Here is a 57671-nt window from a genome sequence, read left to right as displayed (position 1 = left end):
GGGGGAAACCATCCAGATGCGGGGGGACAGTCTGTTCCTGCATCCTCCCCATGGTGATGCGGGGGCATTGCGCATCCTGTCGGCCGATTTCCCGGCATCGGGACAGAACAGCTTTTCCACCGAACTCTCGCTGGAGCATGAGAGTGCGCCCATGGTCGAAGTGTCGATGACCATTCGCGACGGGGATAAAGTGGTTTGCGCCTTTACCACCGGCGTCACCCCGGCCGCACGCGTACCGATTACCTTGCGCTTTGCGCCGATCATGGGGCGGTGTTCTGTCGATTTGGACGTGCGGACGCTGGACCCGCAAGGGGCCAACAACTTTGCCTGGTTGATGATGTGGCGGGCGGTGTTTTCGGGATAGGGGGCCAATATCCGTTATCCCCCCAACAAAAAGGCCGGAAGGGGCGTCCCTTCCGGCCTTTCGTGTTTCAAACCAATCCCGAAAGATCAGCCCGCCTTGCGCGAGGCCTTCTTGCGTTCATTGGGGTCCAGGATCGCCTTGCGGATACGGATCGACTTGGGCGTCACTTCGACCATTTCGTCGTCGTCGATATAGGCAATCGCCTGTTCCAGCGTCATCACGCGCGGCGGCGTCAGACGGATGGCGTCGTCCTTGCCGGTCGAACGGAAGTTCGTCAGCTGCTTCGACTTCATCGGGTTGACTTCCAGATCGTCGGGCTTGGCGTTTTCGCCAATGATCATGCCTTCATAGATCTTTTCCTGCGGCGAGACGAAGAGCACGCCGCGATCTTCCAGCGCGTTGAGCGCATAGGCTACCGCTTCACCATCGCCGTTCGAGATCAGAACGCCATTGGGGCGGCCTTCGATCTTGCCCTTATAGGGGCCATACTTGTCGAACAGACGGTTCATGATGCCCGTGCCGCGCGTGTCGGACAGGAATTCGCCGTGATAGCCGATCAGGCCGCGCGAGGGCGCGACAAAGGTGATGCGCGTCTTGCCACCGCCCGAGGGGCGCATGTCGGTCATTTCGCCCTTACGCAGCGCCATCTTTTCAACGACCGTGCCCGAAAATTCTTCGTCCACGTCGATCAGAACGGTTTCATAAGGTTCGGTGCGGTTGCCGTCTTCATCGGTGCCGAACAGCACGCGGGGGCGGCTGATGCCCAGTTCGAAGCCTTCGCGGCGCATGGTTTCGATCAGAACGCCCAACTGAAGTTCACCGCGACCGGCAACTTCGAAGCTGTCCTTGTCGGCCGATTCGGTGATGCGGATGGCAACATTCGATTCGGCTTCGCGTTCCAGACGGTCGCGGATCATGCGGCTCGTCACCTTGCTGCCTTCGCGGCCCGCCAGCGGCGAGTCGTTCACGGCAAAGCGCATCGACAGGGTCGGCGGATCGATCGGCTGGGCCTTGATCGGTTCGACCACTTCGGGTGCGGCGACGGTGTTGGCCACGGTTGCAACCGCCAGACCGGCCAGCGAGATGATGTCGCCGGCCTTGGCTTCATCCACGGGCACGCGGTCCAGACCGCGGAAGGCCATCAGCTTGGAAGCGCGGCCCGTTTCGATCACATTGCCGTCCATGTCCAGCGCGCGGATCGGGTCATTGACCTTGATCGAGCCCGACTGAACGCGGCCCGTCAGCACGCGGCCAAGGAAGTTGTCGCGGTCCAGCAGCGTGGCAAGGAAGGTGAAGGGCGCATCGACGTCCAGCGCCGGCGGCGGCACGTGATCGACGATCAGCTTGAACATGGGTTCCAGCGTGCCTTCGCGCGCTTCGGGGTCGTAACCGGCGTAACCGTTGCGGCCCGATGCGTAAAGGACAGGGAAATCAAGCTGTTCGTCATTGGCTTCGAGGCTGACGAACAGGTCAAACACTTCGTCCAGCACTTCCTGAATGCGCTGATCGGGGCGGTCGACCTTGTTGACGACGACGATGGGCTTGAGACCCAGCGCCAGCGCCTTGCCGGTCACGAACTTGGTCTGCGGCATCGCGCCTTCCGAGCTGTCGACCAGCAGGATCACGCCGTCGACCATCGAGAGGATGCGTTCCACTTCGCCGCCAAAGTCGGCGTGGCCGGGGGTGTCGACGATGTTGATGCGGACGGGGCCCGATTCATGGCCATCCCATTCGATCGAGGTCGGCTTGGCAAGGATGGTGATGCCGCGCTCTTTTTCGAGGTCGTTGGAGTCCATCGCGCGTTCTTCGACGCGCTGGTTGTCGCGGAACGTGCCGGACTGGCGGAAGAGCTGGTCAACCAGGGTGGTCTTACCATGGTCAACGTGGGCGATGATCGCGATATTGCGAAGCGGAAGCGGGCCAGACATCAAAAGGGCTTTCTGAAACAGCGGGCGGGTCAGCCCGTTATGGGAGTGGCGCTTGGTTGCGCCGCAGCATGCGCGCGCCCCTAGCTTACGCAGCGGCTTTGGGCAAGACTCGAGAGTGAGTGTCCATGCTGACCAGATTGACACACTTCGGGAAAATCTGGGGCGCTTTTGTATTTTTGATAAGATTTTGTGGGATAATCCAAAGGCTACAACGTTAAAGGATTGAGCAAAGTGCCGACAAAGAATACCCTTCGGCATGATAATAATGAAACCGACAGTATGACAGGCGGGGGGCCTGTCCACATGTCGGTTCGTGGGAAGGAACGGGTTTGTATGAACCACATTACGTTCTCGCGCGGGGAACGCGCAGGCGATGCTTTTACGACTCTGACCTGCGCAAGGAGCGCGCAGGCGTCCCGACGCCGAATGGCGTTAAAGGCGGGCGGGGCCGGACTTGCCCTGGCCTTTGCCGGGCCGGCAATCGCGGCCGAGGAAGATCCGATCAATAATGAGATCGTGGTCACCGCGACCAAGCGCGAACAGACGCTGCAACAGGTGCCGGTGGCCGTGACGGTCACATCGGCCGATGTCATCAACCATGCCAAGATCCGCGACATCAAGGATCTGGCCAGTGTGGTGCCCAGTTTGCGCGTGGCGGTCCATCAATCGAGCGCGCAGACCAATTTCTTTATCCGCGGTTTCGGCAATGGCGCCAACAATGCCGGTATCGAACCCAGCGTGGGCGTCTTCATCGACGGCGTCTATCGTTCGCGCAGCGCGGCCCAGATTGCCGACTTCCCCGATGTAAAGCGGGTGGAAGTGCTGCGCGGTCCACAATCGACTCTGTTCGGCAAGAACGCCAGCGCGGGCGTGGTTTCCATTTCGACCATGGAGCCGCAGTTCAAGCCCGGCGGCAGCGCCGAAGTCGCCTATGGCAATTACAATTCCCTGATCGTCAAAGGCATGTACACAACGCCGCTCAGCGACACGGTCGCGGTCAGCGTGGCGGGCGGGTACAATCGCCGCGACGGCTTTGTGCATGACGGCAACACGGGCGCGAATACGAATAACCGCAACCGCTGGTTCGTGCGTGGCCAATTGCTGTGGGTGCCGGACAATGGGCCGCGGGTACGCATCATTGCGGATTATTCGCGGATCGATGAAACCTGTTGCGCGGTCGTCAATCTGTTATCTTCGTCCAGCACGGCGGCGATTAATTCGCTGGGCGGGCGGGTTAATTCGCCATCGAACCCCTTTGGCGATGTTTATAACAATTTCAATTCGACCAACCGCATCCGCGACTATGGCTTTTCGGCGCAGATTGATCATGAAATCGGCGGGGTAAAGTTGACCTCGATCACCGCCTATCGCCGCAACAGCAATTACAACAATCAGGACAGCGATTTTACCTCGGCCGACCTGCTGGGCGAAAACAGCGCGACGGTCCGGATCAACACCTTTACCCAGGAATTGCGCGCCAATGCCAAGCTGGGTGAGAAGGTCAACCTGTTGTTGGGCGCCTATTATTTCAACGAAAAGATCAACCAGACCGGCGCCCTGCGCTATGGTTCGCAAATGCGTTCCTATGCCGACCTGCTGATCCGAGGGGCCAGCAGCAATACGCTCAACGTCGCCTCGCTGGAGGGGACTTTCGGCACGTTGCAGGGTAATCCGGCGCGATATACCGGACAGTTCTTCAAGTCGGGCACGGGTCTTTCCGAAGCCTATCATCTGGCCAATGAATCGATCTCGATCTTTGGCCAGATGGATTGGAAAATCGCCCCGCGCGTGACGCTGACGGGTGGTTTGAACTATACCAAGGACAACAAGCGCTATTCGACCGGCGTGTCGTCGAGCGATGTCTTTTCGGGCATTGACCTGACGGCGATGCGTTCGGCAGCCACCAATGCGGGCATTTCGCAGTCGATCGGCGGGTTGCTCTCGGTTCCGGGCGGCTTTGCCTCTCCGGCCCAGATTGCCGCTTTTGCCAGCGCCAACCCCACCGCCTATAATTCGGTGGTGACGGGCGTGTCGAACCAGACGGCGCAATTGATGGCTCTGCGCGCGCTGCAATTCATGCCGCCTTTCCTTAATGTGCCCAACAGCGTGGAAAGCGGGCGGACCAATGACGGCAACCTGTCTTTTACCGCGCGCCTGGCCTATGAGGCCAACAAGCACCTGAATTTCTATGCCAGCATTGGCACGGGGTTTAAGGCCAGTTCGATCAACCTGTCGCGCGACAGCCGCCCGGCCTTGTCCGATTCCGCCGCGATTGCCGCCAGCGGTTTGGCCACAACCAACCTGCGCTATGGCGGGCGCTTTGCCCGGCCGGAAAAATCGACCGTCTATGAAGTGGGGATGAAGGCCAACTGGTCGGTGGCGACGCTCAATTTTGCCGCTTTCTATCAATCGATCCGGGATTTCCAGTCGAACATCTTTACCGGCATCGGCTTTGACCTGCTCAATGCGGACAAGGAATCGGTCTATGGTTTCGAGTTCGAAGGATCGGTGCGTCCCACCCCGGAACTGACGCTGACGGCGGCGGTGACCTACCTGAAGCCCAAGTACAACAGCTTCGTGAACTCGTCCTTTGGAAATGTTTCGGGCACGACGCCGGCGGGCATTGCGCCGCTGTCCACCACCATGTCGGCCACGTGGGACAAGCCCATCGGCGGCGAACAGCGGATCATCCTGCGCGGCAACTGGCACTATGAATCGCCGGTGCAAAATCAGGATGGCATGCCCGGTTTTATCACCAAAAACCCGGTGACAGGGGCGATCATTTCCTATCAGACCGGATTGGACGCGGCGCGCCCGTTCAAACGCACGGTTTCGGAAATCGACGCCTCGGCCACGTGGCAGATTTCCAAGAAGTTCGAACTCAGCCTGTGGGGCCGCAACCTGACCAATTTCCGCTATATCAGCGTGATCTTTGACAGCCCGGCCCAGACGGGCTCGATCTCTGGCTATGTCAACACGCCGCGCACCTTTGGCGTGGCGGCGCTGGCCAAGTTCTGAGGGGCCAGATCGGTCAGAACGGATTGCCGGACAAAAAGAAGCGGGGCGTTGATGCGCCTCGCTTTTTTGTTGGCGCTTTTTCGGCCTCTGCGCGTTAATCGGGTTGGGTAAATGGAAAAAGGCTTGGCCAGATGAATTGGATGTTCCTGCCGCTGCGGCGCTATTTCGACATTTTCGGCCGTTCGCAAAGGCGGGAATTCTGGCTGTTTTTCCTGATGCTATGGGCGGTGGATGCGGTGATCGTCACGATTTTCGGATCGCCGGTGTCCTATACCAATGGCATGAATTTCTATTGGGGCACGCAAACCAGCCTGCTGGGACAGGGGCTGATCGGCCTGATCGCCCTGTTCACGATGATCCCCAGCTATACGCTCTCGGTCCGGCGCCTGCATGATATTGACCGTTCGGGCTGGTGGCTGCTGGTGTGGTTTGTGCCTTTCATCGGCTGGCTGATCCTGTTTATCTTCTTCTGCCTCGACGGCACCTATGGCCGCAACCGTTATGGCAATGATCCACGCGGTCGCGGCGCGGCGGATATTTTCCGTTAAAGTCCGCCCACCTAAAGCTCTCTAAGCGCTTCAGCCGGGCGGGTGCGCAGCAAAGGCAGCGATCCGCCCAGCGCAAAAGCCAGCACCAGCACCAGCCCGCCGCCCAGCACGGCCAGCACATAGGTCCAGTCGGGCAGGAAATCGAAGCTGAACAATTCCACCACGATCAGCCAGCCCAGACCCGAACCAAGCGCCAGCGCCACCAGCGCCAGCAATCCGGCCAGCGCGCCATATTCGGCCAGCAACAGCGCCAGCAACTGCCGCCCGCTGGCCCCCAGCACGCGCAGGATGGTGTTGTCATAGGCGCGTGAGGCCCGCGCCGCCGCAATCGCGCCCAGCAAGACCGCCACGCCCGCCAGCACTGCCACGCCCGCGGCCGACAGGATCGCCGCGCTCATTTGCCCCAACAGCCCGCGTGCATCGCGCAGCAGCGGCCCCACCTCGACCACCGATGCGGTGGGATAGGCATGGGTGAGGGCGCGCAGCAAGCCATTCTGCCGCCCCTTGTCCAGACTGATCGTGGCGGCCAGTTTGAAGGGCGCGCCGGTCAGTGCATTGGGCGAAAAGACCAGCACATAGTTAAACCCGAAACTTTCCCAATCGATCCGCCGCAAAGAGGCGACCCTTGCGGTCCGCTCTACGCCCAGCAGGCCGACGGTCACGCTGTCGCCAACCTTCAAACCCGTGCTTTTGGCCAGTTTTTCATCGACCGACACCAAGGGTTCGCCCTGATAATTGCGGGGCCACCATGCGCCATCGGTGATGACATTGCCCTCGGGCACATCCTGCGCAAAGGTCAGGCCGCGTTCGCCCTTCAATTGCCATGCGTCCTCGGGAATATCCTTCATGTCGGCAACGCGGGTCTGCGCGCCTGCCGGGCCATAGGCCAGGATCGCCCCGCGCAAGGTCGGCACGGTGCGGACTTTTGCCCCCGGCGCGGCCTGTTCGACGGTGGCGCGAAAACCGGCCTCATCGCCTGGTTGCAGGTCGATGGCGAAATAATCGGGCGCCTTTTGCGGCACGCGCGCGGCAATATTGGCGTCCAAACTGGTTTGCACCACCGCCAGCACGACAAAAGCCGTCAGGCCAAAGCCCAGTGCCGTCACCAGCCGCGCGGTCTGATTGCCGGGGCGGTGCAGATTGCCAAGCGCCAGACGCATGATCGGGCTTTTGGGGCGCGGCAACCGCGCCGCCATGCGCGACAGACCCCAGCCCAGAACCGAAAGCAAAACAAAAGCCGCCGCCGCCCCGCCCAGGAAAATCGCGGTCGTCCGGGGCGATCCATCGCCCAGAAAGGCCAGCCCGACAATGCCCGCCAGTCCCGCCGCAACCCAGCGCCAACTGCCCTTGGGCGCGACCGGGGCAACCCTTGCGCGCAGCAAGGCCATCGCCGGATAGGTCCGCGCCGCCAGCAAAGGCCCCGCCGCGAACACCAGCGCCACCAGCAGGCCCCACAAGGCCGCCCGCGCCAGCGCCCATGGCGCCAGCACAAAGCCATCGACCACGGGCAAAACACCCGCCAGCGCCTTGACCACCAGAGGCAGCACCGCCACCCCCGCCACCAGCCCGGCCAGAGCGCCAACCCCCGCCGCCGCCGTGATTTGCAGGACATAGATCCGGGCAATATCCGCGCTGGTCGCGCCCATGACTTTGAGCGTTGCGATGACGCCCCGCCGTGCCTCTAGATAGGAGGCCGTGCCCCCGCCAATCCCGATCCCGGCAATCAACAGCGCGGCCAGACCGACCAGCACGAGGAAATCGCCCATGCGCGCAATGAATGTTTCAGTGCCCGGCGAAGCCTTGTCCCGCGTGCGGATATCCAGCCCGTTTTCGGGAAAGCGTTTGGCCAGATCATCGGCAATCGCGGCTGCATCACACGCGCCGCCGCAATCCATGCGCAACCGGCTGCGATACATCGCCCCCGGTGCGGTCAGGCCCGCACTGTCGGGAAAACCCATCGGCACGATCACCGTGGGGCCAAGCGCGAAACCTTCGCCCAGACCATCGGGTTCGACCGCGATGATCCCGCCCACGCGCAATGGCTTGCTCGCGATGGTGAAAGTCTCGCCGACCTTGACGCCCAGCCTTTCGGCGGCCCCGCGCGCGATCCATGCCGTACCCGCCGCCGGAGCGCCCACGCGCCGTCCATCGGCCAGTTCCAGCCGCCCAACCAGAGGCCAGAGCGCATCAACAGCCTTCAACTGGACCGGGGCGGATGTATCGCCAAAGCTGGCCATGGCCTGAAGCCGTTGACCATCGGAGAGGCGGCCATAGCGCGCCAAGGCTCCCCGTTCGGCGGCCGACATGGGCCGTTGCCAGACGGTGATCTGAACATCGCCGCCCAGAATTTGCCGCCCCTTGGACGCCAGCCCTTCATTGATCGCCTTGGTCAGCGAGCCGATCGCCGCCAGTGCGCCCACGCCCAGAAACAGGCATGCAAGCAACAGGCGCAGCCCCCGGAAACGCGCGGAAAGCTCACGCCGCGCAATGCGCCATGCGGTGGACCAGTTCACGCGATGACGCCCGCAACAATCTCGTCGGATGCAATGCGGCCATCGGCGATGCGGATGATGCGCTGCGCCTTTTGGGCCAAAGCCTCGTCATGGGTGATGATGACCAGCGTCGATCCGGTCTGTTCACGGCGCGACAGGATCAGGTCAATGATCGCGGCGCCTGTGGCCCCGTCCAGATTGCCTGTCGGTTCATCGGCGAACAGCAAGGCAGGGCGAGGGGCCAAAGCGCGGGCGATGGCCACGCGTTGCTGCTCGCCGCCCGAAAGCTGGCTTGGGTAATGGTGCAGGCGGTGGCCAAGGCCGACGGCGGTCAATTCCTCGGCGGCGCGGGTGGCGGCATCGGCAATTCCGGCCAGTTCAAGCGCGGTCATCACATTTTCCTGTGCCGTCATCGTGGGCAACAGATGAAACGCCTGAAGCACCACCCCGATCCGCCCGCGCCGGGCCAGCGCCAGTTGATCCTCGGACAATCCCATGAAATCGGCGCCCGCGACCGATAACTCACCCCCGCTGGCGCGTTCGAGGCCTGAAAGCACCGCCATCAGCGAGGATTTGCCCGATCCCGACGGGCCGAGCAGCGCCACGACCTGTCCCTCTGGAACCGACAAATCGACGCCTTTGAGGATCGACGTCGCGCCATCACCCCCCGCGCCATTGGCGCCAAGTGTGAGGGTGAGATTGCGGGCGAGGATCGCGCTCTTGCGGTCAAGGGATTGGGTCACGATATGGTTATGGGTGGCGCACCGGGATTCGGCAAGGTGGGCCGGTACGAAAGGGCAATTTGATGAAGGCTTTGGGTGCGGCGCTGGTGCCGGTGCTGGGTTTGGCGCTGCTGGCCGGATGCGGGTCAAAGGCGGATAAGGCGGCAGAGCAGGACACATCCGCGCCGCAGGAAGCGCCCCCTTCGGCATCGTCCAGCCAGAGCGCCCCGGCGCTGACCGGGCCGGTGGTCCGCATTACCGCGCTGGGCGACAGCCTGTTTGCCGGTTACGGATTGCGGGCCGAACAGGCCTATCCGGTGCGTCTGGAGGCGGCCCTGCGCGCACGCGGCATCAATGCGGATGTGACCAATGCCGGCGTTTCGGGTGACACGACGCAGGATGGCCGCGCTCGATTGAACTTTACACTGGGTCAGGCCGCGCCGCCCGATCTGGTGGTGATCAGCCTTGGCGGCAATGACATGTTGCGCGGGCTGCCCTTGGCCCAGACGCGCGAGAATCTTGACGCCATTCTGGCCGAACTGGAAGATCGCAAGATCAAGGTGGTGGTGATGGGCATGTTGGCCGCACCCAATATGGGGCCTGATTATGCCAAGACTTTCAATGCCATCTATCCGGCGGTGGCGGCGAAACATCATGCTGTGCTGGAGCCGTTTTTTCTGAAACCAATTTTCAACCGCCCGGATCTGCAATTGCCCGACCATATCCACCCCACCGAAAAGGGCGTGGAGGCGATGGTCAGCGCGACCGTGGACAAGATCGCAAACGCATTGCCCAAAGCACCGGCATGAGGGCGCTGATCGCCGCCATTTTGATGTTATTGGCCGGCGCGGCGCTGGCTGAAACGGCGCTGGCTGAAACGACTGGGGCCGAAACGGTCAATGTCCTTTCGCATGGTGTGCGGGCGGTGGGCTGTCCCAATGATGATTCGCCCGCGTTACGTGCGATTTTTACGGCGGCGCGGCCCGGACAGGTGATCCTGTTTCCGGCGGGCCATACTTATTGCCTTGGCTCGACAGTGGCGCCGCTGGATTATCGCGCCACGGACCCGGCGGCGCTGATGATTGCGAACAAGGCGGATTTGCGGATCGAGGCCGAAGGCGCGCGTTTCGTCGTCGCGCCGGGGGCCGCCTTTTCCAGCGCGGTGATGATCGCGCAAAGCCGCAATATCGCCTGGCATGGCGGAGAGATCATCGGCAATCGCACCGGTTTGCGCGCCAATCAGGAAAATGTCGGGCTGACGTTGATCAATCTGGTCGATTTCCGGGTGTCGCACCTGCGATTTGCCGGGTTCGACACGCTGGGCGCGGCGGTGGCCGGGGATTGGCTGGTGCGGGGGCGCTTGACGGACTTGCGGATGGACGGGGTGGGACTGTGCTTTGATCTGGCCTTTTTGCACACGGTCCATGTTGCGCGGGTTTCGGCCCGGGGCAGCGATGGCGCAAACGGGCCGGGCCAGACCTGTTTCTCCGACATCCATGACCGTGCCTTTCTGGGGCATAATCGCACCGGCATCCGCTATGACGCCAGCCAGAATGTCCATGTGGAGCAGTTGGACGCGCGCCATTTCAACACCGGCGTCGCGATCAGTTCCGGGCGCGGCTGGCGGTTTGACGATGTGAGCCTGTCGCAGATGCGCGGGCATGGCGGGGCCGCCGCGTTGGGCTTCTATCTGGTGCGGCGGGCCGAGGGGCCGTTTGCCAATGGTGCGCAGGAATTGGCCGATGTCACCATCCGGCGCGGGTCTGTGCGCGATCTGTCCAGCGGGGCGGGCGCCTATGGCGTCCTGATCGAGGGCGGGGCCGGCATTGGCCGGGTCGATATTGCGGGCGTCGAATTTGGCGCCATGTCCGGCCCGGCGATCGATGCGCGCGGGGCGCTGGCGGGGTTACAACTCCATTTGGGTGGCAATCACGCTGGCGGCGTCCCGATGCTTTCTGCCAAGACCAAGGCCTTGGTGGAGGGACGGCGGGATGAGCGTCAATGTGGCGGAATTGCCGGGGCTGGATTGGCCGCGTGTCGGCCTGTTGCCGGTGGTGGACGCCGCTGAACAGGCGTTGACAATGGGGCGCGGCTTTTCGCTGATCCGGCTGGGCGATGGCGAAGGCGCGATGTTGAGCCACGCAGCGCCGCGCATGGCGGAGGATGTCGCCTTTTGCCTGCGCATCTGGTTTGGGGATCAGGTGGTGGCCGATGCGGACCGGCGCGCCATGGTGCTGGGGCTGGAACGCGCGATGCGAGAGGCCGATGTTCTGGGCCTGCCCCGGCGGCGTCAGTTAAAGGTGGCGATGCGCTATCACGAGGTCTTTGCCAATCTGGAGCGTGTTTTGGGCGCACGGCGGCCGGTGATCGGTGACATGGCGTTGCATTTCTATCTGCAATGGTCGGGCGCTTTGGGTTATCTTGTGCGCCGCGCGCGGCGGTTGGTCCTGATTGGATGCCGCGATGTGGCGGGCGTTTTTGCCGCGCATTTCGACGTTCCGGTGACGCAATGGCTGGTGCGCGGCGAAGCGAAATTTCCCGGATCGGTTGAGGAACCCCATTGGTCAACTGGATATGCGCGGATGATGGCGCGTATGGATGATGTGGGGCCGGGCGATCTGGTGTTGGTCGGGGCGGGGATTTTGGGCAAGGCCTATGTCGCGGCGGCGGCGCGGCGGGGGGCAACCGCCATCGATATCGGCAGCGTGTTCGACGGATGGGCGGGCGTCATCAGCCGCGAAGGGCGGATCGGCCATGGTCCCGAATTTTCCATAGAGCATCTGGCCCAGACCGATGCGGAGGGGCAGGCCATGCGCGCAAGGCTGGATGCCATATTGCGCGTGACGGATATCACCGATGGCACGATTTGATATTCGGGAATTGGCACGTGAACGGATGGTGCCATCATCAATTCTAAATTTATGATTAAAAACGGTTAATTAATGTCATTTCGGGATGTTTGCGTAATCGTCGCCGAAATGGATTGAGCCTTTGTTGCGCAGCGGCAGGCCAGAACTTAGCCCAAGGAAAGGATGGGATTTGGGGGGCGGCCTGCACGCCATCCCGTCCCGCAACATCGTGGGCCGGTCATGACCAAGTCGGACCGCCCAAGGGGCAGGGTACGGAGGAACATGACCACGCAAAGCTCTGGCGAAATGGCGCCGCGTCCATCCATCGCTCGGTCTGATGCGCCCTTGATCGCCCATGGCGGTTCGGTGCGGCTGGTGGGACAGGGTGTTCGTCCGATGGCCTTGCTGGTGCTGGGCATGCATCGTTCGGGGACCAGCGCGCTGACGCGGGTTTTTTCACTGTTGGGTGCCGGCTTGCCCGAAACCCTGATCGGGGCCAATTCGACCAACCCGACGGGCCATTGGGAATCCGACGCGGTGCGGGCGTTCAATGATGCGGCGCTGGCGGCGGCGGGTACGGAATGGTTCGACTGGCTGCCGGTGAATGAAGGGTGGGCGCGGTCGCTGGCCTATCATGGACAGGTTGATCGGGCGCGTGATGTGCTGCGCGCCGAATTTGGCGATGCGCCGCTCTTTGCGCTGAAGGATCCGCGGATTTGTCGTTTGGCCGGTTTCTGGCTGGACGTTCTGGATGCCGAAGGGATTGATCCGGCCATTGTCATGCCTTTGCGCAATCCGTTGGAGGTGGCCGAATCCCTGTCGCGCCGGGATGGGGTGGATACGCAGATCGCGCTCCTGGTCTGGCTGCGCCATGTGCTGGAGGCGGAACGGGCGACCCGTGGACGCGCGCGCATGGTGGTCAGCTATGAACAGGTTCTGGACCAATGGGCCGGGGTGGCCGACCGTGCAGCGCGTGAATTGGGGGTCGTGTGGCCGCGATCTGCGTTGGGGATCAGCGAGGAGGTGGAGGGATTCCTCTCGCATGATCTGCGCCATCATCGCCGTTCGGATCGGGCGGTGGTGGACAATCCATTGATGTCGGGTTGGTTGCGGCGGACCTATGCCCTGCTGCTTGGATGGGCCGAGGGGGCGGAGAAGGCGTCAGATTACGCCGAACTGGATGCAATTCGCGCCGCGCTGGATGAAGCGGGGCCGAGTTTTGCGCGGCCCTTGCGCAGGATTGTTCAGCAGCAACAGCAATTGGCCGATCTGGCCCATCAGCGCGCGGCGTTGGAAGGCCGGATTGAGACGCTGGCGGGAGAATTGGCGCAGAGCCAGCAGTCGCGGCAGGCCGCCGCCGATGGGCTGGCCGATGTGGCCCGCGCCTATCAGGCGGCGCAGGCGCGATTGGATGAAATGGCCGCAGACGCCTATCGCGGGGGGGAGGAACGGGCGGCGCTGGAAGGCGAATTGACCCAGTTGCGGGCGCAGGCGCAATTCATGGAGCAGCGCGCGCAGGAGGCACAGGCACGCCTTGCCGCCGGTGAGCAGGAGGCCGAGCAATTGCGCGCCGCGCTGAACGCGCAACAGCACCGCAGCGCGGAATTGGAAAGCGCGCTGATCCAGCGTCAGGAAGAGATCGAGCAGGCTTGGGCCAATCTGGAACGCGCAAATGCCGAAATTGGCGCGCGTGATGAGGAATTGAGCCAGGCACGCGCATTAGGCGAGATTTTGGCCGAAAGTGTCGAGCAGGAGCGCCGCCGCAATGTTGAATTGAGCGAAGGCTTGCAGCAGGCGCACGCGCATCAGGCGGCCATGGCCGGACAACTGGAGGCGGAGCGCGCGGCGTTGCAGGAACAGGCTGCGACTCTGCGCGGCGCGATGGAGCAGATCGGCGATATGGCCGAGGCGCTGACGGCCTTGCGCGGCGGGTACGCGGATGCGGTTGAGGCTCTGGAACAGGCGCGCGCGGGCAACGAGGCCTTGAGCGAGGAAATGCGAGAACGCCATGTCGCCGCCATGCGCCAACAGGCGGAATCGGCGCGCGAAATCGCCGCATTGTCCAAATTGTTGCAGGATGCCGAAGGTGAATTGACGCAGGCGCAGCAACACCGGATTGCAGCAGAGACCGATGTCGCCGTCTGGCAAGGGCGGTTGCAGGAGGTCGAGCAGGCCCGCGCCTATATGGCCATAAGGCATCAGGAAGCCGAGCAGCAATGGGGCGAACAGGCGCGCCATTATGAAAGGCGGGTGGGTGAACTGGAACTGAGCCGCAATGCGGCCGTCGAGGGCAATATGGCTCTGATGGCGGAAAAGACGCGGTTGGAACAGCAATTGAGCGAGCGGTTTGGCGAGTTGGCCTCGATGACGGGCCTGCTGTCCAGCGAAAGGGAGCGGGCGGAGCGCAGCAGCCAACATCTGGCTTGGTTGAGCGAGGTTTATCGAATGACCTCGCGGCGGCCCTGGTGGTGGGCCTTTATGCCCAAGGGGTGGCGGGGGCGTCAGATGGCCCAGCGGTTGGTGCAGGCCGGTCTGTTTGATGGTGACGCCTATTTGGCGCGCTACCCCGACGTTTTGGCCCATGGGGTCGATCCTCTGCGCCATTATATCCAATTCGGCATGGCCGAAGGCCGGGTGAGGGGGTGACGGACATGGGATTGGAAACACGCGTTCCCGCCGATGACATCGGACAATTGCACCAATCCGGTATTTTTGATGCGGCGTGGTACGCCAATCAATATGCCGATGTTGCCATGTCGGGCATGGACCCGGCCGAACATTACCTTTGGATCGGGCGCCGATTGGGGCGCAAACCGGGGCCGGCGGGCGGTTTGGCCGATACGGTGGCGGCGCGACCGGCCCAGCCGGTAAGGGCAAAGGGCAAGGTGGATCTGGGGTGGAATGATTTGCCCATCCACCCCGATCGGCCCAACCGATGGGTGCATAATACGGCGGCCATTGCTCGAAACCGGCCGCAGGATTTGCAACCCCTGACGCGCAGCTTCAACCCGACCTCGCTGAACATTCATTGGATCGTGCCCGATTTTGGCCCCGGCGGGGGCGGACATATGTCGATCTTTCGCATGGTCCGCTATCTGGAAACATTCGGCCATCGCCAGACGATCTGGATCCAGAACCCCAGCGTCAGCCAGAGCGAGCGGCAGGCATGGGAGCATATTCGCGCGTGGTATCAACCGATTGACCGCGTGATCGTCCGTTTCCTTCCCGACGAGGTAGAGGGGATTTCGGGCGATCTGGTGATTGCCACGGATATGTGGACGACGTTCCCGGCCTCGCAAATGACCATGATGAAGGAACGCTTCTATCTGGTTCAAGATTATGAGGCGCTGTTCCACACGCATGGCACGTTCACCTATGTGGCGGACATGACCTATCGCATGGGGTTCAAGGTTGTCTGTGCGGGCGCCTGGCTGAAATCGGTGTGCGAAGGGAAATATGGCCTTTGGACGCGGGCATGGGAATTGGCCTATGATCCGCTGTATTATTACCGTGGCGAAGGGCCGCGGGTGGATCATGACCCGGTGCGGATCGCCTTTTACGCCCGCGCATCCACGCCGCGCCGCGCGGTGGAATTGGGCCGGGAGGCGCTGCTGATCCTGCATGATCGCGGGGTGCGGTTCCGGGTCGATCTGTTTGGTCAGGATGATCTGGGCGCGCCGCCACCCTATGAACATGTCAACCATGGCTTGCTCAGCCCGGCGCAATTGGGCGACCTTTATCGTTCGACCGACATTGGCATGGTGTTTTCGGCCAGCAATTACTCGCTGATCCCGATGGAGATGATGGCTTGCGGTTTGCCCGTCGTCGAATTGGACGCGGAAAGCACGCGGGCGGTGTTTCCGGAAGGATCGGTCGCCTTTGCCCCGCCCACGCCGCATGAGATGGCCGATGTGTTGCAACGCGTGATCGAAAGTGCGGAGGAGCGCGAGCGATTGCGCCGTGGCGGCGCGGCCTATGTCGCGGGGTTGAGTTGGGAAAAGAGCGCGCGGGCGCTGGAGGCTGGCCTGATCGAGGGGCTGAGCCAGAGCAATGAGCCGGTGACGCCGCGCGAATTGTTCACCACGGCGCAGTATCAGCATAAGGCCGCCGTCATCATTCCGACATGGAATGGCGGCGATCTGTTTCGCGGCGTGCTTCAGGCTCTGGTCGATCAGAAGACCGATTGGGCCTTTGACGTGATGGTGGTGGACAGCGGTTCAACCGACAATACGCTGGACATTATCCGCGACTTTGCCGACCGGGGGGTGCGCTTGCATCAGATCCCCAACAGCGAATTTTCGCATGGGCGGACGCGCAATCTGGCCATTTCGCTGACCAATGCCGAATTTGTGGCGGTGTTGACCCAGGATGCCACGCCCGCCAATCCCAATTGGCTGGCCAATATGATCCAGGCCTTTGACAAGGGCGATCAGGTGGCGGGCGTGTTCGGCGGGCACCTGACCTATCCCGAGGCGACGGCATTTGTGCGCAATGGTCAGGATGGCCATTTCGCCCATTTCAACAATCTGCCCCATGTCGCGCAATGGGGCGTGACTCCACCGGGCATGGAATGGGGCAGCCTGCAATGGCAGCAATGGCTGCATTATTATTCCGACAACAATTCGGCCATGCGCCGCTGTGTCTGGGACAAGATACCCTATCCCGATATTCCGTGGGGTGAGGATCAGGTCTGGGCGTGGGAGATCATCAAGCAGGGCTATCAAAAGGCCTATGCCGATGATGCCTTTGTCATCCATTCGCACAATATGACCGAGGCAGGGCAGGATAAGGTGTCGCGGATCGAGGGCGATTTCTGGCTGCGCTATTTCAACTATCGCTTTGAAACGACGCCCGATGCGGTGCGGGCCAGCGTGGACTATCTCAACCAACGCGACGCCGCCGTTCCGGGCATCGCGCCCGATGTTCTGGCCCATCAACAGGTGCTGAACCGCGCCTCGGTTTGCGGGCGTTATCGCGGCCAGTTCGATCTGGTCGAGCAATGGCGGGCCAAGTGGTCGTAAGCCGCGCAGGAGACGTGATTTGAAAATCCTATCTGCCCCCTGGCTCCGGCGCCAGCGCTGGATCGTGCCGATGGTGCTGCTGCCCACGCTGGCCACGGCGGCCTATGAGGGATTGTTCGCGTCCGACATCTATGTTTCGGAAAGCCGGTTTGTCATCAAGGCGCCCGCGCAAAAATCGGCGCAGGTTTCCACACTGGCCAACCTGATCCAGACCACCGGCCTGTCGGGCGGGCAGGAGCAGGCCAATGAGGTGATGGACTATATCCGATCACGCTCGGCGCTGGCGGCGGTGAACAAGGGCGGGGCGGTGGAGGCGATGTTTGCCCGGCCCGATGTGGACGCGCTGTCGCGCTATCCCGGCGTGATGCAGGATAAGGGGCAGGAACGCCTGTTCCGCTACTATTCGAAAATGGTCGATGTCGGGTTGGACCATGAAACGGGTTTGGTGGTGTTGAAGGTGAAGGCCTTTCGGGGCGAGGATGCCTTTACCCTGAACGAGCGATTGCTGGGGCTGGGCGAGGATCTGGTCAATGTCCTGAACGAGAGGGCGGAGGGCAAACAGGTGGCCGAGGCCGAACGGCGGGTGGCGCAGGCCGAGGCGCGGGTGCAGAAAGCGCGGCTGGCGCTGGGCGCCTATCGCAACCACGAGGCCTTGATCGATCCGGCGCGTCAGGCGCAGGGTGCCTTGGAAGTCGCCAACCGCCTGATTGCGGAACAGGCCGCCGCGCAGGCGCAATTGGACCAAATCCGCGAGGCCACGCCCCGCAATCCGGCCATCCCCGCGATGCAGGAAAAGATCGCCGCGATTGGCCGCGCCATTGCAGGTCAGAATGGGCGCGTGGTCGGGACATCAACCGGCATTGCGTCCAAAATGGCGGGCTATGAACGGTTGGAGCAGGAGCAGGCCTTTGCCGCCCAGAACCTGAACGCGGCCAATGCCGCGCTGGAATTGGCGCGCGGCGAAACCTTGCGCCAGCAATATTACCTTGAACGTGTGGTGGATCCCGCGCGGCCCGACGAACCGGCGCTGCCCCATCGGCTCAAGATCATCCTGACGGTGCTGGGCGCGACGCTGTGCTTCTATTTCGTGGCGTGGATGTTTGTCGTCGGCATCCTTGAACACGCGCCGGAGGATTGATCCATGGCCTCATTGGCACAGGGTTGGCGCATTCAGACGCGGGTGATCCAGGCGTTGATCATCCGCGAATTGACCACCCGGTTTGGGCGGGAAAACATCGGCTTTCTCTGGGTCATGGCCGAACCTCTGCTCTTTGCGGTGCTGGTCGGCCTGCTCTGGCGCTTTGAAAAGGGGCCGCAGGAGCATGGCATCAACATCATCGCCTTCGTCGCCTCGGGCTATTTGCCGCTGGTGATGTTCCGCAGCACGGTCAGCCGGGCGGTCGGCAGTTTTACCGCCAATTCCAGCCTGATGTATCACCGCCAGATCAAGATTCTCGACCTGATCCTTGTCCGGTTTCTGGTCGAAATGATCGGGCACATGATGGCCTATATGTTCATTGGCACGGTGCTTTTCGCGCTGGGGCAATTCCCGGTGCCCGCTGATCTGGGCTATTTGCTGATGGGCTGGTTCTATTATGCCCTGTTTACGCTTTCGGTCGCGCTGGTTGTCGCGCCTCTGTCGGAAATGTCGGATGTGCTGGAAAAATTCATGCCCGTGACGACCTATCTGATGGTGCCGTTTTCCGGCGCTTTTTTCATGGTTGAATGGTTGGAACCCCATGTCGGACAGGCCGTTTTGTGGGCGCCCCCGGTGCATGGCATGGAAATGATGCGCTATGGCGTGTTTGGCGATGCGGTCTTTCCGCATTTCGACTGGACCTATCCTTTGGCCGTTTGCCTGCCGACCATGATGGTGGGTTTGATGTTGTGCCGTCGCCTTCGTCGCAAAATGGTGGTCGAATGATTACCTGTGATCGCCTCTATAAGGATTATCCTTTGGGCCATGGGACCAAACATGTTCTGCGCGGGCTGGATCTGAACATCGGCCGGGGTGAGAAGGTGGGGGTTCTGGGGCGCAATGGGACGGGTAAAACCACGCTGATCAAATTGCTGGGCGGCGTGGAAATGCCGACGTCAGGGCGCATTGCGCGCAAGATGACCGTGTCCTGGCCACTGGGCTTTGGCGGCGGGTTTCAGGGCAGCCTGACCGGCTATGACAATGCCCGCTTCATTGCCCGCATCTATGGACAGGAATATCGCGATATTCGCGAATTTATTGAGGATTTTACCGAGCTTGGGCGCCAGCTGACCATGCCGGTCAAGACTTATTCATCGGGGATGAAGGCCCGCCTTGCCTTTGCGCTGAGCTTGGCCATCGAATTTGACTGTTATTTGATCGACGAAGTTATTCTGGTTGGTGATCAGAATTTTCAACGCAAATGCCATGACGAGCTTTTCGTCAAACGGGCGGATCGCGCCTTGGTGCTGGCCTCTCACAGCTCTGATACCATCCGAGAATATTGTGATCGTGCGCTTGTGCTGCACGGTGGCCAAGGGCGCATCTATCACGATGTTGATGAAGCGCTGGGCATCTATTCCCAGCTTTAGGCTCTATGCCTTCCGGGCGGATTGTCGGCGTTTTCATGGGATACGAAAAAGGTCCGACTGGCCTGCACCAATCGGACCTTCTATCGCCCCCGTCAGGCGAATTCAGAACGAGTAATAGAATTCCCCGCTTTCGCTGATCCGCAGATTGCCGCCGCAATCGTGACGGCGCGGATCAAGGTAATGCGCGATCATCGAGGGGCGCGGATAGCCCGGATGGATCGGCGGCAGCCCGCGATGCAGCAATCCGCCATGCCAGAACAGGACATCGCCCTTCTTGGCCATGAAAACCCGGCGTTCGGCGCCCATTTCATTGATTTTGCGGGCGACGGCCGGGTTCACATATTTTTCGGCATAGTGGGCCCAAAATTCCCATTTGCCTTCCGGATTATCCAGCACTTCCTGTTTCAGGTGCGGCGTAACCAGCCATTTGCGCATCCATGCCCATTTGTGCGATCCGGGCACGAATTCAAACGGCCCCATATCCGTGGTGACATCATCCAACGCGATCCATGCGGCCACGCCCGACGCCATGACGGTGCGCGCGTACATGTAATCATCCTGATGCCATCCGCGGTCCGTGCTGGTAAAACCGGACAGATTGAAGTGGACCCCGATGCGATAGCCGATGGTCTGCTGAATCCGCTGCATCATGGGCTTGAACAGCACCAGATCGCGCACCGCGCGATGGTCGGAAAAGGGGTGGTTATTGGGCCATCCGCGATTTTCCAGCCCCATATCCTGACGAGCGGCCATATAGCGATCAACGACATCGGGATCGATGCCGTTGCGAAAGATGATATAGCCGTTGTCGCGCCAGAATTTCTGATCTTCGGTCAACGAGGGTTCGTGCACATTGATCCGGTCCAGCGGAGGCAGAAACGGATCATACACCGGATTGCCACGGATTTGTTGCGCCAATTCGTCATAAGTGGGCGGCGTCGAGAAATTATAGGCGTCAAGGTGCGAGAGCCGGATAATATAATTGCCAACGCGGTCATCCATACCCGGCGGGGTCGGCCGCACGACCTCTGCTGTTTCGTCGAGCAATTTTTGCATTGCCGGCGAAACATGCGACGGGGCATTGATCACATTGTCTTCAAGTAAAGCCATTATACAGCCTCTGCAAACCAGGTTTTATTTGCATCAGAGGCTATGGGAATGGCCTGATAGTTCAACGCCAGATAGGTCCGTTCCCGAACTGGCTGTACCCCCAATCGGGCGACCTACAACGCGATGCGATAGGTTTCCGATGTCGGGTCCAGCGCGGGATGGTGCAGCGGATCGATATAGGATGCCGTGCCCCAGCGTTCCTGCAACAGGGCCAATTCACGGCGATAGCGTTCAATCTGGGTCGGGTGTGTGTCCCGCGCCCGGCTCTTGCTTTCATGATGGATCAACGTCGCGCGCGGTTCATAGATATTGTGATAGCCCGCCGCCTGTAATTTCATGCACAGGTCAACGTCATTGAACGCCACGGCAAAGCCGCTTTCGTCCAACCCGCCCACTTCCCAGAATTGTTCCTTGCCGACCAACAGGCACGCGCCCGTGACGGCCGACACGCGATGGGGCACATGGGCGCGCAGGAAATAGCCCGGATCGCTGTCTTTTTGAAACCGGTGGGCATGGCCTGCCGCCTGTCCCAGACCAATCACGACCCCGGCATGCTGGATCGTGCCATCGGGATAGAGCAATTTCGCGCCCACCGCCCCGACACCGGGCCGCACCGCCTGTCGCACCATGGCCGACAGCCAGTTTTCATCCGTGATCTCAATATCATTGTTGAGCAGGCACAGATAGTCGCCCCGCGCCTCGCGCGCGCCAATATTGTTGAGCACCGACCAATTGAAAGGCGCATCGTGGCGGATCACCCGCACACGCGGATTGCCCGATACGCGGGCGAAATAATCCAAAGTCTCGCCCTCGACGCTGCCATTGTCGATGATCAGGATTTCGATGTTGCGATATCGGGTCGCGTTCAGCACGCCGGTCACGCATTTGCGCAAAAGCCGAACCTGATCGCGGGTCGGGATGATGATCGAAACCATAGGCCGCGTTTCGGGCAGGGGCCAGTCCACCGCCACCGTGCCATGCGGACCGATCCGGGTCGATGCCCCCTGACGCGACACGACATGCGCGACCGCCGCCGCCCTTGCGGCCAAAGCGTCTCCGTCGTTCTGTGGGGTGATCATGCGATGGGCAAGGACGCGCGGCACATGCACCACGCCATCATCCTTGGTCAGGCCCATCAGCAGGGCGTAAATGCCCGCCGCCGTCAGCGCAGGATGGATCGGCGATTGCGCCAGCGCCGCATCGCGCCGGATCATACAGGCCGATGACAGATAATCATGGGCCAGAAACAGGTCAGGGTTCCAGCGTGGCTTGAACCAGGGGTGGCTGCGCACGCCCTTGCGGTTGATGCGATCTTCGTCGCCGTAAAAGACCGTTGCGTCCGGTTGCGCCAACACGGCCTTTGCAAAATGATAAAGCGCATCAGGGGCCAAGGACGTACCGGCACCAAGCGGCAGGACATAGTCGCCGGTTGCGCATTCGATGCCCTGCATCAAAGCCTTGGCCGGATTGTCGGTGCGTCCGGGCAACAGCGCCAGGCGCGGCACCGCCGGCGTCCGTATCGGCATCGCCTCACGCGATTGGGCCAGAACCAGTTCCCATTCGCCATAGACCTGCGCCTCCAACGAGGCGAGCCGACGTTCGATATCGGCGGCGGTTTCGCCCGGAGCGTGATAAAGGACCACCGAAATGCGCGGGCGGTGCGGCCATTCGGGCCAATCCTGCGCCGCCTTGGCCACGCTTTGCGCCCGCTGCTCGATCAGGATGATCCAGTTGCGATAGGCATCAGGGCCTTGTTCGATACAGGCCCGCAACCGATTCCGCGCACGCGCCTTCTTGCCGGTCAGGCGCCAATAGAGCGCTTCTGCAGCAAGTTTCGGGCGGCGTAGAGCCGTGTAGAACAAGAGTCTGTAAAAATTCAGCATTGCTCTATGGACAATATCCCTTTCCACAACCCTTGTTGCACTGCACAAGGTTGGACGCAAGCTTGAGAATTGTTAAAAGTTTCGGCGACTAATTGCAATTCATGGCGTTGACTTATCGCTTGGCTTATCATTTCGCCCCATTCTTCTGGTCTGTCGGGGGCCAGCAAGGTGCCCTTGCATATCCGGGCCGGATGCCATCCTTCGGCATAGATACCTGCGGCCCCCAAAATCGCGTGCTCGGTCAATTTGCTGGCCGAGCGGGCGCGGTCAAAGGCGGTTTGCGCCAAGGGATAAAGCGCCAGATGGAACCTGTTGCGCCCGATCCAGCGTTGATATTCCCGCCATGTCATCGGTTCGATCCGGCGGGCGCGGCTATGCTGCTCCAGACGCTCATCGATCCGCTGCGGCGAAAAATAAGTATAGGTGATGCGATCATCCCGCTCCAGAATATCCCGCATGATGGGGGCAATGGCCCTTAACGTCTCGCGATGGCTGGCGCTGCCCAATTGCACGATGCGTAAAGGGGCGCCGCGTTCAACTGCGGCAAAATGCGCAGTATCGGCGAAAGGTTGACGCCAGACCGGATCGATACGTTTTATCGGCCCGCCAAGGGTGTGATTGCGCGCCAGGCTTTGTGCCAAGGCGTCCGACGCGGCCAGAATGACATCGGCCCGCGCCAACAGATCGCGATGAAATTGACGGTCAAATTCGGCCAGTTTCATCCGGTATGGAGTGGGCAGCAGCGGGCATTGCATGCCGGCCGCCACATCATCATCGATCACATAGGCCAATTTGCCGCGCCAGGCCAAAGCCTCGCGCATCAATTGCGGCGTGTCGCGGCGCACCAGCACGAACCATTCGCCCGCGATAAAGGCATTGGCCCCGATGGCTCGGATGGGCTTCTTTCTCAGGCCAAAGCGCGGGCGGACCCACGGCGCCATCGTGTTCATGAAATAGAGATCGGTGGTGGGCAGGCGCGTCATGATGCCAGCCAATTTTCACGTTCGGAACGGGCATGAATCAGAGCATCCTCGACCGTCCAAATCGTCCCGCCGCGCGGATCGACATAGCGGGAGCATGTGACAAGGGCCGCATGGGCCAAATCCTCGACCCTTGCCGTCCCGCGTCGATCCGGCGGGGGCAGAGCGTCCTGTGTCAGGCCCCATCCGGCATAAAAGGGCATGCCGAAACAGCGAACCGGCCGCCCATGCAGCAGCGCCTCAAACCCGATCAGCGAGGTGACGCAATACACCGCACTTGCGTTTCGGATCAGTCGTACCGGATGGCAACCATCGGCGATCAGCTGGATTCGTGGATGACGCCATGCCTGCGCCGAAAGCCATCCCGATTTGCGATGGGTCAGCACGTCGGGATGCACTTTGACCAGCACGCGGTGGTCGGGCCATTCGATCAGCGCAGCCTCCAGCATGGCGGTAAAACTGGCCGCGTCCGCCATGCCCATCGTCACCGACAGATCGCCATGGCACTGATCCGCCACCAGAACATAGCGTTCAGGCAGATCACCGGCGTAATCGCGGGCATGGTTATATTTCGACAGGCCGCTTTCCTGCCACAGCGTCATAATGGCACGGGCGCGGATTGCCTCATCCTGTGACGCGCCGTGGGCGATGGCTGTCTCGATCCTGCTGGACGTTGTGGCGTCATAATAACACCCCCGATCATCGAGGATCAGCGACAAGGGCGGGTCATGACGTTGGATTGAGCGCAAAAACCCATCTTCGAGCAAGACGAAAGGGCGTCGCATCCACCGCGCCGCCGCCACCGCACGCCGTCCCGACGCTTTACGCCCCCACCCGACCATGGCGCGGGGGTGTTCGTTCAGAAAGGCATCAATATGCGGAATGCGGCCAATCGCGCGATTGGTGGTGATGGCCATGGGCTTGCTCTCAATCAGCATCTGTTTGATCCTGATTAGGCGCGTTCAGGTATGATGAGTATTCAGGATTGATCCGTAATGCACCTTATATGGCGCTAACTGTCCGTGCGATGGCGGGGGCGCCGATGGTATGCGCCAATTGTGCCGCGGATCGGTCCGCGCGCCATTGGGAGCAGGAGCAGCATGCGCAAAATCGGGTTCAGACAAATCGCCATGGCCTTGCCCATGATGCTCTGCGCCTGTGCCAGCCTGCCGGTCAGCGGGCCGACCGGAAATCAGGTGACAAAGGCACCGGACGGACCGGGTTTTCGCATCGTTGCGGTGGATTCTCTGGCCGCTTTGCCGGTTGCTCCGGTTTTGTCGGGCGTGCGGGGTGATGATGGCGCGCCGCCGCCCACCGATATGATCGGTCCGGGCGACCTGCTGGATATCCAGATTTATGAGGCAGGCGTCAGCCTGTTTGCCAGCACGCGCCCCGTCGGCGCGACCGCCACAGCGTCCAATGGCGCGGCGCAGGTTGAAAGGCTGCCTGTGACGCGGGTGGATGACAAAGGTGGGATTTTTGTCCCCTTTGCCGGACGGGTTCAGGCGCAAGGTCTGACGTCGACGCAATTGGCCGGCGCAATCCGCGCGGCGTTGAGGGGCTTGTCGCAAAATCCGCAGGTGGTGGTGGGCATCACTCAATCGGTGACCAACAGCGTGATCCTTGGCGGCGAAGTGGCGCGGCCGGGGCGGCTGATTTTGACCAGCAACCGCGAGACATTGCCCGAAGTCATCGCCCTGTCCGGGGGCTATCGGGGCGAGGCAAAGGATCTGGCCGTACAGGTGACACGTGGCGGCGCGGCGCAGGAATTCCGTCTGGCCGACGCGATGCAGGGCGCGGCGCGCGATTGGCGCATCCGCCCCGGTGATCGGATCGAGGTGGTCAAGAAGCCGCAGACCTTTGCCGTGCTTGGCGCGGCGGGCCGGGTTGAACAATTGCCCTTTTCCGCCCCTGCGGTCAGCCTGGCCGAGGCATTATCGGCGGCGGGCGGGCCAAACCCCAATCTGGGTGATGCCAAGGCGGTCTTTGTGTTCCGGTTTGAAGGCAATGATGGGCCCACCGTCTATCACATCAACATGATGAATCCGGGCAGCGTGTTTCTGGCCCAGCGCTTTGCCATGCGGGACAAGGATGTTCTGTATATCGGCAATGCCGCGGCCAATCAGCCCAGTAAGCTGATCCAACTGGTCAGCCAGTTGTTCAGCCCGATTGTCGCGGTTCAGGGAACCTTGGTGAATACGGGCGTGATCAAATAGCGGGCGGGGGCGGCCAATTCCGCCCTCTAATCCGCCAGCAACCGATCCGCCGCGTTGGCCACCAAAATTTGCGTGGCCGATTCACTGGCCAACCCGCCGCGCACCAGACAGTGCCGATGCAATACGCGGCAAAAGGCGTCATATAAAACCGGGTCAGGCGGCATAGGCGCGTCCCAGAATTGCGCCAGCGGACGTTGGTCGGTGATGCCGGGGATCGCATAGACGGCACAGCCCAGCGCCTTGACCGGAATCCCGCCCGCCAGCGCAAATGTGGCCGAGGTTGAATTTACCACCACGATCCCCCGGCTGCCGCGCGCCAGTGTGTTGAGATCGCCGCCCGCCAGATGGATCAACCGATCCCCAAGGCCCAGTTCCCGTGCCCGATCGCGGACATAGCGCCCCCATCCACCCAATGTGGAATCAAGGGGGTGTTCCTTGATCACCAAACTGGCGTCGGCCGGGGCGTGGGCGGCAAAGCTGGCCAGCACATAGTCGGCGGCCTGCTTCATCGAAGAAAAGGGCGAGTGGACGCGGATCTGATAATCCGATGAAAGTTGCAGCGGGAACAGGAAATAGCTGCGCCCCTCAATCACTTTGAGCGCCGCCTCTGCTTTGGCCGCCTGTGCCCCACGCGTCAGATATTTTGCGCCCCAGCGCAGCCCCTCCATGACGATGGAGCCGGGCCGGTGCGAGGAATAGAAGGGATAGCGCAGCCCTATTTGGCCCAGCACCATATGGCCGAAATAGCCCCATGTGTCGCGTACGCGTCGTCGCATAGAGGCGCCAATGGGGGGCAGGTTGGGGGGCTTGGGCAAGCCGCGCGCCGCGGCCAGAATATCCTCTGGACGGCGGGGCAGTGGGGAGTGGCCATTCACACCGTCCCGTTCCAGCGTTAGCCAGTTCGGGCGGATATAGCCTTCTTCAAAAACGTGGATGCGAACGCCCGACAGGCGGGCCATTTGGTGGGCGGCCATGTGCATGGGGCGGCAATCCCCGAAAAGGACCAAATCGGTGATGTTTGAATGCCGCAGATACCGGTCGATGAACAAGGGCCACCGCCCAAGGGTGCCGCGATAACAAATTGCGGGGTGGACGCCCGAACGATCGGATATGGGGCTGGGCCAATCATGTTCATCCCCACCGTTCAAGTGGATGCGTCGCACCTCGTGCCCGCGCCGGGCCAGCGCTTGCGCCAATTGGTAAAAGAAGGGGCCGGGCGGGCCCTGCAAAAACAGGAAGCGGCGGGTCGCGGGAATCGAGATCCGCGCCATCTGTCGATTTCGCTCATGCAACCGTTGCTGGTCAACCTTTGCGCTGGCTGCGCCTGTTTCATGCGCACCGATAAAGGGCGGCTCAACATTGCGAAAAAGGGGCGGATCCCGCGTCGCCTCATCTTGGCCTTGGTTTTGATACGGGTGTTGCATGTCCCCACCGATGGCTGAATTCTGCGACTCTGTGCCTATGGATCAGCCCTAGCATGGACGGTCAAAGTTGCTCATCCCCAACACCTCCGAATCGGCGTGAATGGCAAATGGAGATGGCGGCGGCGGACAGACGTGGGCGTGAAATGTTATGGGGGGAAAGCGCTTGAGGATTGTGCAGGCAGCCTATGACGAAAGTTGGACGATATGGTTCGTTGCGCGTTGAAAAACGCCTGTATCGGTAAGACTGCGGCAGGTTGGTTTGCCGTTGCATCGAACGCAAGATGGGCCTTCGTGACTGAGTGAGGGAACCGTCATGATTAAATGTTTTGATGAGAATTCTTAAATAATTAACGGTAATACGACGCGAAAAATTGGGTAATTTTTACCATGCGCGCATGGGGTGTTGCGCAAAATGACATTGCGCCTTTGGGCGAGGTGGAAAGATGGAAGTAATATTAGTATTGCCCTATGTAATGTAACCTCGCGACGAATCCTGAAACTGCGCTGCGAAATGCAACGGATCATCCATTGCTAATGGTCGTACCCGCTGTAAATTATTGCGCAGGCTTGTTAATCGATGGGCGGTCAGGTGAAATGCGATAAGCCTTCCTTGTGCACAATATCGGTGGATTTGCTTGCGATCGTGTGGCACTCACCCAGCAGGTTATCTAGGTTATAGTGGTGAAGGGGCAGCATGCAGAAGATTACGCCGGTTATCCTGTGCGGTGGTAGCGGGACTCGCCTGTGGCCGCGCAGCAGGGCGGTGAAGCCCAAGCCGTTTCTGCCGCTTGTTGGGGACAAGACCTTGTTTGAGCAAGGTATTTCCCGTGCAAATGACCGTACCGTATTCGATGCGCCGATGATTGTTACTGGCTCCAAACATCTGGGCCATGTCGAAAGTCAGTTGGGCGAGGCGCCCGACGCCCGGATCATGGTCGAACCTTCGGCGCGCAATACGGCGGCGGCGATCGCGCTGGCTGCGCTGTCAATGGACGAGGATGCGATCATGCTGGTATGTCCCAGCGATCACCATATTGGTGATCCGGCGGGCTTCGTGTCTGCCGCGCAGGCTGCTGGCCGCCTGGCCGAAGAAGGTTGGCTGGTGGCGTTTGGCATTACCGCCACGGCGCCCGAAACCGGCTTTGGCTATGTAAAGCGTGGCGAACCGATTGGCGCCGATGGGTTCAAGGTCGACCGTTTCGTTGAAAAGCCGAATATCGAGCGGGCCATGGAATTTCTTGCCGATGGTTCCTATTCGTGGAACGGCGGGATTTTTGCCATGCGTGCCGGCAATTTCCTCAAGGAGCTGGGCCAGTTTCGTCCTGCGATCCTTGAAGGCGTACGCGATGCGGTGGCCAAGGGCGTGGTGGATGGCCAGCGTTTCTATCCTGACGCGGCCATTTTCAATGCCGTAGAAAGCGATTCCATCGATTATGCGGTGATGGAAAAGACGGAACGCGCTGCCGTCGTTCCGGCCAACATGGCGTGGTCGGACATCGGTAACTGGCACGCTTTGTGGGAAGCGCGCGAAAAGGATGAGGCCGGCAATTGTGTCGTCGGCAATGCGGAACTTGTCGGCTGCCGCAACGTTCTGGTGGAAAGCGACGGGCCCAAGGTTTCGGTGATCGGGCTTGAGGAGGTCATGGTTGTGGTCGATGGCAACGATGTAATGATCACCAGCGTTCCTGGCGTACAGAAGGTTGGCAAGCTTTTCGGTGCGGCCAATCAATAACAGTGCGAATATGGAGGCGGGTTTGAGCGAGGTTCTGCTGCCGATCCGGCAGGTGGAAAAGCCTTGGGGTTGCGATGTTTTGCCGCAACCCTTTGTCGCGCCCGAAGGCTTGCGCATTGGCGAGATCTGGTTCGAGCCGCCTTCTGAAATTCCTGAATTGCTGGTGAAATACATTTTTGCCAACGACAAATTGTCGGTTCAGGTTCACCCCAGCGACACCCAAACCCTTGCCCAGGGCATTGGCCGTCAGGGCAAGGAGGAATGCTGGCTGGTCATTTCGGCCCAGGAAGATGCGCGCCTTGGCATCGGCTTTCACGAATCGGTGGATACCGATACCTTGCGCGCCGCCGCGCTGGATGGCCGGATCGAGGATATGCTGGTCTGGCACAAGGTTCGGCCGGGCGACTTTTTCTACATCCCGGCCAATACGGTGCATGCCATCGGCGCGGGCGTGGGCGTCATCGAGATTCAGCAGAACAGCGACATCACCTATCGCCTGTTCGATTATGGCCGCCCGCGTGAATTGCATCTCGACGCTGGGCTCGCGGTGTCGCGCGGTGAGGTCTATGACCTGACGCGCTGGCACAAGCATTTGCCTGCTACCGGCACTGTGCCTTTGGTCGACGGGCCGTATTTCCGACTGGACCGGATCAACGGGGTGGCCGATCCGGAATTGCTGGAACGCTATCCCGAAGGCCCGCTGGTTGTGGTCCCGATGAAGGGACTGGTCATGGTCCGCGGGCAGGAAGTGCCGGCCGGGGCTTGCGCCAAAGCGGCCGGATTGGAGGAGATTAGCTGGGAAAGCGATGCTCTTTGGCTCGTCGCCAAGGCTCTGTAAGCGTAAACGTGTAGGTCTGAAGGGCGGTTGGCCCGCCTTGCTTTCGTCCCTGTTTGACGGCGAAGGCGCCACCCGAAGGGTTGCCGGACCACATGAACGATACTGTATTCCCGCGTAATTTTGTCAGGCCGCCCAAGGATGCGTCGCCCCAGGATCGCGGGCGCGCCATCATTGCCAAGGAGGCTGAGGCTCTGCGCCATCTTGCCGATGGGTTGGATGATGAATTTTGCCGGGCCTGCCTGTTGATTGCCCATGCGCGTCGGCGATTGGTCGTATCGGGCATGGGAAAATCGGGCCATATTGGACGTAAGATTGCGGCCTCTTTTTCGGCGACCGGCACGCCCGCCCTGTTCCTCCATCCGGCCGAGGCGTCGCATGGCGATTTGGGCATGATGATGGCGGGAGATGTCCTGCTGGTTCTGTCCAATTCGGGCAATACCGGGGAATTGGCGCCCGTCATGCGCCGCGCGCGTGAATTGGGTGTGTTGATCATCGGGATGGTGGCCCGCGCACAATCCATGGTGGGCGAAATGGCCGATATCCTGCTGCTCCTGCCCGACTTGCCAGAGGCGTGTGAGGACAGTTTTGCCCCTACAACCTCGACTGTGATGCAACTGGCTCTGGGCGATGCGCTGGCGCTGTGCGTGATGGAGGAGCGCGGGATCAACCGGCGAGAGATCAGGGCGCTGCACCCTGGTGGCGCAATCGGTTCACGCCTGACCCCGGTGAGCGAGGTAATGGAGGGGGCGCAGCTGCCCTTGGTACGGCCCGATGCGGCGATGCGCGATGTCGTGCCGGTGATTTCCGACCATCGGTTTGGTCTTGTCGGCGTGGTGGATGATGGGCAGCGATTGGTGGGCGTCATTTCGGACGGCGATTTGCGGCGCCATTTTCATAAATTATCCGAAGCAACGGCGGGCGATGTCATGACGCGCCAGCCGCGATCGCTGTATGGCGACATGGTGGCGGTCGATGCGCTGCGCTTTATGAATGAAGCGCAGATTACCGCGGCCTTTGTGGTCGATCCGCTGGACAAGGCCGGGGCAGTTCCCATCGGGATCGTCCATATGCATGACCTGTTGCGCATGGGTTTGGGGCAAGGTGGAGGGGAAGGCGCGTGACCCGCTTTGCGATTGTCATTCCGGCCCGTTACGAATCCACCCGCTATCCGGGGAAACCTTTGGCGATGCTGCGCGGGGCCGATGGCCGGGCGCGGCCTTTGATCGAAAGAAGCTGGCGCGCGGCCATGACGGTGCGGGCGCCGGGGCTGATCGGCGTTTGGGTGGCGACAGATGATGCGCGCATTGCCAATGTTGCGCGTGATTTTGGGGCGCAGGTGGTGATGACCACTTCCGATTGCCGCAACGGAACGGAACGCTGTGCGCAGGCTATGGGGCAATTGCCCCCGGTCGATGTGGTGGTCAACCTTCAGGGGGATGCGCCTTTGACGCCTGCGGAATTGATCCCCGATCTGGTCAATGTTTTGGCCAGCCGTCCCGATGCCGCGATGGCCACGGCGGCGCTGCACACCAATGCGGGCACCTATGCCCATCTGGCGCGTGATGCGGCGGCGGGGCGCGTAGGGGGCACCACGGTGGTGGCGGCACAGGACGGGCGGGCGATCTATTTTTCCAAGCGATTGCTGCCCTTCATTCCCGCCGATCATGCCGCGCCGCATGAGACGGTGCTGCTGCATCTGGGCCTTTACGCCTATCGGCCCGACGCGCTGCGCTGGTACGCCGCCCAGCCTGTCTCGCCGCTGGAGGCGTTGGAGGGGCTGGAGCAATTGCGCTTTTTGGAAGGCGCCGCGCCCATCATCGTGAGCCGCCATCCGGCACCGTCATGGGATTGTATTGAATTGAACAATCCGCAGGATGTGCCCGAAATTGAAGCCATTTTGGCGCATCGCGGTATCGACTGATGGGCTGGATCGGTTAAAAGTGGACGCCATGTCGCAAGAAAACACAACATCCGCTCTGGCTGCCAAATTTCCCAAGCGTGGGGAGGGTAAGCTGCGTCTGAATGAAAGCATCGTGTTCGCCAATGACCGGCCCTTTGTGCTGATTGGCGGGATGAATGTGATCGAGGATCGCGATCAATTGCTGCGCGTGGCGGACCATTTCGTCAGTGTGACCCAGCGTTTGCGCATCCCCTTTGTCTTCAAGGCCAGTTTCGACAAGGCCAACCGTTCCTCGCTGCATTCGTTTCGCGGGCCGGGGCTGGAACGCGGGCTGACGCTGTTGGAGGAGGTGCGCAAGGTGTTCGGCGTGCCGGTGTTGACCGATGTGCATGAACCGCATCAGGCCGCCGCCGTGGCGCAGGTGGCCGACATCCTGCAACTGCCCGCCTTTCTGGCGCGACAGAGCGATCTGGTCGAGGCGATTGCCAGCACGGGCGCGGTCATCAACGTGAAAAAGCCGCAATTTCTGGCGCCCCATGAAATGCGCCATATCATCAATAAATGCGAAGAAGCCGGGAATGCCCGCGTGCTGCTGTGTGAACGGGGCACGTGTTTTGGTTACAACAATCTGGTCGTCGATATGCTGGGCATGGATCAGATGAAGGAATATGCCCCGGTGATCTTTGATGTGACTCACGCGCTGCAACGCCCCGGAGGGCGTGCGGACAGCGCCGATGGTCGCGGCGCGCAGGTTGGGGCCTTGGCACGAGCCGGTATGGCCGTGGGCATCGCGGGCCTGTTTTTGGAGGCGCATCCTGATCCGGTCTCGGCCAAATGCGATGGGCCTTGCGCTTTGCCTTTGGCGGATCTGGAGCCTTTCCTGCGCGATATTCAGGCGGTTGATGATGCGGTGAAATTGCCGGCGGCCTGATGGCTTTTTTGCGCATCCCGCCCTTTCCCCGCCATCGGGCTGGGCCATTGCTGGCCCCCGGCACGGCGGAGGAGGATCCGCAACTGGTGGCGCAAGCTTTGGTTGAGGAACGCGTCGGCGGCGCGTTCTGGGCGCCGGACAATGACCCTTGGGCGGGGCAGGGAGATGCCGGGGAATGCGCCATGGTGGATGCCCTGCGCAAAGGGCACGGGGCAGAGGCGATTATGGCGCAGGGTGTTCCGCATGATCCTTTTACCGGGGCGCCGATGGGTTTTGTCGCGGCGGCGCGTTTGCTGGGGCAATGGCGCCGGATGATCGAGGATAATCGAAGGATTGTCGCCATTTTCGGCATTGCCGGGTGGAAGAAGGCGACGCTCGATGCGCTGCTCTGGAATGGGATGGATGTGGCCTATCGCCGGGACGGCGCGGGGGTGAAAACGGGCGATCACGCGCTGGCGTGGGTCGCGCGCTGCGGACGGGGGCTGGCACAGGACCTGTCCCGGCGCGGGGTCGTTCTGGGCGAGGTGGAGGATGGCTTTATCCGCTCGACGGGGCTTGGCGCAAATTGCGTGCCCCCGCTTTCGGTGATCGTGGATCCGACGGGTTCCTATATCGATCCGACGCGCGAAAATGGGCTGGAGGCGATGCTGGCGCGGGGCGGTTTTGCGCCGGACATTTTGGAGCGGGCGGCCCGTCTGCGTGTCAGCCTTATTGCAAAAGGGGTGAGTAAATATGGTGCGGGCGGGGGTGTTTCCCTGCCGCCGCGAACCCGCCGCCGTGTGCTGGTGACGGGACAGGTGGAGGATGATCGCGCGGTCCTGCTGGGCGGGGCGGGGCGGGACAATCGCGCACTGTTGATCCGGGCGAGGGAGATCGAACCGGAGGCGGAAATCCTCTATAAACCGCATCCCGATGTCGAGGCGGGCCATCGCAAGGGAGCGATCCCCGATGCCGAGGCTCTGCTCTATGCCGACAGGATCGAGCGAGAGGCGCCGATTGCCAGCCTGCTGGAACAGGTGGACGGTTTGCACGTCATTTCCTCTCTGGCGGGGTTTGAGGGCCTGTTGCGCGGGGTGGAGGTCGTCACTCACGGCCAGCCGTTTTACGCCGGATGGGGTCTGACGCGCGATCTGGCACCCGCTTTGCCGCGTCGTGGGCGGGTTTGCAGTCTTGATGAGCTGGTGGCCGCGACTTTGATCCTCTATCCGCGCTATCTCGACCCGGTCACGCGCCTGCCTTGCCCGGTGGAGATACTGGTCGAGCGTATGGCGCAGGGGCAGGCGCGGATCGGAGGGCCGCTGGTCTGGGCGCGGATGGTGCAGGGGCGAATGCGGCGCCTGTTGGGCCGACGCCGCGTGTTGTGATAGGATTGGGGCATGAGCCGGACCGCACGCCTATTTTTGATGCTTGTTGCGGCCGTAACCTTTGGCGGAGCGGCTCAGGCACGGCCCTCGGAACTGCTGCGCGGATATGCCAAATATCAGTTGCAGGTGGATGATTTCCGCTGGGCAGAGGCTGATCTTAATGGCGACGGGCGGGCCGAACAGTTCCTTTACGCAACCGGCCCCGATTGGTGCGGCAGCGGGGGATGCACGCTGTTTGTGTTACAGTCCAGGGGGCTGGATTACGTGGTTCTGGCGCGTATTCCGGTGGTGCAGATGCCCGTGGGAATTCTGCCGGGGCGGCATCGGGCCTATCGCGATCTGGCCGTGGGGATTGGCGGCGGTGGGGGGAAATCGGGCGTCGTGGCGATGCGTTTTGACGGGCGGCGCTATCGCGGTAACCCGACCGTGATGCGGCCCATCGACTCAAAGGCGTCGGGCATGGTCGAATTGATCGGCCGGGAAGAGGCCGCAAAGCGGTAAAACCTGTCGTTAAAACTTACCAAACCTTCAAAACCCCCGGATTTATCCCCAGAATCACTGCGCCTTTGTCACGAAACGCTTGCTGCACGCCGATGGTGCGTTAGGAAGGTCGTCCGAATTGGCGGCTGTTTTGGTCGATTCCGGTCTATCCCGCCGGTTCGGGCCGGTTTTACGCTTGGGGCCTGCTTTTGGCCGCCACACAGTTTGGGAACAGAAACGCCATGAAAGCCACGATCGAACGCGCGACCCTGCTGCGTTGTTTGAGCCATGTGCAATCGGTGGTGGAACGGCGCAATACCATCCCCATCCTTTCCAACGTGCTGATCGAGGCCAGCAATGGCGGCTCGGTCCGCCTGATGGCCACCGACCTTGATCTTCAGGTTGTCGAGCATCTGCCCGCCGTCAGCGTCGAGGCACCCGGCGCGATCACCGTGTCGGCCCACCTGCTGTTCGACATTGCGCGCAAGCTGCCCGATGGTTCGCAGGTCTCGCTGCAAACCGCCGAGAACCGCCTTGTCATCAAGGCCGGGCGCAGCCGGTTTCAGTTGCCGACTTTGCCGCGCGACGATTTTCCCGTCATCATCGAGGGCGATCTGCCCACCAGCTTTGAAGTGCCCGCCGCCACGCTGGCCCAGCTGATCGATCGCACCCGCTTTGCCATCAGCACCGAGGAAACGCGGTATTACCTGAACGGCATCTTCCTGCATGTTACGGATGAAGAGTTGAAGGCGGCGGCCACCGATGGTCACCGTCTGGCGCGCTTTACCTTGGCCAAGCCCGAAGGCGCCGATGGCATGCCCGACGTGATCGTGCCGCGCAAATGCGTTGCCGAACTGCGTAAACTGCTGGACGAACATGGCGAAAGCAATGTGATCGTCGATCTGTCGGCCAGCAAGATCCGCTTCTCGCTGGGCGGTGAAGAAGGCGTGGTGTTGACCAGCAAGCTGATCGACGGCACGTTCCCCGATTACAACCGCGTGATCCCGACCGGCAATGACAAGCTGCTGCGCCTCGATCCCAAGAGCTTTTATGAAGCGGTGGACCGCGTGGCGACGATTGCCACGGAAAAGACCCGTGCGGTGAAGATGGCGCTGGAAACCGACCGTGTGACACTGTCCGTGACTTCGCCCGACAATGGTACGGCGGCTGAAGAGCTGCCCGCCGATTACGGTTCGACCGGCTTTGAGATCGGGTTCAACGCGACCTATTTGAAAGACATCCTGAACCAGATCGACGGCGACAATGTCGAACTCCACCTTGCCGACGCCGGCGCGCCGACCCTGATCCGCCAGAGCGACAAGAGCCCGGCGCTCTATGTTCTGATGCCGATGCGGGTGTGATCGGACGTTTGATTTTGAATTGAATATGGGGCGGGAAGGCTTTCGGGCGTTTCCGCCCCTTTTTTGTTTTTGCCTCCGGCGGGCAAAGGGCGGGGGCCCTTTGCAATCCCGATATTGTCGGCGGGGCGCCATGGAGGCGGCGTTGTGGTTGGGGGTGGGAAGGACTGTTAAGCCGCTTCGCGGAAAGAAATGAGACGTTCCGGACACGGTGCTATTGCGGACGTTAAAGGCAGCTTTTAAGTCATGACCATGTCCAATTTATTGCGATGGATTTTGATAAGCTCTACGCTCGCGATCGTTGCAGTAATTGCTGTCAGCGGGATTTATTTTGTCTTACCGGTTCAGGCTCCGGTTACGAAGCCGACGATCGACTATATCGTGGTCGAAAAGCATCTCCATCTGATGCGGCTGTTCAATCGCGGCAGTGTTATCAGGACTTATCGGGTCGCACTCGGGCGAGGTGGCAAAGAGGCCAAATCCATGGCGGGAGACAACAAAGTTCCAGAAGGAATTTATCGGATTACTGGTCGAAATCCGCGAAGTGCCTTCCATCTTTCGTTGCGTGTTGGGTATCCAACTGAACAGCAGAGAAATGTTGCTCAGCGGCTTGGAGTTGATCCGGGCGGCGATGTCATGATCCATGGCATACGCAATGGCTTGGGCTGGCTTGGCGGGCTGCACAGAAAACTGGATTGGACGCGTGGGTGCATCGCGGTGACTGATGCTGAGATCGAAGAAATTTGGACGCTGGTTCCTGACGGCATCCAGATTGAGATCAGGGCCTGAAGTCCGCTCCCCCTGACTTTTCGGACATTCCCACGCCGCGAAGCGGCTTTAAATAGCAGCCATTCCGCACCCAAGCACAACATGGCAATTGACGCGCAACCAAGACAGTAACGGGATTGCAAAGGGACCAGTCCCTTTGCCCGCCGGAGGCAAATTTTAAACCCGCCACAACCGCTGCGGGGCAACACGCGGCACGGTGTTCTTGCGCGCGGCTTTGTCGGCATAGAGGCGGGCGTCGGCGGATTGGATGATGGCGGCGGGGCTGGCGCCTTCCAACGGGCCGATGGCGGTGCCGAAGCTGGCGCCGATGGAGACGATGCGATCGTTCCACACGATGGGGAGGGAGAGGCTCGCCCGGATAGCGGCAATTTCGCCCAGCGCCAGTTTCTGACCACGAGCTACGTCATAGAGCATAGCGAATTCGTCGCCGCCAAGCCGCGCCACGCATAGTGCGCGGGCGCCAAGTCGCTTCATTCGGCGGGCGGTTTCGGTCAGGATGGCGTCACCGGCCAGATGGCCATGCGTGTCATTGGCGATTTTCAACCCGTCCAGATCGGCCAGCACCAGCATGACGGGGCGGTCAAGGCGCAGGCGTTCCTCCAGCATGCGCATAAAGGCCAGCCGGTTATCCAGCCCCGTCAGCGGATCGGTCAGAGAAGCGCGGACTGCCTGATGCTTTTGTTCCAGCATGGCCAGCGTTTCCTTGAATTTGTCCAGCACGACATGGATTTGCATCGCCGTCATCAGGACCAGCATCAGGGCAAGGGCGCGCATCCCCCACGAATCATAGAGCGCCAGTTTGACGGCGATGGGGGCAATGGAGGCAACCATGCCCGCAATGGCCGCGCGCGGCACGCCCAGCAGGCATGATGCGCTGGTCAAGGCGGCGATGGCGATAAACACCGGCGCGACCATGCAATAATCATGCGTGGCGTGTGAAAAAGCGTTGGCCGCCCACATGCCCGCCACCAACCCGACCGGCGCGGCCATGATGGCGGCGCGGCGCAAATGGCGATAGGCCTGTGCGCGGGGGATGTGCGCATGACGGCGATGTCGCAGGCGGTTGCGGATCAGCACAAAAAGGCAGGCCGCGGAGATGGCAAGCGCGGGGGGCCATTGTTCCCACAGCGGAAGATTGCCGCGCAGGGCCAGCGCCATGGCCAGCGAATGCACGCTGAGCAGCAGGCAGAGCCAGGGCAGGTGTGAACTGACTCGCTCATATTGCAGGTTGATCATCTCGCCGGCCACTTGCAGCGGGACGGGCGCCGTAAAGGGCGACAACATTCGCCGCCACCGCACACGTAAATGCATCAGCGGGGATTGTTGTGACTCATTCCGTTTCTTACCGGCCTGCAACTCGTCACTCCCCACCTCATTCTGTGGCGGCGAGTTATAGGGGTAAATGACTAATTCAGAGTTAAGCAAACAAGGATTTAGTGTTTTCCCGCCGCAGCAAGCATTTGATCAAAGGCCACGAATTTTTCCCTCGGGGCGCCATCGCGGGCGCGGGCAATTTCGGCCTCGTCAATTTTGCGCCAATCGCGAAAGGTGACGAAATCAAGCCCGCGCGCATGGGCCAAAGCTTCGAAACCGGCGCGGCCCTGTTTGGTGCTGTTGGGGGCGGCAAAATCTTCGCCGATGCGATCGATGATGGCGAAACCGTCCGGGCGGTTGGTACCGATGGTGCCCGAAGGCCCGCGCCGGGCCCATCCGACACAATAAAGTCCGGGCATGATTCGCCCTTCCTCGTTAGAGAAACGCCCCGCCGACGTGTCATAGGGCACACCCTCAATCGGGATGGTGCGATAACCGATGGCCGAAATGACCAGATCGGCAGGGACGCGATAGATTTCGCCCGTGCCCACCGCGCGGCCATCGACCAGGGCGGTGCGTTCAACCTCGACCGCCTCAACCTTGCCCGTGCCCAGCAAAGCTTTGGGCGCGGCAAAGAAGTCGAAGGTGATGGTGAAGGACTTTGCGCTAACTTGCTCGTCGGACATGGCGGCAAAGTTGCGCAAATGCTGAACCGATTTGCGAAGGCCCGGTTCCAGCGCGGCATCCTCGCTCTCCGCTGGCAAATCCGTGGGCGAAACATGCGGCCTTGCCCGCTCCAGATGGGCCAGTTCGCCCAGTTCCTTGGGCGTCATGGCAATTTGATGCGGTCCGCGCCGCCCCAAAATCGTGACATGCCGGATGTCCGATGTGGCCAGCGCGTCGAGCGCATGGGCGACAATATCCGATCCGGCAAACTCGCCCGGCACCTTGGCCAGAATGCGGGCAATATCGAGCGCGACATTGCCATTGCCGATGACGACGGCATGTTGCCCGGAAAAATCGGGGTTCAATTCGGCAAAATGGGGATGGCCATTATACCATCCGACAAAGCCCGCGCTGCCAAATACATTGCCAAGGTCGCCGCCGGGAATGTTCAATGCGCGGTCCGCCGGGGCGCCTGTGGCCAAGACCACGGCATCATAAAGGTTTTGCAATTCGCCAATCGAGATGTCGCGCCCCACCGCCACCTTGCCGATAAAGCGGACATTGGGGGCCTGGGCCACGGCATCATAGCGTTTTGCAACGCCCTTGATCGATTGATGGTCGGGGGCGACCCCGCTGCGGATCAGGCCAAAGGGCACCGGTTGCAAATCGAAAATATCGACATGGACATCATCGCCCCACCGTTTGAGAGCCGCCTCGGCTGTATAATATCCTGCAGGACCCGAACCGATAATGGCAAGATGCAGCATGAGCCTGATGCACTCCCTTTTTTTGGGGCGGACGCCGGGTGGCGCACGCCGATACTCTCCCGCTCTGGCCCGGTTGGTCCGGGCGCTGTCGCGTTGATTCTTATCACATACCTGTTTGCCGCCCATGGCAAGCCTTGATGCAGCCGGTCCGGGTTAAGCGGAGGCTTTGGTGCAGGAGCGGCTGCTCTGCATATGTCCTTAACGTGATTTAAAAGGCTTTCGCGCAATTTGCCGCCATGGATCCTCAATTTCCCACAGAGGCAAATCAGGCGTGACCAAATCGAATCGGGCGCAAGCCCTGCTGCGTAAAAATGAAACGCCCGCGCCGACCCCCGCGACCGAGCGGCGTCGCGCCAGCCTTCCGCCCGAAGCCGAAGGCGCGCCCGTCGATGTCACGCATCTGCGTCGGAAAAGCGACCCGGTGCGGCGCGAAAGTGAAGCCTATTTGGGATACTTCCTGATTTCCGAAGGCTGGTCGATGACGGCGATTGCCATGGGCATTGCGGTGCTGATGCTTTCGCTCAACCAGTTCCGTATGCCCAATCCTGAAATTCTGGGGCTACTGGTTACCGCGGTGGTCATGGTGGCCGCCGCGCGCCTTTTCGTGTCGTTTGAACGTACCAGTCGCCGCCCGCTGGGCTGGCGCATCGGGGCGATGACCGTGTCGGTTGTGGTGCCGATGATGCTGTTCGGTGCGGGGCTTGGCCTGTGGTACGAATCGGGCGCTTTGACCGAGCCGGTCTTGCTGATTGGTGCCTTGCTGGTCGTGGGTCTTGTCATGGCGGTCACGCTGTCGGGGCGGTTGTTCACGATGGTGGCGGCCAAATTGGCGCTGTGGACGCCCATCGCGCTGGAAATGGGGTCGGTCTATACGATCGTGACCTTGCTGTTGGGCGGGGCGATTGGTCTGGTGGCGGCCATGCGTCAGTTGGGCATCGACCGCGCGGGTCAGGCCGAACAGCGCGAAATGCGCCATGCCCAGATGCGGGCCGAAGAATTGCTGAATGAATTTGAAAAGACGGGCCAAGGCTGGTTCTGGGAGACTGATCGCAAGGGGGCGTTGACCTATGTGTCGCCTAATATCATCACCCTCTTGGGGCGTGAGGAAAGCGAACTGATCGGGCGCCCGCTGACCGAACTCTTTATCATGCAGGAGCAGGAACAAGCCGGTCAACGCAGCCTTCTGTTCCATCTGAATGCGCGTTCGGGCTTTACCGATCTGGCGCTGCGTGCGGCCAAGGATGGGGATGAACAGTGGTGGGCGGTCAATGGCCGCCCGGTCTATGACGCTTTCAACAATTTCCTGGGCTTTCGCGGTGCGGGCAGCGATCTGACCGAAAAGCGGCGCAGCGAGCAGCACGCCACGCGCCTTGCCCATTTCGATTCGCTGACGGGTCTGGCCAACCGTTTCCAGATGAGCCAGACGCTGGAAAAGATCCTGTCCGCGCCCAAGGCCGACCATCGCGACTGCGCGGTGTTCCTGCTCGATCTGGACCGGTTCAAACAGGTCAATGACACGTTGGGCCATCCGGCGGGCGACGCCTTGCTGAAACAGGTGGCCCAGCGGTTGCTGCGCACCGTGGGCGAGGCGGGCCGGGTGGGCCGTCTGGGCGGGGATGAATTCAAGGTCATCCTGCCGGGGCGCACGCCGCGCGACAAATTGGCCCAATTGGCCACCAGCATCATCGAGAATCTCTCACAGCCCTATTCGATCGAAGGCGCGCGTGTGGTGATCGGCGCCAGCGTCGGCATCGCCATGGCCCCCGACGACGGCGTGACCAGCGAGGCGATCATCCGCAACGCCGACCTTGCGCTCTATGCGGCCAAGGATCGCGGGCGCGGCGTCTATCACTTCTATGACGAGGAATTGCATTCCGACGCCGAGGAGCGCCGCCAGCTTGAACATGATCTGCGCGATGCTTTGACCCATGGTGGGCTGGAACTCTATTACCAACCGTCGGTGGCGCTCAGCCAGCAGAAGATCAGCGGTTTTGAGGCGCTGCTGCGGTGGAACCACCCGACGCTGGGCCGGCTGTCGCCCGCCAAATTTGTCGAGGTGGCCGAGGACACAGGCCTTATTACCCAGATCGGCGAATGGGCGCTGCGCACGGCCTGCCACGATCTGGCGCGCTGGCCGGAAAATGTGCGCGTGGCGGTCAATGTATCGCCCTTGCAATTTGCCAATCCGGCGCTGCCCACGATCATCACGCATGCCTTGGCGGCGGCGGGGGTCGATCCGGCGCGGCTGGAACTGGAAATCACCGAAAGCGTGTTTTTGAACGACAGCGCCAATACCGACGCGATGTTCACGGCATTGAAGCGGATCGGCGTGCGTCTGGCGCTGGACGATTTCGGCACCGGCTACTCCTCGCTCGGCTATCTGAAAAAGGCGCCTTTCGACAAGATCAAGATCGACCAGAGCTTTGTGCGCGGCGCCACCATGCCCGGCAGCCGCAATGGCGCGATCATCGCCTCCATCGTCAGCCTGGCCGATGCGCTGGGCATGGAGACGACGGCGGAAGGCGTGGAAACGCTCGACGAACTCGATCTGGTACGCGAACTGGGTTGCAGCCACGTTCAGGGCTACATCTTCTCCAAACCGCTGCCGCGTGACGAGGCCGATATGCGGTTGAGCGAGGGCGGCACCATCGAAGCCCGCGGCCCCCGTTCGGCCCGCGCACCGCGCCGCACCATGTTGCGCAAGGTCATGCTGGAGGCGCAGGGGCGCCGATATACCGCCACGATCCGCAACATTTCGGAAAATGGCGCGATGTTCGAAGGTTTGATGGACGTGCCGATGGGCATGGAAATGCTGATCGAACTGTCCGATGAACTGAGCGTCGGCGCGACCGTCCGCTGGAGCCGCTATGGCCGGACCGGCGTGGTCTTTGCCGAACCGGTGGCCTTTGACGGCACGGGCGTCATCACCCGCGCCAGCCTGTTTGGCCCACAGGAACGCGACGGCGAAGCGCCGGCCTATCGTCAGGCGGGGTAAGTGGTTGGATGGATGGCAAACGGCGCAGGCCATTTGCCATCCATCCAGCAGGCTGCTAACGGCTGCGACTCGATGCGGGGTGGGGTTTCCTGCCCCTTTTCCCGCGCCCTTTTGATAAAGACATTCCATGACCGACCAGTCCAAGATCCGCAATTTCTCTATCATTGCCCATATTGACCACGGCAAGAGCACACTGGCCGACCGGCTGATCCAGTTCACGGGCGGCCTGACCGAGCGCGAAATGAGCGCGCAGGTGCTGGACAACATGGACATCGAGAAAGAGCGCGGGATCACCATCAAGGCGCAAACCGTCCGGCTGAATTACAAGGCCCATGACGGCGAGACCTATGAGCTGAACCTGATGGACACGCCGGGCCACGTGGACTTTGCCTATGAAGTCAGCCGTTCGCTGGCGGCCTGCGAGGGCGCGCTGTTGGTGGTGGACGCGGCGCAGGGGGTCGAGGCCCAGACGCTGGCCAACGTGTACCAGTCGATCGAGCATGACCACGAAATCGTGCCCGTCATCAACAAGATCGACCTGCCCGCCGCCGAGCCGGAAAAGGTCAAGGCCGAGATCGAGGAAGTGATCGGTCTGGACGCCAGCGAGGCCGTGCTGGCCAGCGCGAAGTCGGGCATCGGCATCGAGGAAATCCTTGAGGCCGTCGTCAAGAAGATCCCCGCGCCCAAGGGCGACCGGACCAAGCCGCTCAAGGCGATGCTGGTCGATAGCTGGTATGACCCCTATCTGGGCGTGGTTATTCTGGTGCGCGTGATTGACGGCGTCATCAACAAGGGCCTGAACGTCAAGTTCATGCAGGGCGGCACCGAACATCTGATCGACCGCGTGGGCTGCTTTACGCCCAAGCGCGAGGAACTGGCCGAATTGGGGCCGGGCGAGATCGGTTTTATCACCGCCCAGATCAAGGAAGTCGAACTGGCCAAGGTCGGTGACACGATCACCACGGTCAAGGGCGGCGCGACCGAGGCTCTGCCAGGCTATAAGGAAGTGCAGCCGGTGGTGTTCTGCGGCTTGTTCCCGGTGGACGCGGCCGACTTTGAAAAGCTGCGTGAAAGCATCGCCAAGCTGCGGTTGAACGATGCGTCGTTCAGCTTTGAAATGGAAACCTCGGCGGCGCTGGGCTTTGGCTTCCGCTGCGGCTTCCTTGGCCTGCTGCATCTTGAAATCATTCAGGAACGCCTGAGCCGCGAATATGACCTCGACCTGATCACGACCAGCCCTTCGGTGGTCTATCGCATCCAATTGCGCGCCAGCCGCACCGATGGCGCGGGCGAGGTCATGCTGCACAACCCCGCCGATTACCCCGATCCCAGCCGCATCGAACAGATCGACGAGCCGTGGATCAAGGCGACCATCTACACGCCCGACGAATATTTGGGCAGCATCCTGAAGCTGTGTCAGGACCGCCGCGGCATCCAGACGGGCCTGACCTATGTCGGCGGGCGTGCGCAGGTGAATTATGAACTGCCGCTCAACGAAGTGGTGTTCGACTTCTATGACCGCCTGAAGTCGATTTCGCGCGGCTATGCCTCGTTTGACTATGAACAGATTGGCCTGCGCGAAGGCGATCTGGTCAAGATGGGCATTCTGGTCAACAACGAGCCGGTCGATGCGCTGTCCATGATCGTCCACCGCAGCGTGGCCGAGGAACGCGGGCGCCACATGTGCGAACGTCTGAAGGACCTGATCCCGCGTCACCTGTTCAAGATCCCGATTCAGGCCGCCATCGGCGGCAAGGTCATCGCGCGCGAAACCATCGCCGCCATGCGCAAGGACGTGACCGCCAAGTGCTATGGCGGCGACATCACGCGCAAGAAAAAGCTTCTGGAAAAGCAGAAGAAGGGCAAGGCCCGTATGCGTGAGTATGGCAATGTGCAGATCCCGCAGGAGGCGTTTATTGCCGCGTTGCGGATGGGTGAAGAGTAAAGGTTTAGGGGGCCTCCGGCGGGCAAAGGGCCTCGGCCCTTTGCAATCCCGTTTTGGGGTTGCGCAGTAAATTCGCCGGGGGTGCTAGCCCTTTAATACAAAACGCGTGCCGTCGCCGATGTCCAGCGAAAAGCCCACCGCGCGACCCGGCTCCACATCCAGTTCCAGCGACACCGGGCATTGATCCGCATCATCGGCCATGCGGTACAGCGGCACACCGTCGCATACGCCCTGCAACTGGTCCCTCTGGCCCAGAATGATGTCGCCCTCGGCAAGGCAGAGCGGCGTTCCCGCGTCACAACACCCGCCGGTCACATGCAGGACCAACCGACCATGCTGCGCTCGCAACCGGTCCAGCGCGGATTGGGCAGCGGGGCTGATCGGGATCTGGCGCGTGGTGTCGGTCATGGCGCCACCCTATCACGATTGACCATTCCGGCGCGAATGGGACTTTGGGACAAGGTGCATGTGGTTGATGAGGCTTGCCGTCCGGCCTCGACCGTGAGAACCCCAGCCCATGGCGCAAACCGCACCCAATCCGATGCCCTTGGCGCGCAGCTTTGCCGGGTGGCTGGTGATGGCAGCCGCGCTGGCCGGATTGATGGCGGGCTTTGTCTTCAGCCTGCGGCAGGGCGCGCGCCAGTTCGAAATCGCGCTATTATCCGAAAGACAGGCCGGGTTGATCGCCGGCCTTGTCGGACAGCCTGCCGCGCAATATCCCCCGCGCCTTGCCGAATATCGCGCCCTCATTGCGCAGGAGGCGGCGCTCGGCTCTCCCACGCGCAGTGATGAAGTGGCCCGCATCGACCAATTGGCACGAAACCCCGGCGATCCGGCGCTCTTGGCCACTATGCTGGCCGATGAGCGTGCCGAGGTGGTGGCCGCCAGAGCCGCGCTGGACCATAGCCGCAAACGGATGCTGCTGTTGGGTGGCCTGTTGACTCTTGTGGCTCTGGTTGCGGCGGGGGCGGGTCTTTGGCGCCTCGTCTGGGCCAATCGCGCGCTGGAGGGCGAAGTTGCCGCCCGCACCGCCCAGTTGCAGGCGGTCGATCGATCCCGCCGCCTGTTCTTTGCCAAGGCCAGCCATGAATTGCGCACCCCCGTCACCGCGATGCGATCGCTGGCCGAAGTGACGCTTTCGGCGGGGGGCGATCCGCGCATCGCGCTGGGCGATGTCGTGGCGCAGGCGCAGTTCCTTTCCCACCGCATCGATGAAATGCTCAGTCTGGCCAGCGCCGAGGAAGGCAAGCCGGTGCTGGTGCTGGCCCCTTGTGACCTGCGCGATATTGTTGCCGGGGCGGTTGGCGCGGCGGGGCCATTTGCCCGATTGGTGGATGTTGCCTTGCTCTATGAACGCCCGTCGGAGACATTTGCGGTCCGGGCCGATGGACGCTGGCTGGGGCAGGCTTTGTTGGCGATTATCGACAATGGGCTGAAGATTTCCGATCCCGGCGGCGCGGTGGAAATCACGCTGACGGTCGAAACTTCTCATGCCATTCTCTCCATCGCCGATCATGGCCCCGGCATGGGCGAGGCGGATTTGCCCTTGATTTTCGAGGCCTATTATCAAAGCGAGGAAGGACGTCATCGCGGCGGCACCGGCCTTGGCCTTGCCCTTGCGCGATGGGTGGCCGATCAGCATGGCGGCACGATCCGCGCCGAAAACCGGGCGGGCGGCGGTGCGCGTATTGTGTTGACCATGCCTTTGGAGTCGATGGGATGATCCTGGTTGTCGAAGATGATGTGACCATTGGCCGCACCTTGGCGCAGGGTTTGACCGCTGCGGGTTTTGCCGCCCGCTGGCTGCGCCGGGGCGGAGATGTCTTGCCGCTGGTGCAGGAAGGCGGGGTCGATGCGGTGGTGCTGGACCTTGGCCTGCCCGATGGCGACGGGTTGGATGTTTGTCGTGCCTTGCGCGATGGCGGGCACCATTTGCCGGTGCTGATGCTGACGGCGCGGGGTGGGTTGGATGACCGGCTGGATGGATTTGCCGCCGGGGCGGATGATTATCTGGCCAAACCTTTTGCCTTTGCCGAACTGGTGGCGCGGGTGCGGGTGATGGAGCGCCATGCAGCGCAGCGTCGCCCCGATCCCTTGGTGCTGGGCGCGCTGGAGATTGACCCCTTGGCCAATGAAGCGCGATGGGCGGGCGAAAGGCTTGATCTGGAACCCAAAGGTGTTGCCGTCCTGTCGGCCCTGTTGCGCGCGCGGGGACAGGTCGTGTCGCGCCGTGCGTTGATCGATGCGGTGTGGGGCGATGCGGCGGTCACGGACAATGCGCTTGATGTTGTCCTGTCGTCTCTGCGCAAGAGGCTGGGACTGGCGGCGCCTTCATTACAGCTTCGTACGGTGCGTGGGGCCGGGATGGTGATTGAAATAGATGAAAATACTTAGAAAATTTCTGCGTCTTATACCTTTGCCAGTCTGAGGCCGTTCTAAGGTTGCCCGACCATTCCCATGATAGCCCAAGGGCATCACGCGACCCGATGGATCGGGCAAGCACAGGGGAAGAGGTTGATGAAGGGGCGTTTTGCGCTTTTGCTGGGCGGGGCGATGTGGGCCTTGCCGGTTCATGCGTTGGCCAGAGATTTTGCGGCCAATGATGCCACCGCCGAAGATGATGCTATCGTCGTCAGCGCCAGCACGCCATTGTCCAACGTGGGCGATAGCGGGCGCGTGTTGATCGATGCCAAGGCGTTGCGGGCGATTCAGGCGATTGCGCTCAACGATGCGCTGGCGCGTCAGGCGCCGGGCGTCGTCATCAATGAAATTCAGGGCAACCCGCTGCAAAGCGACCTGTCCTTTCGCGGCTATACCGCATCGCCCTTGCTGGGCACACCGCAGGGTATGGCGGTCTATGTCGATGGTGTGCGCGCCAACCAGCCCTTTGGCGAGGTGGTGAGCTGGGATCTGCTGCCCTCGGTGGCGGTGGATCAGGTGGCCTTGATCGAAGGTGCTGCGCCGCAATTCGGGCGCAATGCGCTGGGCGGCGCGCTCAACATCCGCACCAAGGACGGGCGCAGCGCGCCGGGCGTGGCCATGTCCGTGGCCGGCGGTTCCTATGGCCGTCTGCGCGGCAGTCTGGAGGCCGGCGGCAAGGCGGGCAATGGTTTCCACTGGTATGGCGCGATCGAGGGGTTTCGTGAGGATGGCTGGCGCTATGCCTCGGCCAGCAAGGCGTGGAAGGGGCTGGCCAAGCTGGGCTGGGAAGGGGCCGAAAGCGGCGTGACCTTTACCCTGAACCGCGCGCAATCGGACCTCAATGGCAATGGGCTTCAGGACTATCGCCTGCTGGCCCGCGATTGGCGCAGCGTTTACACCTCGCCCGACAACACCCGCAATATTGCGACGCAGGCGATGCTGTCGGGCCATAAAAAGCTGTCGGATCGCCTGACCCTGTCGGCCAACGTGTTCTGGCGCAGCATTGTCACCCGCAGCGTAAATGGCGACATGAATGAGGATGCGCTGGGCGAGAGCTTCTATCAACCCAATGCGATCGAACGTGCGGCTTTGGCGGCAGCGGGGTACACCGGCTATCCCACCAGCGGCGAAACGCAGGCCAACACGGCGTTTCCGAAATGGCGTTGCATCGCCAACGTCCTGCTCAACGATGAGCCCAATGAGAAGTGCAACGGTCTGTTCACCCGTTCCTCCACCCGCCAGCAGGAATGGGGCGGGGCGGTCGAACTGGCATGGGCGGGGCAATTGGCGGGCGTGGAGCAACGCCTGACCATCGGTGCCAGCTATGCACAGGCGCGGGCGCGCTTTATTCAGAACAGCCAGTTTGGCTATCTCCTGCCCGATCATTCGGTGACCGTGGTTGACGGCCCCGGTGCCTATGCCGACGGTAGCCAGTCGAGCGAGAATGCCTTTGACGCGCGGGTCGATCTGCACAGCCGCATTTCCAGCCTTGGCCTCTATGCCGCCGATGTTCTGGCGCTTTCGGATCGGGTGCGGGTGACTTTGGCGGGGCGTTATGACCGCACGCAATTGCGCAACCGTGACCAGATTACGCCTGGCGGCGGGACGGGATCGCTCGATGCCGACCCGGTGTTTCAGCGTTTCAACCCGTCGGCCATGGTCGATTGGGCGGTCGGCTCCGGCCTGACCCTGACGGCGCAGGCGGGGGAGAGTTCGCGCGCGCCATCGGCGGTGGAACTGGGATGTTCGGACCCGGCGGCGCCATGCCGCCTGCCCAATGCGATGGCGGGCGATCCGCCGCTGCGGCAAGTGGTGGCGCGCAGCTTCTCGCTGGGCGCAACGCTGGAGCGCAAGGCATGGAACCTGCGCGTGACGGCGTTCCGCAGCGACAATCGTGACGATATCCAATTCATCGCGGGCGGGGCATCCGGCTTCGGCTATTTCGCCAATGTCGGCACCACCCGCCGTCAAGGCATTGAGGCCAGCGGCGGGGCACGTTTCGGGCGACTGCAACTGTCGGGCAGCTATACTTTGCTCGACGCCACCTATCGCACGCCTTTGACCGTGAATGGCGGATCGAACAGCAGCAATGACGCCGCCGCCCCCGGTTTTGAAGGCGAGATCGATGTGCGAACCGGCGACCGCCTGCCGCTGCTGCCCCGTCATCTGTTCAAGGCGCAGGCCAGTTTCGACGCCGCATCATGGCTGACCCTGCGCGGGGAATTGGTGGCGGCCAGCGGCGTTTATGCGCGGGGCAATGAAAACAATCTGCACCGGGCCGATGGCACCTATTATCTGGGTTCGGGCAAGACCGATGGCTATGGCGTGGTCAATGCCGCGCTGGAAATCCGGCCGCGTCGGGGGGTGACGATACAGGCTGGCATCACCAACCTGATGAACGCCCATTACGCCACCGCCGCGCAATTGGGGGCGAGCGGCTATGACACCAATGGCGCCTTTGTCGGGCGTCCTTTCAGCGGCCCGGTCATCGATGGCGAAAGGCCTTTGTTGCACAGCACATTCCTTGCCCCCGCCGCGCCGCGCCGGTTTGAGGTGGGGTTGAGGGTACAATTGTAAATTCACCATTTAGGTTAAATTCCTGTCCTACACGGCCAAGGCGCTGATAGTTCTGTGAAACCGGACGATTCGCAAAAGGCGAATTTGTCCGGCTTCACGGAGCTGTTTTCATGTTCACCAATGCGCTTCTTCTGTGGCTGGCGGGTGGGTTCAAACGGGTTGCCTCGGCGATGGGCGGGGTGGCCCGCTGGGTTGGCGGATCGGCGGCGCGAATCTGGGCGGCTGTTGCGATCGTCGCACTCGCGCTTGCCGGGTGGCAGGCGATGCGCGCCGGCCAATGGGCGCAAAAGGCCCGCGCAACACAGGCCGCATGGAACGCCCAGCGCGACGCTGCCCAAGCCGCGAAACTGGCCGCCGAAGCGCGATACAGGAGCCTTGCCGATGATGCCGATGCCGATCATGCCGCCGTTCTGGCGCAGGGTGATGCTCGCCTTGCTGCCTATATTGCCGCTCACCGCGTGCAGCCCGCGCGTTCATCCGATCCCGCCCGCGCCGCCACGGATCACGGTGCCGACTTTCCTGCAAACCCCGCCGCCGATCCCGACGTGGCGAAAGCTCCCGTCATCGCCACCATCAGCGAGGCCGACCTGAAGATTTGCGATGCCAATTATGTCTATGCCAGCGCGGCCCATGATTGGGCGGCGCGGCTGAATCCATAAAGAGTAAGCCCCCGTCCGGACATGCCGGGCGGGGGCTTTGTGCGACCCTTCCGAGGGGGGGGATGGGAAGAAGGGTCGACGGGGGGCTCTTACTTGGCCTTTTCAAAGGCCGCGCTGATGCGCAGCGATACTTCGTCGCTGATCAGCGGAATATAGGTCTTCACGCCAAAATCGCTGCGCTTGAGCGAGGTGGTCGCGTTAAAGCCCACCGTGTAACCCTTGCTCAGCGGGTTGACGCCGCTGGCCAGGAACGTGGCCTTGAGCACGACCGGGCGGGTCACGCCATGGAACGTCAAATTGCCAGCGATATTGGCGGTGCGCGGGCCGGTCGGCGTCACCGCGGTCGAGGTGAAGCGGATCTGCGGATATTTGGCCGCATCAAACCATGCATCGCTCTTCAATTCACCGTCCAGCGTGGCGTTGGTGGTCGAAACGCTGCTTACCGGGATGGTGATGTCGACCTTGGCCTTCGCAGGCGCCTTGGGGTCAAGGACCAGCGAGCCGGTGGCACCGGTGAAATCGCCGTACCAGTCCGAAAAGCCCATGTGGCTGACGGTGAACTGGACGCGGGTGTGGCTGGTTTCGACCGTATAGTCCCCGGCCTGTACGGCGGCAGGGGCGGGGTTGGCCACCGGCGACTGTGCGGACACAGCAACCGGGGCGACGATCAGGGCGGCGGCGATCAAAGAGCGAAACATGGGGACGTTCCTTACAAAGCGCTGATTTCAGCGACGGCGGCCGAGATGGCGGCTTCGGCGGCTTCGGGACCAAAGGCCATGCCTTCGGCGGTGACGGTGGTGACATCGGTCACGCCGACAAAGCCCAGCAGCGCCTTGGTATGGGCGACGGCAAACGGGAAACCGGCGGCATCGTCATACTTGCCGGCGCGGGTGTGGACCAGAATGGCCTTCTTGCCCTTGATCAGACCTTCAGGGCCTTCGGCAGTGTACTGGAACGTGGTGCCGGCGCGGGCGATATAGTCGAACCAGGCCTTGAGCGTCGAGGGCATGCCGAAGTTGTAGAGCGGAACGCCAATGACGATCACGTCGGCGGCAAAGGCTTCGGCAATCAGTTCATCCTGCAGCGCGCGGGCGGCGGCGAACTGTTCACCTTCGGGGGCCTGACGACCGATACCGGCCAGCGAGGCGGAGTCGACGTGGGGGACGGGGTTCGCGTCAAGGTCGCGTTCCACGACATTGGCTTCGGGGTGGGCGGCCAGATAGGCGTTGATCAGCTTGTTGCTGACCGAGGCTTCGCCAGTGGCGGCCGAACGGATCACAAGAACATTAGCCATGGGAATTCTCCTGAAATAGAAGGGGTTGGTCAGTAAAGGTCAGTCGAAACGATAGGCATCCATGCGTAGGATGCCCAAATCGGTGGATTGGTGGATACGGGTGGCCTTTGCGCCTTCGCCCGCCGCGCCAAGTGCAACGAACAAAGGCAAAAGATGTTCATCCGTCGGGTGATTTTCCACCGCAAAGGGGGCAAGGCGGCGATAGGAGACCAGGTCGCAGGTGCGCCCTGATACCAGCGCCTCGTCCATCCAGTCGGCAAAGGCGGTCACCCATTCCGGGCCCCATTTCGAGCCAAGCCCATCGCCCAGTTGGCGGTTGATGGCGCGAAGGTTGTGGGTGAAACTGCCCGAAGCCAGCACCAGAATGTTGTCCTTGCGCAATTGCGTCAGAGCGCGGCCCAGTTGCACGTGATGTCCCGGCCCAAGGCGGCTCTGCACCGAAAGCTGGACCACCGGAATGTCATGTTCGGGCCACATCAGCAGCAGCGGCGTCCATGCCCCGTGGTCCAGACCGCGGCGGGTATCGATCCCGGCGCGCAGCCCCGCATCGCCCAGCAGATCCACCACGCGGGCGGCCAGATCGGGCGAGCCGGGCGCGGGATAGGTCAGCGCATAGAGCGGCGGCGGAAAGCCGTAGAAATCGTGGATCGTCTCATTGACTTCTACTGCATTGACCGCCGGAACGTCCGTTTCCCAATGGGCTGAAATCACGACGATCGCGTCGGGGCGTTCAAGCTGGCCGCAAAGGCCCGCGATGAAATGACGCGCCGGGTGGTCCTGCAGCGCCAGCATCGGCGAACCGTGGGAGAGGTAGAGGGTGGGCTGCATCGGTCTTCTCCGTGCCAAGACTGGCTTGGCGTTGAGGGATAGATAGGGTAATGATTTTTGCATTCCAATCGACTAAAAATGCAAAGCATCAATGCAAAAACGCATAAGGTGGAAAAATGGACTGGGATGATGTGCGAAGCTTTCTGGCCATCGCCCGCACGCGCAGCCTGTCGGGCGCGGCGCGTGAACTGGGCGTGCGCCAATCGACGATGAGCCGCAGGCTGGAGGCGATGGAGGCGCGCAATGGCGCCCGCCTGTTGCAGCGGACCACCAGCGGTTATGAATTGACCGCGCTGGGCGAGGCGGTTTTGGGCAATGCAGAGCGGATGGAGGCCGAGGCCATTGCGGTTGAGCGCATGGTGCAGGGGCGCGACGTGGCGCTCTCGGGCGTGGTGCGATTGACCACGGTGGAGGTGATCGCCAACCTCTTGCTGCCCCGCGCGGTTGTGGCGTTACAGGCGCGTTATCCGGCGATCACGCTGGATGTGCTGACCGAAAGCCGCTCGCTCAATCTGACCAAGCGCGAGGCCGATATTGCCATCCGCATGACCCGGTTCGACAGTCAGGATCTGATCACCCGCCGCATGGGCACGGCGGCCAGCGCGCTCTATGCCAGCCCCGATTATCTGGCGACGCATGGTCAGGATTTGAACGGCGACAATCATGCCATCATCACCGTGCTGGAGGATCAATCGCATCAGAGCGAGGCCAAATGGCTGGTCGAAATGATGCCTTATGCGCGGGTTGCCATGCGCAACAACAGTCGAGATGGGCAATTGGCGGCGGCGCGCGCCGGGGTGGGGGTGGCTTGCCTGCCCTGCTATCTGGCCGACCGTGATCCGGGGCTGGTGCGGCTGGACGTCGGCTATGGCCCGCCGCGTGAAGTATGGTTGGGGGTCCATGCCGATTTGCGCCATATGCCCCGTATCCGCGCAGTGATCGATGTTTTGAACCAGGCTTTTGCCGAGGATAGGTCGATGTTTGTGGGCGAGGGGTAACCGTTCATGCGGAGAATTTTGCTGCGCAGCAAAGTGTCAGAGGTGCCAAGTGGGCGCGATATAGGCGATTATTTCTGCGGGAATGGACGAAAACGCGCAAATTTGCGCGAAAATAGGGCGTGATTTGCGGATTGCGCGCCCCCCAGACATTGCGCAGGCCGGTTTGCGCGCTTAAGGTTTGTGCAGGGAGAGTTTGCGAAAATGTCATCAGCAGTGCCGCCATCAACCACCACCAGATCGCGCAGGCGCAAGGGCGGCGAAGGATTGCGCATCCACCAATCCATCGCGCGCCAGCTGGGCATTGCCATTCTCAACGGCACCTATGAACCGGGCTCTTCTTTGGGGGGCGAGATTGATGCCTCCGAGCGTCTGGGCGTATCGCGCACCGCCTATCGTGAGGCGATCCGCATCCTGATTGCCAAGGGGCTGATCGAAAGCCGCCCCAAGGCCGGGACGCATGTGTTGCCCCGGCGGCGGTGGAACCTGCTGGACCCGGATATTCTGGCATGGATGTTTTCGGAAAAGCCGGATCGCAATTTCGTGCGCGACCTGTTCGAATTGCGCGGCATTATTGAGCCGGAGGCCGCCGCTCTGGCCGCCGAACGTCGCACCGATGCGCATTTGGCCGCGATGAAGGTGGCGCTTGATGGGATGCGTGTCCACGGCCTTGCCTGCGGCGATGGGCAGGCGGCGGATCAGGATTTCCATTCGACCATGCTGGAGGCGGCGGGCAATGATGCGCTGACCTCGCTGATCGGGTCGGTGGGGGCGGCGGTACGCTGGACCACCCATTTCAAACAGAGCAACTCGCCCCTGCCGCGCAATTCGCTGCCCGAACATGAGGCTGTGCATCATGCGATTGCGGCCGGGGACGCCGCAGGTGCGCGCCGTGCGATGCAGATCCTGTTGGCCTATGCACGGGCCGATGTGGTGGATGTCATGGCCTGATACGCCTGAAATATATTCGGTTTTCAAACAGCCCGCCCCGGTCATCATGCCGCGGCGGGCTGTTTTGTCATGGGCGCTGAAATGGCCTGCATGGCATCGTGCAAGGGCGCTTGACGAGGGCGGGATAAATGTTATGAATAATAGCATACGCCGCCCCAGACGGCGGCGCCATCCCATTTGGAGAGGAGCCTGTCATGACCGAACAGACGATTGATCGCGCCGAAGAAGATACCGTTGCCGTCCATATCGAAAACCGCATCGCCTGGGTAAAGTACAACCGCCCCGAAAAGCGCAATTGCATGAGCCCCAAGCTGAACCGTCAGATGACGCGCGTGCTGGCCGATCTGGAATTCCGCGAAGACGTGGGCGTGGTCGTGCTGACGGGCGAAGGTTCGGCTTTCTCGGCGGGCATGGACCTTCAGGAATATTTCCGCGAGAACGAAGCCAAGGGCCTTGGCGCGATCCGCAAGAGCCAGCGCGAAGCCTACAACTGGTGGAACCGTCTGCGCTGGTATGAAAAGCCGACCATCGGCATGATCAACGGCTGGTGCTTTGGCGGCGCCTATGGCCCGCTTTTTGGCGTCGACATCGCGATTTCGTCCGATGATGCCAAGTTTGGCCTGTCGGAAATCAACTGGGGCATCCTGCCCGGCGGCGGCGCGTCCAAGGTGGCGCAGGAACTGATGCCGCTGCGCAAGGCGATGTATCACGCCATGATGGGCGAGAACCTGACCGGCAAGCAGGCCGAAGCGCAGGGTCTGGTGACCGAAAGCGTGCCGCATGACCAACTGGTTGCCCGCGTGACGGAAATCGCCGAGGCGCTGCTGAAAAAGGACGCCAATGCGCTGCGCGCCACCAAGTGGGCGATGCGCCGCATGGTCGAAATGACCTATGACAATGCCGAGGATTACCTGATCCGCGCGCAGGAAGCGCTCAACGGTTTTGGCGGTCTGGCCGCGCGCAAGGAAGCAACCAAGCAGTTCCTTGACGAAAAGACCTTCAAGCCGGGTCTGGGCACGTTCGACATCACCAAGATCAACAAGTAATCTACCGTCGGAGAGGGCAGTAAGATGGCAAGACTGGAACGGGCGAGCATTGCTCGCCTGCTCAAGCCGCGCAGCGTTGCGGTTGTGGGCGCAAGCGACAAGCCGGGCGCCTTGGGCGCGACGCTGATCAGCAATCTGGACCGTGCCGGATATGCGGGCGCGATTTATCCGATCAATCCCAACCGGGAAAAGATCGGTGAGCGCGCCTGCCTGCCCTCGGTGGACGCTTTGCCCGACGGCGTGGATGTGGCGGTTCTCGCCATTCCCCGCGCCTTCGTGCTGGATACGATTCGCGGGTTGGCCGCAAGGGGCGTGGGCAGCGCGATCATCTTCGCCGCTGGCTTTGCCGAGGATGGCGAAGCGGGCATGGCCGAACAGGCCGAGATTGGCCGCCTTGCTGCCGAGAGTGGTATGGTGATCGAGGGGCCGAACTGCCTTGGCATGGTCAACCATGTCGACGGCGTGCCGCTGACCTTTGTGGAAACGGCGATTGTGCCGCCGGCCGGTCGTCGCTCGGTATCGGTGGTGTCGCAGTCGGGCGCGATGGCGGCGGTGCTTTGCACCACGCTTTTGGCGCGCGAACTGGCTTGTTCCTACTCGGTTTCGACGGGGAACGAGGCGGCCAGCGGGGTTGAGGATTATCTCGACTGGCTGGTCGATGATGCCGATACCTCGGTCATTGCCATGATCGTCGAGCAGTTCCGCGATCCGGCCCGCTTCATCGCGGCGGCGGACCGGGCGCGCGCGGCGGGCAAGCCCATCGTGCTGCTGCATCCGGGCAAATCCTCGGCGGCGCGTGAAAGCGCGGCCACGCATACCGGCGCCATGGCGGGCGATTACAAGCTGATGCGCGCCAAGGTCGAACGCACCGGCGTGATCTTTGCCGAAACGCTTCAGGAACTGGGCGATATAGCCGAGATCCTCGTGCGCTGCGCCGCGATGAACCATCCTTCGGCGGCCGTGCTTGGGGAATCGGGCGCGTTCAAGGCGCTGACTCTCGATCTGGCCGAGGAACTGGGCCTGCCGCTGGCCGATCTGCATGATGAGGACAGCCCGGAACTGCGCGCGGCCTTGCCGCCCTTCGTGCCGGTGTCGAACCCGCTGGACATTACCGCACAGGGCCTGTCGCAGCCGATCATCTATACGCAATCCTTGGGCGCGCTGATGGATGATGCGCGCGTGGGTGCGGTGGTGGCTGGCATCATCCAGTCCGATCCGATCACCGCCAAGATCAAGGTGCCCGCGATTGTGGCCGCTCTCGACGGGCGCGAGATCACCAAGCCGCTGGTGTTTGCAGGACTTGACGAAGGCGCGGATATGCCAGCGCACTATATCGCCGACCTGCGCGCTCGCGGCATTCCGTGGTTTCCCACCACCGAGCGGGCTTTCCGCGCTCTGGCTGCGCTGACCCGCCGCGCCGCGCTCGATCTGACCAATGCGGCCCCGGTGGCGCTGTCGGTCGCCGGCCTTGGCGATTATGCGGGCGTGGTGGCCGAATATCAGGCCAAGGCGCTGCTTGGCCCGCTGGGGATCAGCTTCCCCTCTGGCCAGTTTGCAGCGGATGCCGAGGCAGCGGTCGCGGCGGCGGAGGCTGTGGGCTATCCCGTGGCGATGAAGGCGCAGGCGGCGGCCCTTGGCCACAAGTCGGATGCGGGCGGGGTGATGCTCAACCTGGCCGATGCTGAAGCGGTGCGCGCGGCGTTCCCGAAAATGGTGGCTAATGTCGCGGCCTATGACGCCTCCATCACTCTGGACGGCGTGCTGATCGAGAAGATGGGCACGCGCGGTCTGGAAATGATCGTGGGCGCCAAGAATGATCCCGAATGGGGTCCGGTGGTGCTGGCCGGGTTTGGCGGGGTGACGGCGGAAATTCTGGCCGACGTGGCCTTGATCACGCCTGACCTGTCCGAGGACGCGATTGTCGAAAAGCTCTATGGGTTGAAGCAGGCTGCTTTGCTCAAGGGCTATCGCGGGTCGCCTGCGCTGGACGTGGCGGCGCTGGCGCGGCTGATCCGTCAGATCAGCGCGGTCTTGCTGGCCGAACCGCGGATTGCGGAAATGGACCTCAACCCGGTGATCCTGCACCCGGTGGGTGAGGGCGTTGTGGCGCTCGACGCCCTGATGCTGGTCCAATAATCGATGCGCCTCAGGCGGAGTGGTCGCGCTCCGCCTGAGGCCGCTGACCCATGACGCGCAGGTAAAAGCGCGAAAAATAGGACGAGTCGGCAAAGCCCAGTTCCTGCGCAATCTGCGTCACGCTGGCATTGGTATAGCGCAGCAGGCGTTGCGCCTCGACGCCCAGACGGCGATGGATCACCTCCAGCGGGCTGCCCCCCAGACGGGCATGGCACAATCGCCCCAGCGTGCGCGGGGTACAGCCGATGCTGTTGGCGTAAAAATCCAGCCCGCGATGTTCGCGCAGATGCACCTCGACCAGATGGCGGAATTGCGCGAGGCGGCGGTCGTCCGCGCTTTGGGCGCCCAATTCAGGATCAGGCAGCGATCGGGCCAAAGCCTCGGCCAGCGCGAGGAAGAGATGGCCGTCATGCCATTCCTGCGCCAGTGCGTTCATTTCCCCCGCCAACAATTCCACTCGCCGCGCCGCATTGTCGCCCATCGTGCCATGCCCACCCTTGGTCAGCAGATGCCGCAAGGGGTCATCGGCGCCCCGCGCCCGTCCGGCAAAATCGAGCGAAAG

At 61.8% G+C, this 57671-nt stretch carries 46 protein-coding genes (2 of these 46 only partly in view); 31 read left to right on the top strand and 15 right to left on the bottom strand.

The window, feature by feature from the left end; translation table 11 throughout:
* Positions 1-364 carry the 3' portion of a sulfotransferase family 2 domain-containing protein gene (locus ACZ9HU_RS04385; RefSeq protein ID WP_476102731.1) on the top strand. 848 nt of this gene lie to the left of the window's left edge, so the window shows 364 of its 1212 coding nt (coding positions 849-1212); its start codon lies off the left edge, out of view; the stop codon is at positions 362-364.
* Positions 365-450: 86 nt separating this feature from the next.
* Here the strand turns inward: ACZ9HU_RS04385 and typA are convergent, their stop codons facing one another.
* Entirely contained in the window at positions 451-2292 is a 1842-nt protein-coding gene (typA, locus tag ACZ9HU_RS04380) for a translational GTPase TypA (RefSeq protein WP_476102729.1), read from the bottom strand.
* 333 nt (positions 2293-2625) lie between these two features.
* Between typA and ACZ9HU_RS04375 the strand changes: the two genes are divergently transcribed.
* On the top strand, positions 2626-5310 hold the full coding sequence (locus ACZ9HU_RS04375; RefSeq protein WP_476102727.1) for a TonB-dependent receptor: 2685 nt from the start codon (positions 2626-2628) through the stop codon (positions 5308-5310).
* A gap of 131 nt (positions 5311-5441) precedes the next feature.
* Positions 5442-5858 (top strand): DUF805 domain-containing protein, encoded by a 417-nt coding sequence (locus ACZ9HU_RS04370; RefSeq protein ID WP_476102725.1) that lies wholly within the window; start codon positions 5442-5444, stop codon positions 5856-5858.
* A gap of 11 nt (positions 5859-5869) precedes the next feature.
* On the opposite strand, the gene ACZ9HU_RS04365 is transcribed toward ACZ9HU_RS04370, so the two are convergent.
* Positions 5870-8371, bottom strand: coding sequence for an ABC transporter permease (locus tag ACZ9HU_RS04365; RefSeq protein WP_476102722.1), 2502 nt, complete (start codon positions 8369-8371; stop codon positions 5870-5872).
* On the bottom strand, positions 8368-9093 hold the full coding sequence (locus ACZ9HU_RS04360; RefSeq protein ID WP_476102720.1) for an ABC transporter ATP-binding protein: 726 nt from the start codon (positions 9091-9093) through the stop codon (positions 8368-8370). Before ACZ9HU_RS04360 ends, ACZ9HU_RS04365 begins: the two co-directional genes overlap by 4 nt.
* Positions 9094-9155: 62 nt before the next feature.
* Here ACZ9HU_RS04360 and ACZ9HU_RS04355 point away from each other — a divergent pair, with 62 nt between their 5' ends.
* From ACZ9HU_RS04355 to ACZ9HU_RS04320, 8 genes are all read left to right on the top strand, one after another.
* Positions 9156-9881: an arylesterase gene (locus ACZ9HU_RS04355; protein WP_476102718.1), complete on the top strand. Its 726-nt coding sequence runs from the start codon at positions 9156-9158 to the stop codon at positions 9879-9881.
* Positions 9878-11140, top strand: a complete 1263-nt coding sequence (locus tag ACZ9HU_RS04350; RefSeq protein WP_476102716.1) for a hypothetical protein — start codon at positions 9878-9880, stop codon at positions 11138-11140. The genes ACZ9HU_RS04355 and ACZ9HU_RS04350 overlap by 4 nt, the downstream gene beginning before the upstream one ends.
* Positions 11064-11942, top strand: coding sequence for a GT-D fold domain-containing protein (locus ACZ9HU_RS04345; RefSeq protein ID WP_476102714.1), 879 nt, complete (start codon positions 11064-11066; stop codon positions 11940-11942). The genes ACZ9HU_RS04350 and ACZ9HU_RS04345 overlap by 77 nt, the downstream gene beginning before the upstream one ends.
* A gap of 261 nt (positions 11943-12203) precedes the next feature.
* The gene (locus tag ACZ9HU_RS04340; protein WP_476102712.1) at positions 12204-14567 is read left to right on the top strand and encodes a sulfotransferase family protein; all 2364 of its coding nucleotides are present in this window, start codon (positions 12204-12206) and stop codon (positions 14565-14567) included.
* A gap of 5 nt (positions 14568-14572) precedes the next feature.
* Entirely contained in the window at positions 14573-16942 is a 2370-nt protein-coding gene (locus ACZ9HU_RS04335) for a rhamnosyltransferase WsaF family glycosyltransferase (RefSeq protein ID WP_476102709.1), read from the top strand.
* Between the two features lie 19 nt (positions 16943-16961).
* Positions 16962-18080, top strand: a complete 1119-nt coding sequence (locus ACZ9HU_RS04330) for a KpsE/RkpR family capsule polysaccharide export protein (protein WP_476102707.1) — start codon at positions 16962-16964, stop codon at positions 18078-18080.
* 3 nt (positions 18081-18083) lie between these two features.
* Positions 18084-18866, top strand: coding sequence for an ABC transporter permease (locus tag ACZ9HU_RS04325; RefSeq protein WP_476102705.1), 783 nt, complete (start codon positions 18084-18086; stop codon positions 18864-18866).
* The gene (locus ACZ9HU_RS04320; RefSeq protein WP_476102703.1) at positions 18863-19510 is read left to right on the top strand and encodes an ABC transporter ATP-binding protein; all 648 of its coding nucleotides are present in this window, start codon (positions 18863-18865) and stop codon (positions 19508-19510) included. The genes ACZ9HU_RS04325 and ACZ9HU_RS04320 overlap by 4 nt, the downstream gene beginning before the upstream one ends.
* A 102-nt stretch (positions 19511-19612) precedes the next feature.
* Here ACZ9HU_RS04320 and ACZ9HU_RS04315 read toward each other — a convergent pair whose 3' ends face one another.
* The 4 genes from ACZ9HU_RS04315 to ACZ9HU_RS04300 form a co-directional block, all read right to left on the bottom strand.
* Entirely contained in the window at positions 19613-20620 is a 1008-nt protein-coding gene (locus ACZ9HU_RS04315; protein WP_476102701.1) for a phytanoyl-CoA dioxygenase family protein, read from the bottom strand.
* Between the two features lie 113 nt (positions 20621-20733).
* Positions 20734-22503, bottom strand: a complete 1770-nt coding sequence (locus tag ACZ9HU_RS04310; RefSeq protein ID WP_476102699.1) for a glycosyltransferase family 2 protein — start codon at positions 22501-22503, stop codon at positions 20734-20736.
* Positions 22497-23486, bottom strand: a complete 990-nt coding sequence (locus ACZ9HU_RS04305) for a hypothetical protein (protein ID WP_476102697.1) — start codon at positions 23484-23486, stop codon at positions 22497-22499. Before ACZ9HU_RS04305 ends, ACZ9HU_RS04310 begins: the two co-directional genes overlap by 7 nt.
* Positions 23483-24421 (bottom strand): capsular polysaccharide export protein, LipB/KpsS family, encoded by a 939-nt coding sequence (locus ACZ9HU_RS04300; protein WP_476102695.1) that lies wholly within the window; start codon positions 24419-24421, stop codon positions 23483-23485. Before ACZ9HU_RS04300 ends, ACZ9HU_RS04305 begins: the two co-directional genes overlap by 4 nt.
* 162 nt (positions 24422-24583) lie before the next feature.
* On the opposite strand from ACZ9HU_RS04300, the gene ACZ9HU_RS04295 reads away from it, so the two are divergent.
* On the top strand, positions 24584-25699 hold the full coding sequence (locus ACZ9HU_RS04295; protein WP_476102693.1) for a polysaccharide biosynthesis/export family protein: 1116 nt from the start codon (positions 24584-24586) through the stop codon (positions 25697-25699).
* A gap of 26 nt (positions 25700-25725) precedes the next feature.
* Here ACZ9HU_RS04295 and ACZ9HU_RS04290 read toward each other — a convergent pair whose 3' ends face one another.
* Entirely contained in the window at positions 25726-26970 is a 1245-nt protein-coding gene (locus ACZ9HU_RS04290; protein WP_476102691.1) for a capsule biosynthesis protein, read from the bottom strand.
* A gap of 847 nt (positions 26971-27817) precedes the next feature.
* Between ACZ9HU_RS04290 and ACZ9HU_RS04285 the strand changes: the two genes are divergently transcribed.
* From ACZ9HU_RS04285 to ACZ9HU_RS04245, 9 genes are all read left to right on the top strand, one after another.
* Positions 27818-28855 (top strand): mannose-1-phosphate guanylyltransferase, encoded by a 1038-nt coding sequence (locus ACZ9HU_RS04285; RefSeq protein WP_476102689.1) that lies wholly within the window; start codon positions 27818-27820, stop codon positions 28853-28855.
* 22 nt (positions 28856-28877) lie between these two features.
* Positions 28878-29693, top strand: a complete 816-nt coding sequence (locus ACZ9HU_RS04280) for a class I mannose-6-phosphate isomerase (RefSeq protein WP_476102687.1) — start codon at positions 28878-28880, stop codon at positions 29691-29693.
* 92 nt (positions 29694-29785) lie between these two features.
* Entirely contained in the window at positions 29786-30814 is a 1029-nt protein-coding gene (locus ACZ9HU_RS04275; protein WP_476102685.1) for a KpsF/GutQ family sugar-phosphate isomerase, read from the top strand.
* Positions 30811-31614 carry a 3-deoxy-manno-octulosonate cytidylyltransferase gene (locus tag ACZ9HU_RS04270; protein ID WP_476102683.1) on the top strand — a complete coding sequence of 268 codons (804 nt, stop codon included), beginning with the start codon at positions 30811-30813 and terminating at the stop codon, positions 31612-31614. The genes ACZ9HU_RS04275 and ACZ9HU_RS04270 overlap by 4 nt, the downstream gene beginning before the upstream one ends.
* Before the next feature lie 28 nt (positions 31615-31642).
* Positions 31643-32524, top strand: coding sequence for a 3-deoxy-8-phosphooctulonate synthase (kdsA, locus tag ACZ9HU_RS04265; protein ID WP_476102681.1), 882 nt, complete (start codon positions 31643-31645; stop codon positions 32522-32524).
* The gene (locus ACZ9HU_RS04260) at positions 32524-33888 is read left to right on the top strand and encodes a capsular polysaccharide export protein, LipB/KpsS family (RefSeq protein WP_476102679.1); all 1365 of its coding nucleotides are present in this window, start codon (positions 32524-32526) and stop codon (positions 33886-33888) included. The genes kdsA and ACZ9HU_RS04260 overlap by 1 nt, the downstream gene beginning before the upstream one ends.
* 12 nt (positions 33889-33900) lie before the next feature.
* Positions 33901-34389 (top strand): hypothetical protein, encoded by a 489-nt coding sequence (locus ACZ9HU_RS04255; protein ID WP_476102677.1) that lies wholly within the window; start codon positions 33901-33903, stop codon positions 34387-34389.
* 221 nt (positions 34390-34610) lie between these two features.
* Complete coding sequence (dnaN, locus tag ACZ9HU_RS04250; protein ID WP_476102674.1) at positions 34611-35729, top strand: DNA polymerase III subunit beta; 1119 nt, start codon at positions 34611-34613, stop codon at positions 35727-35729.
* A 249-nt stretch (positions 35730-35978) separates the two neighbouring features.
* Positions 35979-36515, top strand: coding sequence for a L,D-transpeptidase family protein (locus tag ACZ9HU_RS04245; RefSeq protein ID WP_476102671.1), 537 nt, complete (start codon positions 35979-35981; stop codon positions 36513-36515).
* Between the two features lie 156 nt (positions 36516-36671).
* Here the strand turns inward: ACZ9HU_RS04245 and ACZ9HU_RS04240 are convergent, their stop codons facing one another.
* Together ACZ9HU_RS04240 and ACZ9HU_RS04235 are read right to left on the bottom strand one after the other, a co-directional pair.
* Positions 36672-37799 (bottom strand): GGDEF domain-containing protein, encoded by a 1128-nt coding sequence (locus ACZ9HU_RS04240; RefSeq protein ID WP_476102669.1) that lies wholly within the window; start codon positions 37797-37799, stop codon positions 36672-36674.
* A gap of 149 nt (positions 37800-37948) precedes the next feature.
* On the bottom strand, positions 37949-39262 hold the full coding sequence (locus ACZ9HU_RS04235) for an FAD-dependent oxidoreductase (protein ID WP_476102667.1): 1314 nt from the start codon (positions 39260-39262) through the stop codon (positions 37949-37951).
* 271 nt (positions 39263-39533) lie between these two features.
* Between ACZ9HU_RS04235 and ACZ9HU_RS04230 the strand changes: the two genes are divergently transcribed.
* On the top strand, positions 39534-42257 hold the full coding sequence (locus tag ACZ9HU_RS04230; protein WP_476102665.1) for an EAL domain-containing protein: 2724 nt from the start codon (positions 39534-39536) through the stop codon (positions 42255-42257).
* 127 nt (positions 42258-42384) lie between these two features.
* Entirely contained in the window at positions 42385-44202 is a 1818-nt protein-coding gene (gene lepA / locus ACZ9HU_RS04225; RefSeq protein ID WP_476102664.1) for a translation elongation factor 4, read from the top strand.
* 84 nt (positions 44203-44286) lie between these two features.
* Here lepA and ACZ9HU_RS04220 read toward each other — a convergent pair whose 3' ends face one another.
* Complete coding sequence (locus ACZ9HU_RS04220) at positions 44287-44610, bottom strand: DUF779 domain-containing protein (RefSeq protein WP_476102661.1); 324 nt, start codon at positions 44608-44610, stop codon at positions 44287-44289.
* A 109-nt stretch (positions 44611-44719) separates the two neighbouring features.
* Here ACZ9HU_RS04220 and ACZ9HU_RS04215 point away from each other — a divergent pair, with 109 nt between their 5' ends.
* The 4 genes from ACZ9HU_RS04215 to ACZ9HU_RS04200 all read left to right on the top strand — a co-directional run bounded on the left by ACZ9HU_RS04215 (position 44720) and on the right by ACZ9HU_RS04200 (position 49859).
* Positions 44720-45925, top strand: coding sequence for a sensor histidine kinase (locus tag ACZ9HU_RS04215; protein WP_476102659.1), 1206 nt, complete (start codon positions 44720-44722; stop codon positions 45923-45925).
* Positions 45922-46596, top strand: a complete 675-nt coding sequence (locus ACZ9HU_RS04210; protein ID WP_476102656.1) for a response regulator transcription factor — start codon at positions 45922-45924, stop codon at positions 46594-46596. The genes ACZ9HU_RS04215 and ACZ9HU_RS04210 overlap by 4 nt, the downstream gene beginning before the upstream one ends.
* Positions 46597-46719: 123 nt before the next feature.
* A complete protein-coding gene (locus ACZ9HU_RS04205; RefSeq protein ID WP_476102654.1) occupies positions 46720-49200 on the top strand; it encodes a TonB-dependent receptor in 2481 nt (826 codons plus the stop codon).
* A 110-nt stretch (positions 49201-49310) separates the two neighbouring features.
* Positions 49311-49859: a hypothetical protein gene (locus ACZ9HU_RS04200; protein WP_476102652.1), complete on the top strand. Its 549-nt coding sequence runs from the start codon at positions 49311-49313 to the stop codon at positions 49857-49859.
* Between the two features lie 89 nt (positions 49860-49948).
* On the opposite strand, the gene ACZ9HU_RS04195 is transcribed toward ACZ9HU_RS04200, so the two are convergent.
* The 3 genes from ACZ9HU_RS04195 to ACZ9HU_RS04185 are packed head-to-tail and all read right to left on the bottom strand — an operon-like array spanning position 49949 to position 51981.
* Positions 49949-50557 (bottom strand): YceI family protein, encoded by a 609-nt coding sequence (locus ACZ9HU_RS04195; protein WP_476102649.1) that lies wholly within the window; start codon positions 50555-50557, stop codon positions 49949-49951.
* Positions 50558-50568: 11 nt separating this feature from the next.
* Positions 50569-51153, bottom strand: coding sequence for an FMN-dependent NADH-azoreductase (locus tag ACZ9HU_RS04190; protein ID WP_476102647.1), 585 nt, complete (start codon positions 51151-51153; stop codon positions 50569-50571).
* Positions 51154-51192: 39 nt separating this feature from the next.
* Positions 51193-51981, bottom strand: a complete 789-nt coding sequence (locus tag ACZ9HU_RS04185; RefSeq protein WP_476102645.1) for a DODA-type extradiol aromatic ring-opening family dioxygenase — start codon at positions 51979-51981, stop codon at positions 51193-51195.
* A gap of 116 nt (positions 51982-52097) precedes the next feature.
* On the opposite strand from ACZ9HU_RS04185, the gene ACZ9HU_RS04180 reads away from it, so the two are divergent.
* The 4 genes from ACZ9HU_RS04180 to ACZ9HU_RS04165 all read left to right on the top strand — a co-directional run bounded on the left by ACZ9HU_RS04180 (position 52098) and on the right by ACZ9HU_RS04165 (position 57109).
* Positions 52098-52979 (top strand): LysR family transcriptional regulator, encoded by an 882-nt coding sequence (locus tag ACZ9HU_RS04180; RefSeq protein ID WP_476102643.1) that lies wholly within the window; start codon positions 52098-52100, stop codon positions 52977-52979.
* A gap of 201 nt (positions 52980-53180) precedes the next feature.
* Positions 53181-53927, top strand: coding sequence for a FadR/GntR family transcriptional regulator (locus ACZ9HU_RS04175; RefSeq protein ID WP_476102640.1), 747 nt, complete (start codon positions 53181-53183; stop codon positions 53925-53927).
* Positions 53928-54121: 194 nt separating this feature from the next.
* Positions 54122-54973, top strand: a complete 852-nt coding sequence (locus tag ACZ9HU_RS04170; protein ID WP_476102638.1) for a p-hydroxycinnamoyl CoA hydratase/lyase — start codon at positions 54122-54124, stop codon at positions 54971-54973.
* A 24-nt stretch (positions 54974-54997) separates the two neighbouring features.
* Positions 54998-57109, top strand: coding sequence for an acetate--CoA ligase family protein (locus ACZ9HU_RS04165; RefSeq protein ID WP_476102635.1), 2112 nt, complete (start codon positions 54998-55000; stop codon positions 57107-57109).
* Positions 57110-57119: 10 nt separating this feature from the next.
* On the opposite strand, the gene ACZ9HU_RS04160 is transcribed toward ACZ9HU_RS04165, so the two are convergent.
* Positions 57120-57671 carry the 3' portion of a helix-turn-helix domain-containing protein gene (locus ACZ9HU_RS04160; protein ID WP_476102633.1) on the bottom strand. The gene runs 300 nt beyond the window's last position, so 552 of the gene's 852 nt are visible here — the last part of the coding sequence; the start codon falls outside the window, past its right edge — the gene reads right to left on this strand; its stop codon occupies positions 57120-57122.

This window comes from Novosphingobium sp. Sphag1I (assembly GCF_056279125.1).
This window is presented reverse-complemented; position numbering and strand designations above follow the sequence as displayed.

Excerpts from the sequence above, each read along its gene's own strand:
- typA (WP_476102729.1), bottom strand. The coding sequence starts at position 2,292 with ATGTCTGGCCCGCTTCCGCTTCGCAATATCGCGATCATCGCCCACGTT.
- ACZ9HU_RS04375 (WP_476102727.1), top strand. The coding sequence starts at position 2,626 with ATGAACCACATTACGTTCTCGCGCGGGGAACGCGCAGGCGATGCTTTT.
- ACZ9HU_RS04370 (WP_476102725.1), top strand. The coding sequence starts at position 5,442 with ATGAATTGGATGTTCCTGCCGCTGCGGCGCTATTTCGACATTTTCGGC.
- ACZ9HU_RS04355 (WP_476102718.1), top strand. The coding sequence starts at position 9,156 with ATGAAGGCTTTGGGTGCGGCGCTGGTGCCGGTGCTGGGTTTGGCGCTG.
- ACZ9HU_RS04350 (WP_476102716.1), top strand. The coding sequence starts at position 9,878 with ATGAGGGCGCTGATCGCCGCCATTTTGATGTTATTGGCCGGCGCGGCG.
- ACZ9HU_RS04345 (WP_476102714.1), top strand. The coding sequence starts at position 11,064 with ATGAGCGTCAATGTGGCGGAATTGCCGGGGCTGGATTGGCCGCGTGTC.
- ACZ9HU_RS04340 (WP_476102712.1), top strand. The coding sequence starts at position 12,204 with ATGACCACGCAAAGCTCTGGCGAAATGGCGCCGCGTCCATCCATCGCT.
- ACZ9HU_RS04335 (WP_476102709.1), top strand. The coding sequence starts at position 14,573 with ATGGGATTGGAAACACGCGTTCCCGCCGATGACATCGGACAATTGCAC.
- ACZ9HU_RS04325 (WP_476102705.1), top strand. The coding sequence starts at position 18,084 with ATGGCCTCATTGGCACAGGGTTGGCGCATTCAGACGCGGGTGATCCAG.
- ACZ9HU_RS04320 (WP_476102703.1), top strand. The coding sequence starts at position 18,863 with ATGATTACCTGTGATCGCCTCTATAAGGATTATCCTTTGGGCCATGGG.
- ACZ9HU_RS04315 (WP_476102701.1), bottom strand. The coding sequence starts at position 20,620 with ATGGCTTTACTTGAAGACAATGTGATCAATGCCCCGTCGCATGTTTCG.
- ACZ9HU_RS04310 (WP_476102699.1), bottom strand. The coding sequence starts at position 22,503 with ATGCTGAATTTTTACAGACTCTTGTTCTACACGGCTCTACGCCGCCCG.
- ACZ9HU_RS04305 (WP_476102697.1), bottom strand. The coding sequence starts at position 23,486 with ATGACGCGCCTGCCCACCACCGATCTCTATTTCATGAACACGATGGCG.
- ACZ9HU_RS04300 (WP_476102695.1), bottom strand. The coding sequence starts at position 24,421 with ATGCTGATTGAGAGCAAGCCCATGGCCATCACCACCAATCGCGCGATT.
- ACZ9HU_RS04295 (WP_476102693.1), top strand. The coding sequence starts at position 24,584 with ATGCGCAAAATCGGGTTCAGACAAATCGCCATGGCCTTGCCCATGATG.
- ACZ9HU_RS04290 (WP_476102691.1), bottom strand. The coding sequence starts at position 26,970 with ATGGCGCGGATCTCGATTCCCGCGACCCGCCGCTTCCTGTTTTTGCAG.
- ACZ9HU_RS04285 (WP_476102689.1), top strand. The coding sequence starts at position 27,818 with ATGCAGAAGATTACGCCGGTTATCCTGTGCGGTGGTAGCGGGACTCGC.
- ACZ9HU_RS04275 (WP_476102685.1), top strand. The coding sequence starts at position 29,786 with ATGAACGATACTGTATTCCCGCGTAATTTTGTCAGGCCGCCCAAGGAT.
- kdsA (WP_476102681.1), top strand. The coding sequence starts at position 31,643 with ATGTCGCAAGAAAACACAACATCCGCTCTGGCTGCCAAATTTCCCAAG.
- ACZ9HU_RS04260 (WP_476102679.1), top strand. The coding sequence starts at position 32,524 with ATGGCTTTTTTGCGCATCCCGCCCTTTCCCCGCCATCGGGCTGGGCCA.
- ACZ9HU_RS04255 (WP_476102677.1), top strand. The coding sequence starts at position 33,901 with ATGAGCCGGACCGCACGCCTATTTTTGATGCTTGTTGCGGCCGTAACC.
- dnaN (WP_476102674.1), top strand. The coding sequence starts at position 34,611 with ATGAAAGCCACGATCGAACGCGCGACCCTGCTGCGTTGTTTGAGCCAT.
- ACZ9HU_RS04245 (WP_476102671.1), top strand. The coding sequence starts at position 35,979 with ATGTCCAATTTATTGCGATGGATTTTGATAAGCTCTACGCTCGCGATC.
- ACZ9HU_RS04240 (WP_476102669.1), bottom strand. The coding sequence starts at position 37,799 with ATGTTGTCGCCCTTTACGGCGCCCGTCCCGCTGCAAGTGGCCGGCGAG.
- ACZ9HU_RS04235 (WP_476102667.1), bottom strand. The coding sequence starts at position 39,262 with ATGCTGCATCTTGCCATTATCGGTTCGGGTCCTGCAGGATATTATACA.
- lepA (WP_476102664.1), top strand. The coding sequence starts at position 42,385 with ATGACCGACCAGTCCAAGATCCGCAATTTCTCTATCATTGCCCATATT.
- ACZ9HU_RS04220 (WP_476102661.1), bottom strand. The coding sequence starts at position 44,610 with ATGACCGACACCACGCGCCAGATCCCGATCAGCCCCGCTGCCCAATCC.
- ACZ9HU_RS04215 (WP_476102659.1), top strand. The coding sequence starts at position 44,720 with ATGGCGCAAACCGCACCCAATCCGATGCCCTTGGCGCGCAGCTTTGCC.
- ACZ9HU_RS04210 (WP_476102656.1), top strand. The coding sequence starts at position 45,922 with ATGATCCTGGTTGTCGAAGATGATGTGACCATTGGCCGCACCTTGGCG.
- ACZ9HU_RS04205 (WP_476102654.1), top strand. The coding sequence starts at position 46,720 with ATGAAGGGGCGTTTTGCGCTTTTGCTGGGCGGGGCGATGTGGGCCTTG.
- ACZ9HU_RS04200 (WP_476102652.1), top strand. The coding sequence starts at position 49,311 with ATGTTCACCAATGCGCTTCTTCTGTGGCTGGCGGGTGGGTTCAAACGG.
- ACZ9HU_RS04195 (WP_476102649.1), bottom strand. The coding sequence starts at position 50,557 with ATGTTTCGCTCTTTGATCGCCGCCGCCCTGATCGTCGCCCCGGTTGCT.
- ACZ9HU_RS04190 (WP_476102647.1), bottom strand. The coding sequence starts at position 51,153 with ATGGCTAATGTTCTTGTGATCCGTTCGGCCGCCACTGGCGAAGCCTCG.
- ACZ9HU_RS04185 (WP_476102645.1), bottom strand. The coding sequence starts at position 51,981 with ATGCAGCCCACCCTCTACCTCTCCCACGGTTCGCCGATGCTGGCGCTG.
- ACZ9HU_RS04180 (WP_476102643.1), top strand. The coding sequence starts at position 52,098 with ATGGACTGGGATGATGTGCGAAGCTTTCTGGCCATCGCCCGCACGCGC.
- ACZ9HU_RS04175 (WP_476102640.1), top strand. The coding sequence starts at position 53,181 with ATGTCATCAGCAGTGCCGCCATCAACCACCACCAGATCGCGCAGGCGC.
- ACZ9HU_RS04170 (WP_476102638.1), top strand. The coding sequence starts at position 54,122 with ATGACCGAACAGACGATTGATCGCGCCGAAGAAGATACCGTTGCCGTC.
- ACZ9HU_RS04165 (WP_476102635.1), top strand. The coding sequence starts at position 54,998 with ATGGCAAGACTGGAACGGGCGAGCATTGCTCGCCTGCTCAAGCCGCGC.